This window comes from Massilia pseudoviolaceinigra (assembly GCF_030846505.1).
Taxonomy (GTDB): domain Bacteria; phylum Pseudomonadota; class Gammaproteobacteria; order Burkholderiales; family Burkholderiaceae_D; genus Telluria_A; species Telluria_A violaceinigra.
Genome location: NZ_JAVCWL010000001.1, coordinates 398,779 through 455,792, shown reverse-complemented (window position 1 = coordinate 455,792; position 57,014 = coordinate 398,779). Strand labels below are relative to the sequence as shown.

The 57,014-nt window shown below is 64.1% G+C and carries 50 protein-coding genes, 1 tRNA gene and 1 pseudogene (1 of these 52 running past the window's edge); 25 read left to right on the top strand and 27 right to left on the bottom strand.

The window, feature by feature from the left end; translation table 11 throughout:
- The 6 genes from fabG to RBA40_RS02080 all read right to left on the bottom strand — a co-directional run.
- On the bottom strand, positions 1–124 hold the 5' end (the start) of the coding sequence (gene fabG / locus RBA40_RS02105) for a 3-oxoacyl-ACP reductase FabG (RefSeq protein WP_306645538.1). 614 nt of this gene lie to the left of the window's left edge; 124 of the gene's 738 nt are visible here — the first part of the coding sequence; its start codon is at positions 122–124; its stop codon lies beyond the left edge, outside the window.
- Between the two features lie 55 nt (positions 125–179).
- Complete coding sequence (gene fabD, locus RBA40_RS02100) at positions 180–1,127, bottom strand: ACP S-malonyltransferase (protein WP_306645537.1); 948 nt, start codon at positions 1,125–1,127, stop codon at positions 180–182.
- 182 nt (positions 1,128–1,309) lie between these two features.
- Positions 1,310–2,296, bottom strand: coding sequence for a beta-ketoacyl-ACP synthase III (locus RBA40_RS02095; protein ID WP_306645534.1), 987 nt, complete (start codon positions 2,294–2,296; stop codon positions 1,310–1,312).
- 11 nt (positions 2,297–2,307) lie between these two features.
- A complete protein-coding gene (gene plsX / locus RBA40_RS02090; RefSeq protein ID WP_306645531.1) occupies positions 2,308–3,369 on the bottom strand; it encodes a phosphate acyltransferase PlsX in 1,062 nt (353 codons plus the stop codon).
- Positions 3,370–3,565: 196 nt separating this feature from the next.
- Positions 3,566–3,748, bottom strand: coding sequence for a 50S ribosomal protein L32 (gene rpmF, locus RBA40_RS02085; protein WP_008449924.1), 183 nt, complete (start codon positions 3,746–3,748; stop codon positions 3,566–3,568).
- A 207-nt stretch (positions 3,749–3,955) separates the two neighbouring features.
- On the bottom strand, positions 3,956–4,453 hold the full coding sequence (locus tag RBA40_RS02080; RefSeq protein ID WP_306645525.1) for a YceD family protein: 498 nt from the start codon (positions 4,451–4,453) through the stop codon (positions 3,956–3,958).
- A gap of 180 nt (positions 4,454–4,633) precedes the next feature.
- On the opposite strand from RBA40_RS02080, the gene RBA40_RS02075 reads away from it, so the two are divergent.
- Entirely contained in the window at positions 4,634–5,236 is a 603-nt protein-coding gene (locus RBA40_RS02075; RefSeq protein ID WP_306645524.1) for a Maf family nucleotide pyrophosphatase, read from the top strand.
- A gap of 16 nt (positions 5,237–5,252) precedes the next feature.
- Positions 5,253–5,999: an SAM-dependent methyltransferase gene (locus tag RBA40_RS02070; protein WP_306645522.1), complete on the top strand. Its 747-nt coding sequence runs from the start codon at positions 5,253–5,255 to the stop codon at positions 5,997–5,999.
- A 123-nt stretch (positions 6,000–6,122) separates the two neighbouring features.
- On the opposite strand, the gene RBA40_RS02065 is transcribed toward RBA40_RS02070, so the two are convergent.
- The 3 genes from RBA40_RS02065 to aceA form a co-directional block, all read right to left on the bottom strand.
- Positions 6,123–7,373, bottom strand: coding sequence for an EAL and HDOD domain-containing protein (locus RBA40_RS02065; protein WP_306645519.1), 1,251 nt, complete (start codon positions 7,371–7,373; stop codon positions 6,123–6,125).
- A gap of 67 nt (positions 7,374–7,440) precedes the next feature.
- On the bottom strand, positions 7,441–8,652 hold the full coding sequence (locus RBA40_RS02060) for a 23S rRNA (adenine(2030)-N(6))-methyltransferase RlmJ (protein ID WP_306645515.1): 1,212 nt from the start codon (positions 8,650–8,652) through the stop codon (positions 7,441–7,443).
- A gap of 238 nt (positions 8,653–8,890) precedes the next feature.
- On the bottom strand, positions 8,891–10,189 hold the full coding sequence (gene aceA / locus RBA40_RS02055; protein WP_099877013.1) for an isocitrate lyase: 1,299 nt from the start codon (positions 10,187–10,189) through the stop codon (positions 8,891–8,893).
- A 673-nt stretch (positions 10,190–10,862) separates the two neighbouring features.
- Between aceA and RBA40_RS02050 the strand changes: the two genes are divergently transcribed.
- The 3 genes from RBA40_RS02050 to RBA40_RS02040 all read left to right on the top strand — a co-directional run bounded on the left by RBA40_RS02050 (position 10,863) and on the right by RBA40_RS02040 (position 14,120).
- The gene (locus tag RBA40_RS02050; RefSeq protein WP_306645508.1) at positions 10,863–11,939 is read left to right on the top strand and encodes a cache domain-containing protein; all 1,077 of its coding nucleotides are present in this window, start codon (positions 10,863–10,865) and stop codon (positions 11,937–11,939) included.
- A 492-nt stretch (positions 11,940–12,431) separates the two neighbouring features.
- Positions 12,432–13,508 carry a cache domain-containing protein gene (locus RBA40_RS02045; RefSeq protein WP_306645504.1) on the top strand — a complete coding sequence of 359 codons (1,077 nt, stop codon included), beginning with the start codon at positions 12,432–12,434 and terminating at the stop codon, positions 13,506–13,508.
- Between the two features lie 39 nt (positions 13,509–13,547).
- Complete coding sequence (locus tag RBA40_RS02040) at positions 13,548–14,120, top strand: DUF8082 domain-containing protein (protein ID WP_306645502.1); 573 nt, start codon at positions 13,548–13,550, stop codon at positions 14,118–14,120.
- Between the two features lie 318 nt (positions 14,121–14,438).
- Here the strand turns inward: RBA40_RS02040 and RBA40_RS02035 are convergent, their stop codons facing one another.
- The 3 genes from RBA40_RS02035 to RBA40_RS02025 all read right to left on the bottom strand — a co-directional run bounded on the left by RBA40_RS02035 (position 14,439) and on the right by RBA40_RS02025 (position 18,974).
- A complete protein-coding gene (locus RBA40_RS02035; protein ID WP_306645499.1) occupies positions 14,439–16,082 on the bottom strand; it encodes a GMC family oxidoreductase in 1,644 nt (547 codons plus the stop codon).
- A gap of 221 nt (positions 16,083–16,303) precedes the next feature.
- Positions 16,304–16,798, bottom strand: a complete 495-nt coding sequence (gene rraA / locus RBA40_RS02030) for a ribonuclease E activity regulator RraA (protein ID WP_306645497.1) — start codon at positions 16,796–16,798, stop codon at positions 16,304–16,306.
- A gap of 967 nt (positions 16,799–17,765) precedes the next feature.
- On the bottom strand, positions 17,766–18,974 hold the full coding sequence (locus RBA40_RS02025) for an MFS transporter (RefSeq protein ID WP_306645494.1): 1,209 nt from the start codon (positions 18,972–18,974) through the stop codon (positions 17,766–17,768).
- A gap of 100 nt (positions 18,975–19,074) precedes the next feature.
- On the opposite strand from RBA40_RS02025, the gene RBA40_RS02020 reads away from it, so the two are divergent.
- A complete protein-coding gene (locus RBA40_RS02020) occupies positions 19,075–19,866 on the top strand; it encodes an AraC family transcriptional regulator (RefSeq protein WP_306645490.1) in 792 nt (263 codons plus the stop codon).
- An 89-nt stretch (positions 19,867–19,955) separates the two neighbouring features.
- Entirely contained in the window at positions 19,956–21,221 is a 1,266-nt protein-coding gene (locus tag RBA40_RS02015; protein ID WP_306645484.1) for a TolB-like translocation protein, read from the top strand.
- On the opposite strand, the gene RBA40_RS02010 is transcribed toward RBA40_RS02015, so the two are convergent.
- A complete protein-coding gene (locus tag RBA40_RS02010) occupies positions 21,208–21,756 on the bottom strand; it encodes a hypothetical protein (protein WP_306645479.1) in 549 nt (182 codons plus the stop codon). The two genes, RBA40_RS02015 and RBA40_RS02010, sit on opposite strands and share 14 nt — an antisense overlap.
- Before the next feature lie 22 nt (positions 21,757–21,778).
- Positions 21,779–22,747: a questin oxidase family protein gene (locus RBA40_RS02005; RefSeq protein ID WP_306645477.1), complete on the bottom strand. Its 969-nt coding sequence runs from the start codon at positions 22,745–22,747 to the stop codon at positions 21,779–21,781.
- Positions 22,748–22,929: 182 nt separating this feature from the next.
- Between RBA40_RS02005 and RBA40_RS02000 the strand changes: the two genes are divergently transcribed.
- Complete coding sequence (locus RBA40_RS02000) at positions 22,930–25,344, top strand: catalase (protein ID WP_306645475.1); 2,415 nt, start codon at positions 22,930–22,932, stop codon at positions 25,342–25,344.
- A 348-nt stretch (positions 25,345–25,692) separates the two neighbouring features.
- Here RBA40_RS02000 and RBA40_RS01995 read toward each other — a convergent pair whose 3' ends face one another.
- On the bottom strand, positions 25,693–26,871 hold the full coding sequence (locus tag RBA40_RS01995; RefSeq protein ID WP_306645474.1) for a hypothetical protein: 1,179 nt from the start codon (positions 26,869–26,871) through the stop codon (positions 25,693–25,695).
- On the opposite strand from RBA40_RS01995, the gene RBA40_RS01990 reads away from it, so the two are divergent.
- Positions 26,764–27,564: a response regulator gene (locus RBA40_RS01990; protein WP_306645472.1), complete on the top strand. Its 801-nt coding sequence runs from the start codon at positions 26,764–26,766 to the stop codon at positions 27,562–27,564. The two genes, RBA40_RS01995 and RBA40_RS01990, sit on opposite strands and share 108 nt — an antisense overlap.
- 341 nt (positions 27,565–27,905) lie before the next feature.
- Entirely contained in the window at positions 27,906–28,952 is a 1,047-nt protein-coding gene (locus RBA40_RS01985) for an NF038122 family metalloprotease (RefSeq protein WP_306645470.1), read from the top strand.
- A gap of 61 nt (positions 28,953–29,013) precedes the next feature.
- On the opposite strand, the gene clpB is transcribed toward RBA40_RS01985, so the two are convergent.
- Positions 29,014–31,596, bottom strand: a complete 2,583-nt coding sequence (gene clpB, locus RBA40_RS01980) for an ATP-dependent chaperone ClpB (RefSeq protein WP_306645468.1) — start codon at positions 31,594–31,596, stop codon at positions 29,014–29,016.
- 137 nt (positions 31,597–31,733) lie between these two features.
- Here clpB and pepN point away from each other — a divergent pair, with 137 nt between their 5' ends.
- Entirely contained in the window at positions 31,734–34,379 is a 2,646-nt protein-coding gene (gene pepN, locus RBA40_RS01975) for an aminopeptidase N (RefSeq protein WP_306645466.1), read from the top strand.
- A gap of 38 nt (positions 34,380–34,417) precedes the next feature.
- Here pepN and yiaA read toward each other — a convergent pair whose 3' ends face one another.
- The 6 genes from yiaA to RBA40_RS01945 all read right to left on the bottom strand — a co-directional run bounded on the left by yiaA (position 34,418) and on the right by RBA40_RS01945 (position 39,585).
- Positions 34,418–34,855, bottom strand: coding sequence for an inner membrane protein YiaA (yiaA, locus tag RBA40_RS01970; protein ID WP_306645464.1), 438 nt, complete (start codon positions 34,853–34,855; stop codon positions 34,418–34,420).
- Between the two features lie 21 nt (positions 34,856–34,876).
- Positions 34,877–35,251 carry a fluoride efflux transporter CrcB gene (gene crcB, locus RBA40_RS01965; protein ID WP_306645462.1) on the bottom strand — a complete coding sequence of 125 codons (375 nt, stop codon included), beginning with the start codon at positions 35,249–35,251 and terminating at the stop codon, positions 34,877–34,879.
- Positions 35,248–35,703, bottom strand: coding sequence for a molybdopterin synthase catalytic subunit MoaE (gene moaE, locus RBA40_RS01960; protein ID WP_306645589.1), 456 nt, complete (start codon positions 35,701–35,703; stop codon positions 35,248–35,250). The genes crcB and moaE overlap by 4 nt, the downstream gene beginning before the upstream one ends.
- A complete protein-coding gene (locus RBA40_RS01955; protein ID WP_306645461.1) occupies positions 35,703–38,252 on the bottom strand; it encodes a DUF349 domain-containing protein in 2,550 nt (849 codons plus the stop codon). The genes moaE and RBA40_RS01955 overlap by 1 nt, the downstream gene beginning before the upstream one ends.
- 232 nt (positions 38,253–38,484) lie before the next feature.
- Entirely contained in the window at positions 38,485–39,099 is a 615-nt protein-coding gene (locus tag RBA40_RS01950) for a hypothetical protein (RefSeq protein ID WP_306645459.1), read from the bottom strand.
- Between the two features lie 9 nt (positions 39,100–39,108).
- Complete coding sequence (locus RBA40_RS01945) at positions 39,109–39,585, bottom strand: hypothetical protein (RefSeq protein ID WP_306645457.1); 477 nt, start codon at positions 39,583–39,585, stop codon at positions 39,109–39,111.
- On the opposite strand from RBA40_RS01945, the gene RBA40_RS01940 reads away from it, so the two are divergent.
- A complete protein-coding gene (locus RBA40_RS01940) occupies positions 39,584–42,568 on the top strand; it encodes a PAS domain S-box protein (protein ID WP_306645456.1) in 2,985 nt (994 codons plus the stop codon). The two genes, RBA40_RS01945 and RBA40_RS01940, sit on opposite strands and share 2 nt — an antisense overlap.
- A 3-nt stretch (positions 42,569–42,571) precedes the next feature.
- On the opposite strand, the gene RBA40_RS01935 is transcribed toward RBA40_RS01940, so the two are convergent.
- Entirely contained in the window at positions 42,572–43,585 is a 1,014-nt protein-coding gene (locus RBA40_RS01935; protein ID WP_306645454.1) for a metallophosphoesterase, read from the bottom strand.
- Positions 43,586–44,317: 732 nt separating this feature from the next.
- Between RBA40_RS01935 and RBA40_RS01930 the strand changes: the two genes are divergently transcribed.
- Both RBA40_RS01930 and RBA40_RS01925 read left to right on the top strand, forming a co-directional pair.
- On the top strand, positions 44,318–44,854 hold the full coding sequence (locus tag RBA40_RS01930) for a PIN domain-containing protein (RefSeq protein ID WP_306645453.1): 537 nt from the start codon (positions 44,318–44,320) through the stop codon (positions 44,852–44,854).
- A pseudogene (locus RBA40_RS01925) lies at positions 44,757–45,024 on the top strand (P-loop NTPase family protein); the annotation flags it as partial. The gene RBA40_RS01930 and the pseudogene RBA40_RS01925, both read left to right, overlap by 98 nt.
- A 3-nt stretch (positions 45,025–45,027) precedes the next feature.
- Here the strand turns inward: RBA40_RS01925 and RBA40_RS01920 are convergent.
- Positions 45,028–45,183 (bottom strand): hypothetical protein, encoded by a 156-nt coding sequence (locus RBA40_RS01920; protein ID WP_306645451.1) that lies wholly within the window; start codon positions 45,181–45,183, stop codon positions 45,028–45,030.
- 122 nt (positions 45,184–45,305) lie between these two features.
- Here RBA40_RS01920 and RBA40_RS01915 point away from each other — a divergent pair, with 122 nt between their 5' ends.
- The 4 genes from RBA40_RS01915 to RBA40_RS01900 all read left to right on the top strand — a co-directional run bounded on the left by RBA40_RS01915 (position 45,306) and on the right by RBA40_RS01900 (position 48,470).
- Complete coding sequence (locus tag RBA40_RS01915) at positions 45,306–45,518, top strand: hypothetical protein (protein ID WP_099882488.1); 213 nt, start codon at positions 45,306–45,308, stop codon at positions 45,516–45,518.
- Between the two features lie 104 nt (positions 45,519–45,622).
- On the top strand, positions 45,623–46,462 hold the full coding sequence (locus RBA40_RS01910) for a hypothetical protein (RefSeq protein WP_306645450.1): 840 nt from the start codon (positions 45,623–45,625) through the stop codon (positions 46,460–46,462).
- Between the two features lie 98 nt (positions 46,463–46,560).
- Complete coding sequence (locus RBA40_RS01905; protein WP_306645449.1) at positions 46,561–47,718, top strand: methyltransferase; 1,158 nt, start codon at positions 46,561–46,563, stop codon at positions 47,716–47,718.
- Positions 47,697–48,470, top strand: coding sequence for a substrate-binding periplasmic protein (locus RBA40_RS01900; protein WP_306645447.1), 774 nt, complete (start codon positions 47,697–47,699; stop codon positions 48,468–48,470). Before RBA40_RS01905 ends, RBA40_RS01900 begins: the two co-directional genes overlap by 22 nt.
- 35 nt (positions 48,471–48,505) lie before the next feature.
- Here RBA40_RS01900 and RBA40_RS01895 read toward each other — a convergent pair whose 3' ends face one another.
- Positions 48,506–49,033, bottom strand: coding sequence for a GNAT family N-acetyltransferase (locus RBA40_RS01895; protein WP_306645445.1), 528 nt, complete (start codon positions 49,031–49,033; stop codon positions 48,506–48,508).
- A gap of 139 nt (positions 49,034–49,172) precedes the next feature.
- Between RBA40_RS01895 and RBA40_RS01890 the strand changes: the two genes are divergently transcribed.
- The 7 genes from RBA40_RS01890 (at position 49,173) to RBA40_RS01860 (ending at position 54,942) form a co-directional block, all read left to right on the top strand.
- Positions 49,173–49,249, top strand: a tRNA-Met gene (locus tag RBA40_RS01890).
- A 94-nt stretch (positions 49,250–49,343) separates the two neighbouring features.
- Positions 49,344–49,577 carry a hypothetical protein gene (locus RBA40_RS01885; RefSeq protein ID WP_099876952.1) on the top strand — a complete coding sequence of 78 codons (234 nt, stop codon included), beginning with the start codon at positions 49,344–49,346 and terminating at the stop codon, positions 49,575–49,577.
- A gap of 95 nt (positions 49,578–49,672) precedes the next feature.
- Positions 49,673–51,082, top strand: a complete 1,410-nt coding sequence (dbpA, locus tag RBA40_RS01880; RefSeq protein ID WP_306645443.1) for an ATP-dependent RNA helicase DbpA — start codon at positions 49,673–49,675, stop codon at positions 51,080–51,082.
- Positions 51,083–51,378: 296 nt separating this feature from the next.
- Complete coding sequence (tagH, locus tag RBA40_RS01875; protein WP_306645441.1) at positions 51,379–52,011, top strand: type VI secretion system-associated FHA domain protein TagH; 633 nt, start codon at positions 51,379–51,381, stop codon at positions 52,009–52,011.
- Positions 52,004–52,777, top strand: coding sequence for a PP2C family protein-serine/threonine phosphatase (locus tag RBA40_RS01870; protein WP_306645439.1), 774 nt, complete (start codon positions 52,004–52,006; stop codon positions 52,775–52,777). The genes tagH and RBA40_RS01870 overlap by 8 nt, the downstream gene beginning before the upstream one ends.
- The gene (locus RBA40_RS01865; RefSeq protein ID WP_306645437.1) at positions 52,774–54,459 is read left to right on the top strand and encodes a serine/threonine-protein kinase; all 1,686 of its coding nucleotides are present in this window, start codon (positions 52,774–52,776) and stop codon (positions 54,457–54,459) included. Before RBA40_RS01870 ends, RBA40_RS01865 begins: the two co-directional genes overlap by 4 nt.
- 18 nt (positions 54,460–54,477) lie before the next feature.
- A complete protein-coding gene (locus tag RBA40_RS01860) occupies positions 54,478–54,942 on the top strand; it encodes a TssQ family T6SS-associated lipoprotein (protein WP_306645435.1) in 465 nt (154 codons plus the stop codon).
- Between the two features lie 65 nt (positions 54,943–55,007).
- On the opposite strand, the gene RBA40_RS01855 is transcribed toward RBA40_RS01860, so the two are convergent.
- Together RBA40_RS01855 and earP are read right to left on the bottom strand one after the other, a co-directional pair.
- Positions 55,008–55,583 (bottom strand): elongation factor P, encoded by a 576-nt coding sequence (locus RBA40_RS01855; protein WP_306645433.1) that lies wholly within the window; start codon positions 55,581–55,583, stop codon positions 55,008–55,010.
- A gap of 118 nt (positions 55,584–55,701) precedes the next feature.
- Positions 55,702–56,877: an elongation factor P maturation arginine rhamnosyltransferase EarP gene (gene earP, locus RBA40_RS01850; RefSeq protein WP_306645431.1), complete on the bottom strand. Its 1,176-nt coding sequence runs from the start codon at positions 56,875–56,877 to the stop codon at positions 55,702–55,704.
- Positions 56,878–57,014: the final 137 nt, after the last annotated feature.

Sequence of the window (57,014 nt, the reverse complement as noted above, 5' to 3'; positions counted from 1 at the left end):
CGCCGCTCTCGGTGGTGGCGGTGCCGACCACTTTCGCGCCCTGGCGCGCCAGTTCGAGTGCGATGGCCTTGCCGATGCCGCGCGACGCGCCCGTGACCAGGGCGACTTGATTTTCCAGTTTCATTGATGTCCTTTTGTTCTAATATTCTGCGATGCCCTGCGATACTGCGCCAACTGGCTTACGCCCGATTGAGGCTGCTCAATACGCGCTCCAGCGAAGCCTGGTCCACCAGCGCTTCGCCCACCAGTTGCGCATCGATGCGCTTGGCCATGCCGATCAGCACCTTGCTCGGCGCCGATTCGATCACCTGGGTGACGCCGTCGGCCGCCATCTTCTGCATGGTTTCGACCCAGCGCACGGCACCGGCCGCCTGGCGCACCAGCGCATCCTTGATCGCTTCGGGATCGTTCAGGATAGCCACGTCGACGTTGTTGATCAAGTCGATCCGCGGCGCCGCGAACGGCACATCCTTCAGATAATCGCGCAGGCGGTCCGAAGCCGGTTTCAGCAAAGAGGAATGGAACGGCGCCGACACCGCCAGCTTCATGGCGCGCTTGGCGCCCTTGGCCTTGGCCAGTTCGCAGGCGCGTTCGACGGCGCCATTGTGGCCGGCGATCACGATCTGGGTCAGCTCGTTGAAGTTCACCGCCTCGACCACTTCGGCCGGATTGGCCGCGCCCGCTTCAGCGCAAATCGCGCGCACCTCGTCGGCCGGCAGGCCGAGGATGACGGCCATGCCGCCCTGCCCCACCGGCACCGCTTCCTGCATGGCCTGGGCGCGGAAACGCACCAGCGGCACCGCATCCTTGAAGGCGATCACGCCGGCCGCCACCAGGGCCGAATATTCGCCCACGCTATGGCCGGCCACCAGCGCCGGCACGGTGCCGCCGGCCGCGATCCAGGCACGGTAAACGGCGACCGAGGCGGTCAGCATGACAGGCTGGGTATTGGTGGTCAGGTCCAGGTCTTCCTTGGGACCGTCGGCGATCAGTTTGCCCAGGTCGAAGCCGAGCGCTTCGTTGGCTTCGGCAATGGTTTGCGCGACCACGGGGTTGCCGGCGAAGCCGCCCAGCATGCCGATGGCCTGCGAACCCTGGCCGGGAAATACGAACGCGAATTTACTCATGGAATGATGTCCTCCTGTTTTGTTTTTATGGCGGCATCCGCATCAAGGACTGGTGCGGGCAAGAATGAAAGATAAGGCGAAAGATAAGGCGAAAGATAAGGCGAAAGAAAAGGCGAACGAATCGGCAAAGGAAATGGCGAATTCAACGGCGGCGCTCGCGGGCGCCGCCGCGCTAGAACCAATCACATGCGCACCAGCACAGCGCCCCAGGTGAAGCCGCCGCCGACGCCTTCCATCATGACGTTGTCGCCCGCCTTGATGCGGCCGTCGCGCACGGCGATATCGAGCGCCAGCGGAATCGAGGCGGCCGAGGTGTTGCCATGCTGGTCGACCGTGACCACCATTTTATCAAGCGGCAAGCCGAGCTTTTTCGCCGTGCTTTTCATGATGCGGATATTGGCCTGGTGCGGCACCAGCCAGTCGACCTGGTCGGCGGTCATGTGCGCGTGTTCGAGCACCTCGTTGGCCACCTGCTCGAGCACGGTGACGGCCAGCTTGAACACCGCAGGGCCATCCATGTACAGGAAAGCGCTGCCGGCGATCGCGCCGCCGGCCAGGGTGCCCGGTATGCTGAGGATGTCGGAATAACGCCCGTCGGCATGCAGTTTGCATGCCAGAATGCCCGGCTCTTCCGAGGCGCTGAGGACAATGGCCCCGGCGCCGTCGCCGAACAGCACGCAGGTGGTGCGGTCGTTGAAATCGAGAATGCGCGAAAACACTTCCGCGCCGATCACCAGCACGTTTTTGTGCGCGCCCGACTTGATGAAGGCGTCCGCCACCGACACCGCGTACACGAAGCCGCTGCAGACGGCCTGCACGTCAAAGGCGGCGCTGTTGTTGTGCATGCCGAGCTTGCGCTGCACGATGCAGGCGGTGCTGGGAAAGCTGCCATGGAAATCGGGGGTCGAGCTGGCCACGATGACGAGGTCGATTTCCTCGGGATGCTTGCCGGCCATCTCGAGCGCCTTGCGGGCGGCCGCCACGGCCAGGTCCGACGACAGTTCGTCCGGCGCTGCGTAATGCCGGTTCGAAATGCCGCTGCGGGAGACGATCCACTCGTCCGACGTTTCGATGCCCTTGGCCGCCAGTTGCTCGGTCAGGTCGCCGTTGGAGACGCGCTTGGCCGGCAGATAGCTGCCGGTGCCGATAATTTTGCTGTACAAGGTCATTGCTAGCCGTCCTACGAGTGGGTTATTCCTGGCACTTCCGGGTCAGGCGTACGGGGCATCAACTCGGCGATCATGGCCGAGAGCTGCTCCTGCACATTGTATTTTGCCGCGTCGAAGGCGCGTTTGATCGCCCACTCATACGAGTATGCATCGGCGCCGCCGTGGCTCTTGAACACCAGGCCGCGCAAACCGAGCAGGCTGGCGCCGTTGTAGCGCGACGGATTGAAACGATTGGAAAACTTCTTCAAGGCGCCGCGTCCGATGATGGCCCCGAGCATGGTCAGCGGATTGCGCTTGAACTCGGTGGTCAGGGCATCCTTGACGAAGCGGCCCAATCCCTCGGCCGCCTTGAGCGTGACGTTGCCGACGAAACCGTCGCACACCACGATGTCGGTGGTGCCCTTGAAAATATCGTTGCCTTCGACGTTGCCGTAGAAATTGAGGGCGCCGCGCTCATGGTCTTCGCGCAGCAGCTTGCCGGTGGCCTTGGCCACTTCATTGCCCTTGATTTCTTCGGTGCCGACATTGAGCAAGCCGATGGTGGGGCGCTTGATGCCTTCCATGGCCGAGACCAGCACCGAGCCCATGATGGCGAACTGGTGCAGGTGATGCGGCTCGCAGTCGACGTTCGCGCCCAGGTCCAGCATATAGGTCGGGCCGTCTTTCTGGTTGGGAAGGATCGAGCAGATGGCGGGACGGTCGACCCCGGCCATGGTCTTGAGCACATAGCGCGAGACCGCCATCAGGGCGCCGGTATTGCCGGCCGACACGCAGGCCTGGGCCTTGCCGTCCTTGACCAGCTCGATCGCCACGCGCATCGACGAATCCTTCTTGCGGCGCAGGGCGATTTCGATGGGATCATCCATCGTCACCACTTCGGACGCATGCAGGATGGACAGGCGCGGATGGCTGTCGGCTTTGTGTTTCTTGAGTTCTGCGCGCAACTCGTCCTGCAGGCCGACCAGAATCAATTCTGCTTCGGGTTCGCTGCTGAGGAAAGAGAGTGCTGCGGGGATAGTAACTGAGGGGCCATGATCGCCGCCCATGCAGTCAATGGAAATTTTAATTGTCATTTTGTGGATTCGTACCGCGACTCAACAGCGTGTGGCGGCAGGATGCGATCTGGAAGTGGGCGAGCGCCAAGCAGAGTCTGCGTAATTCGAAATGACGGTGTGCAAAGGTGGTTTGCAGCCGGTGACAAAGAAAAAGCGGTGCGACGCACAAAAAAGTCGTTGCACCGCTTTCATCTTACTCAAACTAAAACGTCGATTACTCGTCGTTTTTGGTTTTGAGAACTTTGCGACCACGGTAAAAGCCGTTAGGGCTGATGTGGTGACGCAGGTGCGTTTCACCGGTGGTTGGCTCGATGCCCAGTTGTGGCGCGACCAGGAAGTCGTGCGAACGGTGCATACCGCGCTTCGAAGGGGATTTCTTGTTTTGCTGAACTGCCATGATGACTCCTAATACATAAGTTCTAAAATTCTAACACAATCGATCAGCAAATACATGCGAATCGAGTATCCCAGCGGCAAAATTTCTTTACCGACATGTTTAACGCCGTCCTACCTTTACTACCAATGCCATACTCGACTACAACACGCGTTTGACACGTTCATTACACTTGCTTGTTCTGTATTTCAGCCGCCAGCCGCACAGCGACTATTCCGGCTTGAGATTCTTGAGCCCCGCAAACGGCGATGGCTTATCCGACTTGACCGCGTCGAGCACCTTACTATCCGGACACACGTCGTGCTTGGGCACTTGCGGCAGGGCCAGCAAGGCCTCATCCTCGAACAGATCGCGCACATCGCATTCGCGGCTGCCGACGATGACGTCGATGCTCTCGTCGTTCAGTACTTCCTCGATCTCGTCCGCATGCTCGTCATCCTTGCCGAGCATCAGCACGGTGGACGAATCCATTTCGTAAGCGAACGGGGCCAGGCAACGCTGGCATACCAGCTGGACCGTGCCGGATACCGTCAAGGTCATTTGCGGATAGCCCTGCTTGCTGGTCGACCCATCGATGGTCCAGGCGATCTGGCCCGACTGGTCGGCACAATCCTTGTTCAACCGGCTCATTTCAGCGACAGGCGTGACGCCCTCGCGATGGCCGTTGCTTCGACAAAACTCAAAAGCGTCGATGACAAAAGCACTCATTGCAGAAATTTTCCCCGGAAAACCTGCGATAATAACAGGCTTCTCGTTGTGGAGTCAAAGACTTAGCGCGATTATTTGGGCATGGACCCGCGCGCTGTTGCTGGCGCGACCACACCGTGCCCGCCAGATGAATCCCGCTGCGCCCGCTAACAGGGACAGCCAACAGGACCAAGGTACGACATGATACCAACTTCCACCGCACCGCGGCTAATTCTTGCATCGAGTTCCGCGTATCGGCGCGAATTGCTCGAACGCCTGCGCCTGCCGTTCGACGTGCTGGTGCCCGATATCGATGAAACGCCCCTGCCCGGCGAATTGCCCGAAGCGACCGCGCTGCGCCTGGCGCGCGCCAAGGCCGAAGCGGTCGCGGCGCGCGGGCCGGGCAGCGTTGTCATCGGTTCCGACCAGGTTGCCACGCTCGACGGCGAACAGATCGGCAAACCGGGCAACCACGCCAACGCCCTGGCCCAGCTGCAGGCCATGCGCGGACGGCGCGTGGTGTTCCACACGGCGCTGTGCCTGTGGGACGGCCGCACCGGCACGGCCCAGGTGGAGAACGTGCAAACGTTTGTCACCGTGCGCGACCTGCCCGACGCCGAACTCGACGCCTACCTGCGCATCGAGCAACCGTACGACTGCGCCGGCAGCGCCAAGAACGAAGCGCTCGGCATTGCCATCTTGGAGCGCATCGACAGCACCGACCCGACCGCCCTCACCGGCCTGCCCCTGATCGCCCTGACCGGCATGCTGCGCCAGGCCGGATTCTCCTTCTTTCAACAGTGAGCACTGCACTTAGACCATGCCCGGCACTTTATATCTGATCCCCAATACCCTCGGCGCTGCCGACACGGCCACCGACGCGCTCGCGCACATCATTCCCGAGCAAGTCCAGGCACTGACCGCACGGCTCGACTATTTTGTCGCCGAAAACGCCAAGACCGCGCGCGGCTTCCTGAAGCTGATTGCGCTGCGCCATCCATTAGCAAAAACATTGCAGGAAATCGAGATCGCTGAACTGAACGTGAACACCCCGGCGCAAGCGCTGGCCGGCCTGCTCGAACCGCTGCTGGCCGGGCGCGACGCCGGCCTCATCTCGGAAGCGGGCGTGCCGGCGGTGGCCGATCCCGGCGCCGACCTGGTGCGCCTGGCGCACGAGCGCGGCATCCAGGTGCGCCCACTGGTCGGCCCCTCGTCGCTGCTGCTGGCGGTGATGGCAAGCGGCTTGAACGGCCAGAGCTTCGCCTTCAATGGCTACCTGCCGACCGACGCGGCGCTGCGCACCAAGCGCATCAAGGAGCTGGAAACGCGTTCGCGCGCGGAAAAGCAGACCCAGCTGCTGATCGAAACGCCCTACCGCAACGGCGCCATGCTCGAAGCCCTGGTCGGCGCCTGCCAGCCGGGCACGCTGATCTGCGTGGCGACCGACCTGAGCCTGCCGACCGAATCGATCCGCACCTTGAACGGCGGTAAATGGAAGTCCTTGCTGGCGGCCGGCAAGGCGCCGGACTTCCACAAGAAGCCAACTGTGTTTTTGCTGCTGGCGTAATACGCAAGCGGCGCGCCTGGCGGCCCCGCAAACGCCGGATAGCCACAAGAAGCCAACGGTGGATGTGCAACTGGCATAGTCAGCACGCAACCCGAGATCGTCTCGCCTTTGGATGTGGGTGTTTCAGGCCACCAGCTCGTTCACCCAGCCGAAGGCTTCCATTTCGATCTCGCGCATGGCCTTGGCACTGAGGCCGAGCGCCTTGAGCGACCTGGCAAGTTCCGGGCCGCGCTTGGGATTATCCAGCAGCTCGACCACGCGCAGCATGTCGCCGAGCACGCCTTCGCGTTCGAGCAGGGCGGCGCGCACTTCGTCGGCCACCACCACGGTGCCGAGAATTTCCTGCATCGACATCGAAAACAGCGCATCCATCAGCGACATGATGCCTACCGTAAAACCGGTCTCGGCGCTGGCACCCTGCACTTTCTGCGTCATCAGCTCCATCAGCTTGCCGCGCGTGGTGGCCATCTGCAGCAGCGGCGAATTCAGTTCGACCGCCGCGCCCGGCCTGGCATACAGCAGGATTTGCAGCCAGCGCTGCAATTGCTGGCGCCCCAGCACGGACAGCGCCTCGGTCAGCGAATCGATGCGCCCGCGCGCGCCGGCCGCCGGGGTATTGACCAGCCGCAGCAGATTCAGGCTGATCAGGGCGTCGCGCTTGACGGCGCGCTCGATCTCGGCGTCGTCGGCATCCGAATTGATCAGGTCGAGCAGGCGCAGGATGACCAGTTCCGACGGCGCGATTTTCTTGCCGCTCAAAATGGCCGGACGCGCGAAATAATAGCCCTGGAAATACTCGAAGCCGAGCGCCATGCACGCCTCGAATTCCTCGACCGTCTCGACCTTTTCGGCCAGCAGCTTCTTGTTGCGTCCGTTCAGGGCGGCCACCAGCGCCGGCAATGCCTGCGCCGGCACGGCCTGTACATCGATCTTGATGATGTCGACCAGGTCGACCAGCTTGCGCACGTCTTCGGACTCGTCGACCACATCGTCGAGGGCGAACTTGAAGCCGAACTCCTTGAGCTCGCGCACGCGCGCGATCACGGCGGGCGTGGCCTGCACGGTTTCGAGGATTTCGAGAATGACCTTGTCGTGCGGCAGGAAGCGCACGAAGTCGCTCATGAGGACGATCTCGTCGACATTGACGAACGCCAGGCGTTCGCCGACCACCTTGGCCATGCCGAGCTGAGAGGCGTGCGAAATCACGGCCGCCGTGGCGGCGGCGTGATCGGTCACATTCGCGTCGCCGCTTCCTGCGCTGCGAAACAAGAGTTCAAAGGCAACCAGTCGCTGGTTGCGTCCGAGAATAGGCTGGCGCGCGAGGAAAAAATCGTCGGATGGCAGCGCCAGCTCGGCCACGGTGTCAATAGGCATGGGGAATCCGGAAAACAGGAGTGCCGACAACGGCGCCTCCTGCGGTGACTATACTACGGCGGCAGACTTAAGGACGGCGCGGGCCGCTGTTGCGTGGACCGGTCGGACGCCCACTCTTGCCCGCCGCGCCGCCGTCGGCAGGCCGCGCACTCTTGCGCGTGACGCCAGCCTCGGTGGGGCGCGCGCTCTTGCCGGCAGCGGCAGCGGCAATGCTGGAGCGCTTGGCCACCGGCGCGCGCGGTGCGCCGCCAGCCGCGCCGGGCGTGCCGGCGGGCGCTTGCCCGGGCAGGCGCAGGCTGCCGGTGCCGGCGGTCGGGCTGGCCTTGCGGGCGTTACCGACTGGCATGCGCACGGCGCCGTTGGCACCGGTGCGGCCGCTGGCGGTACCGGTCACCTGGGTGCCTTTTTCGATCACGTAGGTGGCGTCGGCATTCTTGCCCAGCACCTGCACCAGGTACGGCATGACCTGGCGCAAGGTCGGCTCCAGGGTGTACGGCGGGTTGAGAATGAACATGCCGCTGCTGTGCAGGCCGAAGCCATCCGGACCCGGGGTGGTGATGGTCAGGGTGACGTTGAGCCATTCCTTGGCCGCCAGGCGCTTGAGCTTGTCGGCGAACTGGCGCGATTCCATGCGCTGCAGCACCGGATACCAGATCGCATAGATGCCGGACGGGAAACGCACCAGCGCATCGTCGAGCGCGTCGCGCACCTTGCGGTAATCCTGCTTGTCTTCGTACGGCGGGTCGATCAGGACCAGGGCGCGGCGCGATGGCGGCGGCAGCAAGGTCTTGAGGGCGTGGAAGCCATCGCCGCGTTCGATCAGCACGCGCCGGCCGCGCGCGCTCGGGCGCTCGCCCTGCGCTGCCGCGTGCGCTTCGACCTTGCGGAAGTTATCGGCCAGGATCTTGCTGTCGGCCGGATGCAGCTCGAACAGGCGCAGGCGGTCGTGCTCGCGCATGACCTTGTCGGCGCAATACGGCGAACCCGGGTAATAGCGCATCTTGCCGCTCGGGTTCAGTTCCTTGATCAGATTGACGTATTCGGCCAGCGGCTTGGGCAAGTCCTTGCGCTCCCACAGCGGGCCGATGCCGGTTTCGTATTCGGCGTTCTTGGACGCGTAACCGCCATCGAGCGCATACACGCCGGCACCGGAGTGGGTGTCGATATAGGTGTAGGCCGTGTCTTTCTGATTCATGTACTCGTGCAGCTGAATCTGCACGAAATGCTTCAGGACGTCGGCGTGATTACCCGCGTGAAAGGCGTGGCGGTAGCTCAACATAACGTGGGTATTCCATAAAAAAGGGGGATCTGAGCCGCCATTATCCTCTATAAAGACGGTTCGGACGCAAAAAGCGCGTAAATGCGCAACGCCCTCCCCCTTGACCGCGCGGCGTGGGCCTGAGGCGGACAAGGGGGGAAGGCGCTGTGCGTTTCCACCCGTGGGGGCGCGGGATGGGCCGTTTCGGGACCATCCCGCTGGCGGCGCTCCTTGTGGAAGCGCCGCGGATCAATAGCGTTTAAGCTACTTTCTTTTCGTCGAAGAATTGTTCATCTTCGGTCGAACCATGCAGCGCGGTGGTCGAGCTCTGGTTCTGCTGGATGGTCTGGGTGACGGCGTCAAAATAGCCGGTACCGACTTCGCGCTGGTGCTTGACGGCCGTGAAGCCCTTGTCGGCGGCGGCGAATTCGGCTTCCTGCAGCTCGACGAAGGCCGACATCTGGCGACGCGCATAGCCGTGCGCCAGGTTGAACATGCCGTAGTTCAGGGCATGGAAGCCGGCCAGGGTGATGAACTGGAACTTGTAACCCATGGCGCCCAGTTCTTTCTGGAACTTGGCAATGGTGGCATCGTCCAGGTTCTTTTTCCAGTTGAACGATGGCGAGCAGTTGTAAGCGAGCATCTTGCCCGGGAACTTGGCGTGCACGGCATCGGCGAACTGCTTGGCGAAGGCCAGGTCCGGCTTGCCGGTTTCGCACCAGACCAGGTCGGCGAACGGCGCGTACGCAATGGCGCGCGAAATGGCTTGCTCGATGCCCGGACGGACTTTGTAGAAGCCTTCCACGGTGCGCTCGCCGGTGCAGAATTCACGGTCGTTGTCATCCACGTCGGAGGTCAGCAGGTCGGCCGCTTCGGCGTCGGTACGGGCGATCACCAGGGTCGAGGTGCCCATCACGTCGGCCGCCAGGCGCGCCGCGGTCAGCTTTTCGACCGCTTCACGGGTTGGCACCAGCACTTTGCCGCCCATGTGGCCGCATTTCTTGACCGACGCCAGCTGATCTTCGAAGTGAACGCCGGCGGCGCCCGCGTCGATCATCGACTTCATCAGTTCGTAGGCGTTCAGGACGCCGCCGAAACCGGCTTCGGCATCGGCGATGATCGGCGCGAAGTAATCGATGTCATCCTTGCCTTCGGACCACTGGATCTGGTCGGCGCGCTGGAAGGTGTTGTTGATGCGGCGTACGACCAGCGGCACCGAATTGGCCGGGTACAGCGATTGGTCGGGATACATTTCGCCAGCGACGTTGGCGTCGCCTGCGACTTGCCAGCCGGACAGGTAGATGGCTTTCAGACCAGCCTTGACCTGCTGCATGGCCTGGTTGCCGGTCATGGCGCCGAGGGCGTTGACGAAAGGCTCGTTGTTCACCAGATCCCACAGTTTTTCCGCGCCGCGCTTGGCCAGCGTGTGCTCGATCTTCAGCGAGCCGCGCAGACGCACCACGTCGGCTGCGGTGTAGTTACGCACAACACCCTTCCAGCGCGGGTTGGTGTCCCAATCTTTTTGCAGTTCTGCTACTTGCTGTTCACGAGTTGCCATGGTGTTCTCCTAATTGAAAACCGAGTTAAGAAACGAAAATCCGTTAGAGAAATCATAGACCGTTTTGCGCGCTGCAACAATACTCTTATATAAGACATATAACTAAATTTAAATCATTATAAATCAATGGCTTGCAATTCGTATCTCATGATACGAAACGAAATTTCTCCAAATGGAAGAGCGCGGCGAGGCAAATCGACGGCGGCATTTTGCATTGTGAAATGCAGTGTCCGCCTGATGAAATCAAGCAGCCTTTTTTCCGCCGGCCAACGGCCGCGCAGCGCACCAGGTCCCGCGCGCGCGGGCAATCAGCGGAAAAGTGTTGCACAGAAGACACACGATGCTGGAATTCTCACGAAAAACAACCGGAATCGCTCGAAAACACATGTCCCGCGCACAGGGCCGTAGGATAATGTGCCTTCAGGCAATCCTTAATCACTGCCGCACGACGCGCTCGGCGTCTCCAGGCAGTTTGCGAAGCGGTCCATGGCGGACAGTGCAACTCCTACCAATAACAATTCCTCATCCAATCCCGTTGCGCAGACGAGCGGGATGGTTGCCAGCTACAAAAGTCCGGCACGTCGTTTAGTGTCGGCCCAGCAATCGGTATCTTGATGTCCGATACGCTGGCCGATCTGCCACGTCAAGCAGACCTACATTACGAATGCATCTCATGAACCCAAAATTTACTCTTAATATTTTCCACAAAGTACTCATCACCCTGTTAGCGGTCACGCTGATCCCCCTGTGTACGTTGTGGCTGGTCAGCGACAAGGCAGCGCAGCGCCAGCTGACCGCCAACGTATCGCAAAACCTGGTCCTGACCATGAACACGGTTGCCAATGGCATTATCGGGTGGGATAACACCAACGTGCGCGCCATGACCCAGGCGAGCAGCCTGGACGACATGATTTCAATGAAGGCCGAGCGCCAGAATCCGATCCTGAGCGTCACCGGCACCGCCTACGAATGGTCGTACCTGATGTTTACGATCCTGCCCGACGGCGCCAACGTCGGCCGCAACGACGGCGGCGCCCTGACCCCTTACGGCGACCGCTCCTACTTCCAGCAAGTGATCAAGGGCGCGCCGGTCGGCCGCCAGGTCGTGATCGGCAAGACCAGCGGCAAGCCGGCGCTGATCCTGGCCACCCCGATCCGCGACGCCAGCTCCACGCTGGTCGGCGTGCTGGCCATGTCGATGTACCTGACCGATATTTCCAAGATCGTGACCGATATCCGCATCGGCGAAACCGGCCGCGCGATCCTGCTCGACGCCAGCAACAAGGTCATCGCCCACGGCGACGCCTCCAAGGTCCGCACCGCGCTGCAGGATTTCAGCGCCTATCCGGCACTGAAAGTGGCCGGCATCGCCGACGCGCCTGTCGTCTACAACTCCGAAGATCGCCAGGTGATCGGCTTCATGCGTAAATTGCCGCAAGGCTGGACCTTGCTGGTTGAACAAGATTACGACGAAGCATTCGCCACCATGAACCGGATGGAAAAGGATGCCCGCGTCCTGATCGGCGTCAGCGTGGCGCTCGTCATCGCCATCGCGATTTTCCTCGGCAAGGCACTGACCCGTCCGATCAACGATTTGACCGCGATTGCGCGTCAGCTCAGCAACGGCGAACTGCAGGTCACGATCGCGCAGATCGACCGCGGCGATGAAATCGGCTCGCTGGCCCGCGCCATCGATCGGCTCGGCGTGAGTATTCAGCTGGCAATGGATCGCCTGCGCAAAAAGGGATAATGGGCAAGGCGGCCCGGCCGCCTTTCCCCCTGCGCCGCTGCCATCATGGCCTGGCCGTCATGGGGGGAAGGCAGAAAACCCGGTCCGTCGCCCGCCAGGCATCGTGTTGCAGTTTTACCTATCTTCAGCCGGGATATTGTTGCAGTAAATACACAACGTACGGTAATTTTTACTAAAAACACCGGGAAGGACCCGATAACCCATGCTTTTGGTAAAGACCGGTATAATAATGTGCTTACAAGCAACCTTAAAACACTGCTGAAGATCGCGCCCCCGATGTTTCCGGCAGATGGAAGCACGGTTCGTTGCGAACAGTGTAATCCTGCCAACAGCTAGCTCCGAATTTCCGATCCCGCTGCGCGGCAAGCGCACGGGATTGCCAGTTACAAAAGTCCGACACTCAGTTAATGTCGGCCCAGCAATCGGTATCTTGATGTCCGACACGCTGGCCGATCTGCCACGTCAAGCAGACCTCTATTACGAAGGCGCAGCATGAACCCAAAATTTAGTTTGAATATTTTTCACAAGGTACTCATTACCTTGCTCGCAGTCACACTGATCCCCCTGTGCACCCTGTGGATCATCAGTGACCGGGCAGCGCAGCGCGAGCTGACCGACAACGTGTCGCAAAGCCTGGTCCTGACCATGGACACCGTGGCCAACGGCATCAACACGTGGGACGACACCAATCTGCACGCGATGAACCAGACCAGCCGCCTCGCGGATACGGTATCGATGATTCCCGAGCGCCAGATCCCGATCCTGAAGGCGACCGGCAAAGCCTACGAATGGTCGTTCCTGATGTTTACGATCGCACCGGACGGCTCGAACACGGCCCGTAACGATGGCGGCGCCCCGATCAATTACGGCGACCGTTCGTATTTCCAGGCCGTCATGAAGGGCCAGCCCGTCGGCCGCCAGGTCGCCATCAGCAAAACAACCGGCAAGCCGGCGCTGATCGTGGCCACCCCGATCCGCGATGCCAACGCCGCCCTGGTCGGCGTGCTGGCCATGTCGATGCACCTGAACGATATTTCCAAGATCGTGACCGATATCCGCATCGGCGACACCGGCCGCGCGATCCTGCTCGACGCCAGCAACAAGGTCATCGCCCACGGCGACGCCTCCAAGGTCCGTACCGCCCTGCAGGATTTCACCGGCTACCCGGCGCTCAAGGTGGCCGGCATCGCCGACGCGCCTGTCGTCTACACCGCGGAAGAGCGCAAGGTGATCGGTTTCATGCGCAAATTGCCGCAAGGCTGGACTTTGCTGGTTGAACAAGATTACGATGAAGCCTACGCTACGATGCACAAGATGGAACGCGAAGCGCGCATCCTGATCGGCGCGGCCGTGGTCCTGGTCATCGGCGTCGCCATTTTCTTCGGCAAGGCACTGACCCGTCCGATCAACGAACTGACCGCGATTGCCCGTCAGCTCAGCAATGGCGAACTGCAAGTCAATATTCCGCAAACGGCCCGTGGCGATGAAATTGGCTCGCTGGCCCGTGCCATCGAACGTCTCGGCGTCAGCATCCAGCTGGCAATGGATCGCCTGCGTAAAAAGGTTTGATACCGATGAGAGGTTACTGATATGTCACAACCGGAATTCATGCCATTTATCGACGTGGTCGACCAGATCGCTGGCTTTTGCTCGCAGCGCGTCACCGGCACGGCGTTGCTGATCAGCGACGACAACCGCATGGCCCAGGTCCACCTGCAAGCCGGCAAGATCGTCTTCATCCTGTGCCGTGGCCGCCGCGGCCGCGACGGCCTGGCCATCATGCGCACCATGCAGAACGCGCGCCTGACCCTGGACAAGGCCGGCGTCGTCAATGCTGACGGTCTGGACTGGCCGACCGAGATCGTGCTGGGCTACCTCGACGGTACCCTGGACGACTTGCCGGGCAGCGGCGTGCTGGGCGGTGCCGTACCGCGTCCCGCCGCCGCCGCGCCGCGTCCCGCCGCCACGCCGGGCCTCACGGCCGACATCAAGGCGACCTTGCAGCGCTGCCTGGTGAAGTATGTGGGACCGATGGCGGAAATCGTCTGCAGCGACCATTTCGATGGCGCCACGGACGTGCGCTCCGTGGTCATGGCCCTGGCCAAGGAAATTCCGAACGACGACCAGGCCGCCAAGTTCAAGGTCGACGTCGCCAAGGCGCTTAATACCCCCCCGTTCTAAGCGCCTACCCCGGTAGGCCTGCTGCACGCCAGGCAATGGCGCAGCAGGCCAGATGAGGGCAGGTCAGACCATTGCCGCCTTCATCGCCACCGGCGCAAAAAGCCACGACTCCGGTTTTTCCAGCCATACGCGCGCTCGACCACCCGCCGTCGGGCGCCAACCTCCCCCATCAGCACCACTGATCCGCAAGCGTGCTTCCGCTTGCCCCGCAGGCGTGTCCAACAGTCGTGCCAGAGAAGCGGCCACGCGGCAGCGGCCCAGGATGAGCATGAGGCGCGCCGCCGGCGAACTGCACTGATATGGGCGCTGCGCGCGCGCTCAGGCCGCTGCCTGCACGGCACCGGCCTGAGCGCGCGCGCTGTCGAGAATCATCGCGGCCGCCTTTTCCGCAATCACCACCGTCGGCGCATTGGTGTTGCCGCCGATGAGGGTCGGCATGATCGACGCGTCCACTACCCGCACACCCTGCAAGCCGTGCACGCGCAGGCGCTCGTCGACCACGGCCATGGCATCGCTGCCCATCTTGCAGGTGCCCACCGGATGGTAGATGGTTCCCGCCTTGCGCCGGATGAAAGCCTCGATCTGGGCATCGGTGCGGATTTCCTTGCCGGGAAACAGTTCGGCGCCGCGGTAGGGATCGAAGGCCTTGGCCGCAAGCACCTTGCGCGCCGCCTTCACCCCGCTGACCATGGTCGCCATGTCCCCCGGGTGCGACAGGTAGTTGGGGTTGATCAGCGGTGCGGCGGCCGGGTCGGCGCTGGCCAGCGTGATGTCGCCCCGACTTTTGGGACGCAGGTCGCATACGTGCAGGGCATAACCGTGGCCCAGCATGGTGTAGGCCGCGCTCGACAGGGTATGCCCGTGATCGTCCAGGTGGGCGGGGGTGAAATGAAACTGCAAGTCGGGAATCGGCTGCTCCGGGCTGCTTTTGACGAAGCCGCCGCCCTCGGCCGCATTGCTGGTCAACGGGCCTTTGCGAAACAGTATGTAGTTCAAGACATGCCAGGCATGCTGCAACAAGTTGAGCGGCGATATGCCGAGCGAGACCGCCTTCGCGCATTTGTGCACGACCAGCACGTCGAGGTGGTCCTGCAGGTTTTTACCCACACCAGGCAAATGATGGCGCAGGGCAATGCCGTGGCGCGCCAGTTCCTCTTGCGGCCCGATGCCCGATAACAGTAGCAGCTGGGGCGAATTGACGGCGCCACCGGCAAGGATCACCTCCTTGGACGCGTGCAGCTCGTGCTCGCGCCCATCCTTCAGGTAGGCCACGCCGATGGCGCGGTTGCCATCCATCAGTACCCGGCTGGCGTGCGCCCCGGTCAGCACCGTCAGATTGGGACGCGCAAGCACCGGGTGCAAATAGGCACGGGCAACGCTCCACCGTTCGCCATTTTTCTGGGTAAGCTGGTAGGCGCCGACGCCTTCCTGGCTTGGGCCGGCAAAGTCGTCATTGAGCGCATGGCCCGCCTGCTGCGCCGCCTCCAGGTAGACCCCGGTCAGCGTGTTTCTGCTGCGCTGGTCGGCCACGTTGAGCGGGCCACCCACGCCGTGGAACGCGGTGGCGCCACGCTCGTGGTGCTCGGATCGCATGAACAACGGTAACAGGTCGGCGTACGACCAGCCTTGGTTGCCCAGTGCTTCCCAGTGGTCGTAGTCGTTAGGGTGACCTCGGGTGTACACCATCGCATTGCTCGAACTGCTGCCTCCTAGTGTTTTTCCGCGCGGCCAGAACAGGCGCCGCTGCGCCAGGTGATGCTGGGGAACGGTGAAATAGCGCCAGTTCAATACCTTGCTCATCATCATGTAAATGATCCCGACCGGCATCCGAATGAATGGACTGCTGTCGGCCGGACCCGCTTCGAGCAGGCAAACACGGACGGTGGGGTCGGCCGAGAGCCGGTTGGCCAGCACGCAACCGGCGGAGCCGGCACCAACGATGAGGTAGTCGAATGTATCCATGATGAACATCATGCCATGCCGGCGTTTTGCAATCGGCCTATCCGGACCGCGATGGGGACCAATGCATGCATCGGTAGGCGAACTGTAACTTCGCATGCCTTATTCTTGGGCACACCTGTGCAAGCAAGTCCCTTTTCACGCACGCGGTTCCCGGGAGAACCGGTGCAAGTTTCACACACCCTGCACTGGGCAGTTTTCAAGCAGAATCTTTCTGATTTCCCTCAGGCCAGCTTTTGCTGCGCCACCACGATGCCGTCGGCATCGGCATACAGCCAATCCCCCGGCTGCACCGCCACCCCGCTCACGCAGATGCGCACATTGCGTTCGCCCGCGCCCAGCTTGCTGCTTTTGCGCGGATGGGTGCCCAGCGCGCGCACGCCGATAGCGCAGGCATTGATTTCGTCGCTGTCGCGCACGCAGCCATCGACCACGATGCCGCTCCAGCCATTGTTTTGCGCCAGCAAGGCCAGCTGGCCGCCGACCAGCGCGCGGCGCAGGCTGGCGCCGCCGTCGATGACCAGCACATTGCCGTTGCCCGGCGCTTCGAGCGTGGCGCGCACCAGGGCATTGTCCTCGAACACCTTGAGGGTGGTCACGCTGCCGCAGAAGCGCACATGCTGCCCGTAATGCCTGAACAGGGGCGGCAGCACGGCCAGGCGGCCGTCTTCCAGCAGTTCAGGGTGGTCGTCGCACAGATCGGTGGTGGCAAAGCTCATGTCGGTTCGCTCGCAAAAAAATAGAAATGAGAATGATTTTAAGCCATTGCCGCGCGCCGCTCGTGTGAGCTGACTTTGACCGTGCCAGCCGGGTTCCGGTTCCCGTTCGGAAACGGCATCTGCGGCATGCGTGATGTGTCACAAGCGCGGCGCAAACAGGGCAGACGGGCGAGCGCTGCGGCGCCATAATCGGTCCCTCTTTCTCGACAAGGGGGCACGCATGCTCAGCACGCTGTCACAGCTCCGGCGTTTGTGGGACATCGTCACCGCCATCGCCACATTGCCGCGCGCCCACCTGCAGTTCGACGCGGCCCTTGCGCCCGCCGAGGTGAGCGCCGCCTACCGCAACTTCACGCGCCGCCATCCGCGCTACCGCATCATCGGCAACAAGACCATCGGGGCGGCCCTGGTCGACATCGGCCAGTTCGCCACGTCTGCGCACTACCGCGAATCGATCGGCGAACGCAACTGGGGCGGGTATTTCGCGCGCCGGGCGCAGGCGCGCGGCTACCGCTTTGCCAGCATCGAGCGCAACCGCTACGCCGACGACATTCATGCCATCAACCAGTCCCTGCCCGAGCGCCAGGGCCGGCCCATGGCCGCCAGCTACCAGGAGCGCACCACGCACTACACCGACCGCGCGCACTACCGTTACTACGGCGTGCTCGACAAGGCCGGCAAGCTGGTGGCGTATTGCGAGCTGGGCACCTACGGCAACTTTGCGCTGTTCTCGCGCCTGCTCGGCTACCGCAACAACGACGGCATCATGCACTTCCTGATCCTCGAAATCGTCAGCCTGCTGATCGCCGAACGCAAGGTGCGCTACGCCATGTACGACACCTGGTTCGGTGCCACCGACGGCTTGCGGCGCTTCAAGACCATCCTTGGCTTCAAGCCGTACCGGGTGCGCTACACCCTGCTCGCGGCGAGCCGCCTGTACCCGGCCGGCCAGGGGCCGTGCGCCGGCTCAGGCCTGCTTGAGCTGCGGCGCGCGGCTGCTGCCGCCCACGGTCAGCGCGGTGCCGATCGCCAGTACCTGGAACAGGGCGATGCAGCCGAACACCCAAGCCGGATGGCCACCATCCATCAGAGTGCCGAACAGGAGCGGCCCGAGCGCGAGCCCGCTGTCGAGGCCCGAATACACGATGCCGAACACGCGTCCGGTGGCGTTTTTAGGCGCCGCGGCGCGGATCAGTAAATCGCGCGAGGGACCGGCAATGCCGGCCGCCAGGCCGATGCCGCCCATCAGCACCACCGCCATCCAGCCCGGCACCACGGCCGCGCCCACCAGCAGCGCCATCAGCGCGGCGCAGATGAACGACAGGGCGATCGTGCGGTCGTGGCGCTGGGCGCGCGCGGCCAGGAAGCCGCCCAGCACCATGCCGCCGGCGGAGGCCAGCATGTACGCCGTGTAGGCGGTGGTGGCCGAAGCCAGCGAAATGCCATACAGCGCCACCAGGCTGGCCGACGAAAAGCTCTGGATACCGCCCAAGGCAATGGCGGTCAGGAAAAAGAAGCCAAAGCTCATCCAGACGGCCGGCAGCTTCATGAAGGCGAACGAACTGTCCTGCGGCACGCCGGCCACCTGCACCGGGGCGGGATCGGCACGCAGATGGGCGCGCTGGGCGAACAGCAGCGCCAGCGTGACGAAGGGAATGGCGGAGGCCGACAGCAGCGCCACGCGCCAGCCCGCCAGCGCGGCGATCCCGGCCAAAAACGCGGGCGCGGCCGCCCAGCCCAGGTTGCCGCTGATGCCGTGCATCGAAAAGGCATGGGCGATACGTGCACGGCTCACGCGCTGGTTCAGCAAGGTGTAATCGGCCGGATGGAACACGGCATTGCCCAGGCCGGCCAGCATGGAACCGGCCGCCAGCATGGCATAGGTTTGCGCGCCGGCCAGCACCAGGGCGGCCGTGCCGAGCAGCGCCAGCCCGCTGAACAGCACGCGGCGCGCGCCGGCCCGGTCCACCACGAAACCGGAGAGGGCCTGGCCGATGCCGGAGACGACGAAGAACAGGGTCATCAGCAAGCCGAGCTGGGCATACGAGAGGCCGAAGGCGGGTTTCAGCCACGGAAACAGGGCAGCCAGGATCAGGTGGTAGAAGTGCGATACGCCGTGGGCCAGCGAAACGAGCCCGATGAGGCGCGCATCCTCGCGCAGGTTAGGTGTGTTCATGAAGCATCCTTGAATGAGCAAACACCAGTGTAAGGAAAAACTCATCGACAGTTTTGAGACAGGAAGCCATACTTTGTCGCAAATCCGCCAATCGCAATGCATGACCCTGACCATCCTGACCCATACCCGCTGGCAGCCGCCCGGACTCGAACCGACGCCGGCGCGCCCGGTGCGCGCCCTCGCCCGCGACCTCGACGTGACGCAGTGGCTCGACCCGCACCAGCATGTCTGGGGCCAGCTGACCTATGCCCTGAGCGGCGTGCTGCGCGTGACCACGCCCGGCAGCACCTGGATCGTGCCGCCCCTGCGCGCGATCTGGATTGCGCCCAATGTGGTGCATGCCATCCACGTGCTCGAAACGGCCCGCCTGCGCCCGCTGTGCATCCTGGCCGCGCGCGCCCCGTTCGAGGGCGACGAATGCCGGGTCTTGAGCGTCTCGGTGCTGCTGCGCGAGCTGATCATCGCGCTCGGCCAGACCGGGCCGGGGCCGCGCGAGCAATTGCTGGCCGAGCTGATCCTCGACGAATTGCCCGGCTCGGCCACCCGCCCCATGCGCGTGCCGCTGCCCCAGGACAAGCGCCTGGGCGCCCTGTGCGCGGCCCTGATCGAGGACCCCGCCTGCCAGCTGACCTTGGGCCAGTGGGCGGCCCAGGTCGGCGCCTCCGAGCGCACCCTGACGCGCCTGTTCGAGCGCGAGTTGGGCATGCCCTTCGGCCACTGGCGCCAGCAGGTGCGCCTGGCACACGCCGCGCCGCTGATCGCACGCGGCATGCCGCTCTCGCAAGTGGCCGAGGAGCTCGGCTACGCCAGCCAGTCGGCCTTTTCGGCGATGTTCAAGAAAACCTTCGGCAGCTCGCCGACCGCCTTTTTTGCCCATGACAGCGCGCGCTGAACTGCGTAGTTACAAATAGTGTATTTCTTATGGGTATTAAGCACGTATAGTGAGCGCTTCCCTGCTGTCCCAATTTGAGGAGTTCCCTGGTGGTTTTACTTATCGGTTTTGCGCTGCTCGTGTGCCTGGTCATCCTGTTCTACCGCGTGACGGATGCGCCGAAAGAGAGCGCCGCAGGCACCGCCAGCGCCGCCGGCTCGGCCAACCTGTCGGGCATCGGGGTGGCGTACCTCTCGAACGGCAAGCTGTTTTACCAGCCCGATGGCGGCGCGCTGCGCCAGTTGCACAGCCCCTACATCCAGGAAATCGAAGACCGCCTGGCGCGCAGCAACGAGCGCAATGCGTGGAAGAAAAACACCAGCTTTGAAGTGGCCGCCTACGGCCAGATGAAGCAGTTCGGCGAGGACGCCAACGCCATCCGCTACACCTCGGCCCAGTTCGACGAGAAGCAATCGATCCTGTATTTCCTCAGCGACGCCGGCATCGGCGGCCTGTTTTCCTTCGATCTGGAGACCGGCGTCGAAACGCGCATCGTGCACCGCCAGAACCTCGATTTGAGCGACCTGAACCTGAACCGCGAAACCGGCAAGCTGGTCTGCACCTCCTCGTCCAAGGACAGCATCACCAACATCGCCACCCTGGACGTGCAGGGCAACAACCTGCGCGAGCTGACCGGCGGCGACACGGCCGATTCCGCACCGGCCTGGTGCGACGAAGACAGCATCGTCTATCAATCGGCCGGGCTGGCGCGCAACAAGGAAGGCATGATCGTCGCGCTCGGCCACAGCACCATCCAGAAGCTGGACCTGCGCTCGGGCAAGCTGGACACGGTGCTGGACGACCCCAACACCGACTTCCTGCATCCGCGCGTGACCCGCACGGGCGAACTGCTGTTCATCCGCCGCCCGTACGACGTGCCGCAATACAGCAGCGGCAATATCCTGCTCGATACCGTCCTGTTCCCGTTCCGCCTGCTGCGCGCGGTGTTCCACTATTTGAATTTTTTCTCGATGATGTACAGCCGCAAGCCGCTCACCGGCGCCAGCGGACCGGCGACCCAGGCCGACGTGAAGGCCATCATCCTCAAGGGCAAGCGCATCGATGCCGAGAAAGCCCTGCGCAGCGAAAGCATGGTGGCCGGCGTGCCTTCGCTGGTGCCGGCCAGCTGGCAACTGGTGCAGCGCAGCCGCCAGGGCGACGATCGCGTGCTGGCGAGCAATGTGGCGTCCTACGACATCACGCCGGCCGGCCAGATCCTTTACTCGAACGGCCGCGGCGTGTTTCTGCTGGGCGAAGACGGCCGCTCGACCCTGGTGCTGAAAGGCGACCTGGTGGGCGACATCATCGCGCGTTGAACGCGGTCGCCGGGTCGAATACCGCGTCGAGTTGAAGCGGTGAACAACGCTGCTCAAGCTGCAGCCTGCTTGAATGCTCACTCCCGGCACGGGGATCGACCATGACCTTGTCGATAGAGATTAATCTGGCAGTGCGCAAATTGAACAACATGCTGACATGCTCTTCGATCTGGCGCTCCGCGTTTGCCTTGGGGGCTGCGAACTTGATGCCGAGATAATACGGCAGCGAACCATTTTCGTCGTGGTACCAGGAGGCTGTGGCGCTGAGGTGCGCCATTTGCCGCGATGGCAGGAGCGCGACGATGCAGGCCGGCAGCACGGTCATGTGCCCGCCAAGCCATAACGTCACCGCGCCGACAGGCGGCTTGCCTCCCGGGGCGGCGAACACCACCTCCAGCCGTGCAGGGCCGAATTCGGCCGGGATATCGGCCATCGCTCCTTGCGCTGAAACGGTGATGATGCGATCTTTGTGCGCGAGACAGGCACCGCTGCCTGTCATCAGTGCCCCCAGCAATACAAGGTGGTTCAGTTTCAATTGGCGCTTTCTGTTTGGTGCATCAGGCCAGCTTGCGCGCGGCAATCGCCAGGTAGCGCGGGTCGCCGTAGACGAGCGACTCGCACCAGGCCGAATAGCACAGCTTGACGACATGCGCATCGGTGGCCCGCGCAGCTTGCGCCATGCAGGCGTGCCAGTCAATCCCCGCAACGGGCGCCGGCGCCGGCGCAGGTAAAGGGTCCACGGTCAGGCTCGCGACCACCACCGCTTCCCACAGATAGCGCAATGCGCGCCGTGGCTCGCCCGCGTACGGCGCTACCACCCGGAAAGCATGGCATGCCGTGACGGTATGCAAAAGCGTGAAATCTTCCTGCGCATGGTAGGCCGCGAGCTCGAACTGCGCCACCTGCCGCAGGTCGAGCGTGGCCGGCTGGATCGCCGTGCCTGCCACGCCCGGATGGCGCGCCGCCTGGCGCATACGGTCGATAATGATGCCGTCCCACGGCGCATGGCCAGCCAGCGCGCGGGCCAGGCGCGCCGCTATGCCGGCCGGCGCCTCGTCCACCGCGTCCGGTGCCAGATCGAGCGCCGCACATTCCATGACCCAGTACGCCAGCGCGGCGCAGGCCTCGTCCACATCGCCGCCATCGATCGCGTACGCGAGGCGGATCAGGCAATGAAAGGCCGACGCCGATACGCCCGGCAACAGCCGCGGTACCCAGGCGCGCAGTACGGCGTCGAGACCGTCGCGCCGCACACTCTCGTGGAAAAAGCGTTCCAGGCCGCCGGCATTGCGCCCCTTGCCCAGCCAGTCGGCCGCATCCCCAACCGCGCCGATGTCGCCATCGTGCGGCTGCAAGCGGCGCGCATTGACGTCGAACGCGCGCTCCATGGCCTCGGCCGACGCGCCCATGCGCTCGAGCGCGATGAGCGTCATCGGCAAGTGATTGGCAAGCCGGTCGCCATACAGCGGCCCGTAGCGCCGGCTGCGCGCGAGCAAGTCCCGGCAAGTATCCGACAATGTCGCCATGCATGTTCTCCACGTGGTTCACCAGCCCGACAGACTACCACCGGCCGCCATTCCGCGCACGCCGTGAAAGCGCCCTGATCTCCCGCGCCCTTTCACCTGCTCGCGATCAATCCCGCTCGGCGGCAGCGATGCAAACTCGACAGGCCAGGGGCGCCGGCCCCACTCTTTCTAAGAGGTATTTCATGGTCACACGTAAAAAAAACGGACCGTCCACCGACGGCGCAGGTTCCATCCTCAGCACCGTCGCGGGTCCCTCGGACCCGACCCTGCCCGGCAGCCTGGGCACTACCAATCCCACCGCGGAGCGCTTGCTCGACAAAGCCGGCGGCGAAGCGGACCTGGCGGACGAACGGGCCTTCAACGCCACCAAACCGCTCGAATACGGCGATGCGGCGCGCACGCCCCACACCGGCGAAGCGTATGCCTCATCGACCCCGCTGGCCACGGCCAGCACCAGCACCGAAAACGTCGCCTCACCCAAGGTCGGCGCCGGCATTGCGCGTCTGGGCGACAACGCTCTGAACAGCTCGCTGGACCGGGTGCGCGCCGACGATACCGAACAGCGCCTGACCACCAACCAGGCCATTCCCGTATCGAACAACCAGGACTCGCTCAAGATCGGCCTGCGCGGTCCGATCGCGCTGGAAGACTTCGTCATGCGCGAAAAAATCACGCACTTCGACCACGAGCGCATTCCGGAACGGGTGGTGCACGCGCGCGGTTCGGCCGCGCACGGCTACTTCGAGTCCTACCAGGATCTGTGCACGCTGACGCGCGCCGCGCCCTTTGCCCAGGCCGGCAAGCGCACCCCGGTGTTCGTGCGCTTCTCCACCGCCACCGGCGAGCGCGGCTCGCCCGACACGGCGCGCGACGTGCGCGGCTTTGCCGTGAAGTTCTACACGGATGAAGGCAACTGGGACCTGGTGGCCAACAACATTCCCGTCTTCTTCATCCAGGACCCGATGAAGTTCCCCGACGTGGCCCACGCCATCAAGCCCGAACCGCACCACGGCATGCCGCAGGCCTCCAGCGCGCACGACACGTTCTGGGACTTCGCCTCGCTCAGCCCCGAGATTACCCACATGCTCATGTGGATCATGTCCGACCGCGCCATTCCGCGCAGCTACCGCATGATGCAAGGCTTCGGCGTGCATACCTTCAAGCTGATCAACGCCAACGGCGACGTGCGCCTGTGCAAATTCCACTGGACCCCGCTGCAGGGCACCCACTCGCTGGTGTGGGACGAAGCGTTCAAGCTGCGCGGCATCGATTCCGACTATCACCGGCGCGACCTGTGGGAAACCATCGAGGCCGGTAATTTTCCCGAGTATGAACTGGGCCTGCAAGTGTTCACCGAAGAGGAGGCCGCCGCCTTCCCCTTCGACATCCTCGACCCGACCAAGCTGATCCCCGAGGAATTGATCCCGGTGTTCCCGGTTGGCAAACTGGTCCTGAACCGCAACCCCGACAATTTCTTTGCCGAGACCGAACAAGTGGCATTTTGCACGCAGCACATTGTTCCCGGCATCGACTTCACCAACGACCCGATCCTGCAAGGCCGCAACCATTCCTATCCGGACACCCAGATCACCCGCCTGGGCGGCCCCAACTTCCACGAAATCCCCATCAACGCGCCGCTGGCCGAGGTGCACAACAACCAGCGCGAAGGCTTCCACCGGCAGTCGGTCAACCGCGGCCGGGTGAATTACGAGCCTAATTCGCTGGCCGGCGGCTGCCCGTTCCAGGCTGGCCGCGCCGGCTTTGTCAGCGTGCCCGACGTTGTGGCCGGCAACAAGGTGCGCGGCAAGCCGGAACTGTTTGCCGACCACTACTCGCAAGCGCGCCTGTTCTGGATCAGCCAGAGCGCACCCGAGCAAGCCCACATCATCGACGCCTTCCGCTTCGAGCTGACGCGCGTGGAAACGCTGGCGATCCGGGTGCGCATGGTGGCCGGGCTGGTCAATGTCGATGCGACCCTGGCGCGCGCCGTCGCCGCGGGCCTGGGCATCGCCGTGCCGCCACCGCTGCCGCTGGCCACCACGCTGCCGCTGCCGGCGTACCCGCCCTCGCCCGCCCTCTCGCTGCTCAGCCGTCCGGGCGTGGCCGGCATCCGCACGCGCCAGGTGGCCATCCTGGTGGCGTCCGGCACGGACGGCGCAATGGTGCGCGCCATCTACACCGCCTTGCTGGAAGAAGGCGCCGTGCCGCGCCTGGTGGGCCAGCGGCTCGGCCAGGTCAGCTCGCTCGACGGCCAGCCCCTGCACGTTGAAATCACCTTCGAAGCCAGTCCCTCGGTCGTGTACGACGCGATGGTGCTGCCCGGCGGGGAAGATGCAGCCGTCTCCCTCGGGCGCGACCCGCGCGTGCTCGACTTCGTGCGCGAACAGTATCGCCACGGCAAGCCGATCCTTGCCATCGGTACCGGTGCCGACGTGCTGGCCCAGGCTGCGATCCCGCAAAGCTTGCCGGACGGGTGCGACGATCCCGGCATCATCAACGCCAACGCCGGCGTGACGGCGCAAGCGCTCCATCAGTTCAAGACAGCGCTCGCCCGGCACCGCACTTTTGCAAGGGAAACCGATCCGCCGACCGTATAAGAGACAGTCGGTGTGGTAAAGCCGGCTATGCGCCGGCTTTTTTTGTGTCCTGAAAAATGGTGGCGTGATACGCGCTTTGCCCATACACTTTGTGAAAAGCGGTAGGGAAGTAGCAAAAGTCGATACCAAATCGCCGTTCGCCGCGCTCGCAGCCGGTCTGTCGCAGAACAAGAACACACGAATGCTTACAACCATCCATCGTGTTCTGCCGCGCGCCGGTGTATCATTGTTGCCTACAACCAAGATCGCCTTTTATTAACCAATTGCCTTGAAAAAAGGTAACGACGGAGAGCTGTTCGCGTGTTTACTTCAAGTTACGAAACAAATGTCGGCATTGGCGTTTTGATATTAGTGCTCCTCTACGTGGCTTACCGTGTCGTCGTGCACGTCTTGCGCGAACGGGAAATCAAAGCGCTGCAACAGCGTGATGAACCGACCATGCTCGAGGATACCGATCAGGCCAAGGAATTCGCCCGCATCCAGGCTGAGAAGGATGCCTCCGAGGAAGCTGAACGGGTGGAAGCGGAACGTCTCGCCGCCGCCGAGCGCGCTGCGGCGGAGCAGGCAAAACTGGACCGTTTGGCCGGGCTGGAAAGAGAACGCCTGGAAGCCGAACGCCTCGCGGCGGTCGCCGAAGCGGAGCAGCGTGCCGCGGCCGCCGAAGCGGAACGCCTTGAAGCGGTAATCGAGGCCGCCCGCCTCGACTTGGAACGCCTTGCCGCTGCCGAGGAAGCCGAGCGCCGTGAGGCCGAGCGCCGTGCGGTGATCGAAGCCGAACGCATCGAAGGCGAACGCATTGCTGCCGCCGAAGCGGCCCGCGTCGAGGCCGAGCGCATCGCCGCAGCGGAGGCGGCACGTCTGGAAGCCGAGCGTGTTGCCGTTGCCGAAGCGGCACGCCTGGAAGCCGAACGCGTTGCCGCCGCCGAAGCGGCGCGTCTGGAAGCCGAACGCATTGCCGCCGCCGAGGCGGCGCGTCTGGAAGCGGAGCGCATCGCTGCCGCCGAAGCGGCCCGTGTGGAAGCCGAACGCATTGCCGCCGCCGACGCCGCGCGCCTGGAAGCGGAACGTCAGGCCGCTGAAGAAGCGGCGCGCCAGGAAGCGCAACGCCTTGCCGATGAGCAGGCCGCACAGCTGGAAGCGAAACGCATCGCCGACGAGCATGCCGCACAACTGGAAGCGCAACGCATCGCCGACGAACAGGCGGCGCAGCTGGAAGCGAAACGCCTGGCCGACGAACATGCCGCGCAGCTCGAAGCCGAACGCATTGCCGCGATTGAGGCGGCCGAGCGCGAAGCCAACCGCATCGCCGCCGAAGATGCAGCGCGGCGCGAAGCCGAGCGTCTTGCCGCCGAAGAAGCCGAACGCATCGAAGCCGAACGTCTTGCCGCCGTAGAAGCCGAACGCATCGAGGCCGAGCGTGTGGCTGCCGAAGAAGCCGCTCGCATCGAAGCCGACCGCCTTGCTGCCGAAGAGGCCGCCCGTCTCGAAGCACAGCGCCTCGCCGAGGCCGAGGCGGCGCGCCTGCAAGCCGAACAGGCCGCCAAGGCGGAAGCGGAACGCATTGCCGCTGAAGAAGCCGCCCGCCTTGAGGCGGAACGCGTCGCCGCCGAGCAGGCTGCGCGCATTGCAGCCGAACGCATCGAGTCGGAACGTATTGCGGCGGAGCAGGCGGCACGCGCGGAAGCCGTTCGGCTCGAGGCCGTACGCGCCGCCGAACAGGCTGCACAAGCGCAAGCGCAGCGCATCGCCGCCGCCCGCCTGGCCGAGGAAGCAGCGGCCACACAGCAGCAGCCTGCCGCGCCCGCCGCTCCGGTGGTCCCGGCACGCGTGATCGAGCCGAAAGCCGCGGCGGACACGGTCGTCATGATCGCGGACGACTCCAAGGTCGTGCGCGTGAAAACCAACCGCTTGCTGGTCAACAATCAGTTCCAGGTCGCGATGGCGGAAGACGGCCTCGATGCCATGAAACAGATCGCCGAGCGCATGCCCGACGTCCTGATCACCGACGTCGAAATGCCCGGCATGAATGGATTTGAACTGACCCGGCACGTGCGCGAGAACCCGCTGACGGCGCACATTCCCGTGATCATGATCAGTGCCGAGGAAAGCTACCAGACAAAGGCCGCTGACGCCGGCGTCGATGTGTTGCTTGGCAAGCCCTATTCGGATACGGTCATGATCGATCACATCCAGCGCTTCATGCGCCAGGGCCGCGGCTGATCTTTCTGCTCTAGACCCGGGGCCTGGCCCCGATCAAAAACCGTCCTTCCTGCAGTTGCGGAAAGGACGGTTTTTTGCTTTGCGGGCGCGTCATTGCCTGCGACTCGCCCCGCACCCTCCCCCATCTCACGACTGTCGGAAATCTTTACAGTTGAACTGTCAAATCTCGCCTTGTCCAAAATTTAATCTTTAGTAACAAGGGCTTAACATTCTGGCGCGAAACTTGCTCTTTAGCATACGTTTTTGAGAAAAATTCACGTACACAATGCTTCCCAGCATGAAGCGTGATGAAAAATACATTCATAGTCTGATTTTAATCAGCGACACCTTGAAAAGCGGAAATGAAAACTTTAAAACGTTTACTGAAGATCGCGCCGGTCCTCCTGTGCGCTTACGCCGGCTCGGCCCAGGCACTCGTCATCAACTTCACCCCGGCGCCCGGCATGGATCCGCTGGCGCTGGCCGGCTTCCAGGCCGCTGCCACGCGCTGGACCAACGTGCTGCATGACAACGTCCAGGTCAACCTGAACATCGGCTTCATGGAGCTCGAGCCGGGCGTGCTCGGCTCGACCGGCTCGACCCGGGAACTGTTCAGCTACGATGACTACCGCAAGGCACTGGCCAAGGATGCCTGGAGCATCAGCGACAAGACCGCCGTGTCGAACCTGTCGAAAAGCAGCTGCCTGAACGTGATCATGAACGGCACCGGCACCAACCCGTCGGGCATCGGCAGCGCCACGCCCTTCCTGGACGATAACTGCGACGACAACAACAGCAATATCCGCATGACCCGCGCCAACGCGCGCGCGCTCGGCCTGGCCGGCGCCAAGGATGACGTTTCGGACGGCGAAATCAATTTCAGCAGCCTGTTCAACTGGGACTTCGATCCGAGCAATGGCGTCGACGGCAAGGCTTATGACTTCATCGGCGTGGCCGCGCACGAAATCGGCCACGCGCTCGGCTTCATCAGCGGCGTCGACGTCCTCGATTACAACCTCGCCGGCGACTATGCCGACGCGGAATTCACCTTCATCTCCCCGGGCGACCTGTATCGCTGTTCGGACCACAGCAAGAAAAAAGCGGCGGACCTGGACTGGTCGGCCGACACGCGCACCAAGTTCTTCTCGCTCGATAAATGTCAGAACAAGCTGGCGACCTTCTCCACCGGCGCGACCCATGGCGATGGCCAGCAGGCCAGCCACTGGCAGGATGAACTGCATCTGGGCCTGCTCGACCCGACCGCGGACCGTGGCGAAAAGCTCGGCCTGTCGCCGCTGGACGTGCAGTATTTTGACGTGATCGGCTGGAACGTGGTTCCCGAGCCGGGCGCGATTGCGCTCTTCATGCTTGGCCTGGCTGGCCTGGTGGGCGTACGCCGCAAGCGTTGATTTAACGTGGCGCAGACGGGCTGCGTGCCCGCCTGCGCCAGTTTAACTATTTGAAGCGTGCTTACTCGAAGGTCAGGCTGCCGTTTTTGACCCGCACCGGGATCTGGTCCTTCGGTCCGAAGCGTCCCGACAAAATCAGCTTCGACAGCGGATTTTCGATCTGCTGCTGGATGGCCCGCTTGAGCGGCCGCGCGCCGTACACCGGGTCGTAGCCCGCCTCCGCGATCTTCTGCAAGGCTTCTTCCGAGATATCGAGCGTCATTTCCATCTTCGCCAGGCGCTGTTCCAGATGCTTGAGCTGGATCTTGGCGATCGCGCCGATATTCTTCTCGTCGAGCGCATGGAACACCACGATCTCGTCGATCCGGTTGATGAACTCCGGCCGGAAGTGCGAGCGCACCTCGGCCATCACCGCCAGCTTGACCACGCCCGGATCGTCGCTGTCCATCGACTGGATCTTGTGCGATCCCAGGTTCGAGGTCATCACGATCACCGTGTTCTTGAAGTCCACCGTGCGTCCCTGTCCGTCGGTCATGCGGCCGTCGTCGAGCACCTGCAGCAGCACGTTGAAGACATCGCTGTGCGCCTTTTCGACTTCATCGAGCAGAATCACGCTGTACGGTTTGCGCCGCACGGCTTCGGTCAGGTAACCGCCTTCGTCGTAGCCCACATAGCCTGGCGGCGCGCCGATCAGGCGTGCCACCGAATGCTTTTCCATGAATTCGCTCATGTCGATGCGGATCATCGACTCCTCGGTATCGAACAGGAAGCCCGCCAGCGCCTTGCACAACTCGGTCTTGCCGACGCCCGTGGGGCCGAGGAACATGAAGGAGCCGTACGGACGGTTCGGGTCCGACAGGCCCGCGCGCGAGCGCCGGATCGCATCGGCGACGGCGACGATCGCCTCGTCCTGCCCCACCACGCGCTCGTGCAGCTTTTCTTCGATGTGCAGCAGCTTGTCACGCTCGCCCTGCATCATGCGCGACACCGGAATGCCGGTCGCGCGCGAGACCACTTCGGCGATTTCCTCGGCGCCGACCTGGGTGCGCAGCAGTTTCGGCTTGGCGTTTTCGACGGGCTTGGTGGTATCGTCCTCGGCGTGCTTCAACTGCGCTTCGAGTTCGGGCAGCTTGCCGTACTGGAGCTCCGACACTTTCTGCCAGTTGCTGCTGCGCGTCGCCTCTTCCATCTGCAGGCGCACGCGCTCGATTTCTTCCTTGATGTGCGTGGTGCCCTGCACCATGGCTTTTTCGGACTTGAGAATTTCCTCGAAGTCGTTGTACTCGCGTTCCAGGCGCGCGATTTCATCGTCGATCAGGTCCAGGCGCTTGCGCGATGCCTCGTCCTTCTCCTTCTTGACCGCTTCGCGTTCGATTTTCAGCTGGATGATGCGGCGTTCCAGCTTGTCCATCACCTCCGGCTTGGAATCGATCTCGATCTTGATCTTCGAGGCCGCTTCGTCGATCAGGTCGATCGCCTTGTCGGGCAAGAAGCGGTCGGTGATATAGCGGTGCGACAGTTCGGCCGCGGCGATGATGGCCGCGTCGGTGATCTCCACCTTGTGATGCAGCTCGTACTTGTCCTGCAGGCCGCGCAGGATTGCGATGGTCGCTTCCACGGTCGGCTCGTCGACCAGGATTTTCTGGAAGCGGCGCTCGAGCGCGGCATCCTTCTCGATGTATTTGCGGTACTCGTCGAGCGTGGTCGCGCCGACGCAATGCAGTTCGCCGCGCGCCAGTGCGGGTTTGAGCATATTGCCCGCATCCATGGCGCCTTCGGCCTTGCCGGCGCCGACCATAGTGTGCATCTCGTCGATGAAGACGATGGTCTGGCCTTCATCCTGCGCCAGTTCCTTGAGCACGGATTTGAGGCGCTCCTCGAACTCGCCGCGGAATTTGGCGCCCGCCAGCAGGGCCGCCATGTCGAGCGAGAGCACGCGCTTGCCCTTGAGCGAATCGGGCACCTCGCCGTTGATGATGCGCTGCGCCAGGCCTTCGACGATGGCGGTTTTGCCCACGCCAGGTTCGCCGATCAGCACCGGGTTGTTCTTGGTGCGCCGCTGCAGCACCTGGATTGCGCGCCGGATTTCATCGTCGCGCCCGATCACCGGATCGAGCTTGCCCAGGCGGGCGCGCTCGGTCAGGTCGAGCGTGTATTTTTTCAGCGATTCGCGCTGGCCTTCGGCGTCGGCCGACTTCACGCCTTCGCCGCCGCGTACCGCCTGGATCGCGGTCTCCAGCGCCTTGCGTGTCAGGCCGCTTTCGCGCGCCAGGGTACCGGCGTCGGACTTGTCTTCGGTCAGCGCCAGCAGCACCATTTCGCTGGAAAGGAACTGGTCGCCGCGCTTCTGCGCTTCCTTGTCGGCCAGATTGAGCACGCCCACGAACTCGCGCCCCGCCTGCACCTGGCCGCCGTTGCCCGACACTTTCGGCAAGCGCTCCAGGGAACTGCGCAGGGCCGTGGTCAGGCTGCCCACGTTCACGCCGGCGCGCTGCAGCAGCGAACGCGCGGCGCCATCGTCCTGGTTCAGCAGGGCGGACAGCAGGTGGACCGGTTCGATATACTGATTATCATTGCCCACCGCCAGGCTTTGCGCATCGGACAGCGCTTCCTGCAGCTTGGTGGTCATTTTGTCTTGGCGCATGGTCGAGCTCCACAAAAGAGTGTGATTTAACTTGAATGAAAGATTGGGCCGTGACCGACTTTTTCAAGGCATGCAGCCCGATGCAGCTGTAACGCATGATATTCTTGCGTTATTGAAACTTTTATTGGGATGCCGCCTTGTCTATTCCACGTCTGCGCGCCCTCGGCGCCCTCTTTCTCGCCGGCGCCGCCTGCGCCGCCAGTGCAGCCGCCCCGGCGAGCGCGCCCGTGCGGGCCGACGCCCTCACCCAGGCCGAGGCGGCGGCGCGATCGAAACGCCTTGCCAACGTGGCCTATGTGCTCGACTTCACGCTGAGCGGCGCCGATACCTTCAGCGGCACCAGCACGCTGCGGTTCGACCTGGCCGATACCCGCTCGCCCATCACCGTCGATCTGGACAAGGCCACCGTCAGCGCCCTCGCCGTCAACGGCGTGGCGGTCGCGCCGCAGTACAACCAGGCTTACATCACGATTGCGGCGCGCCACCTCAAGGCGGGCCGCAACAGCGTGACGGTCAGCTACCAGCGCGCCCACAGCACCAATGGCGAAGGGCTGCACCGCATGCTTGACCCGGTCGACGGCAAGGTCTACACCTACTCGCACTTCGAGCCGGCGGCGGCCCACCAGATGTTCGCCCTGTTCGACCAGCCCGACCTGAAAGCGACCTATCAGCTCAGCGTCACCGCCCCGGCCGACTGGCAGGTGGTCTCCACCAAACGCGAAAGCGCCATCGAGGAGCGCGGCGCCACGCGGCGCTGGACCTTCCCGGCCACCAAACAACTGAGCGCCTACAATTTTTCGATGCACGCGGGGCCGTACAAGGTCTGGGAAGATAACAGCGGTCCGTATCCGATGCGCCTGTTCGCGCGCCAGTCGGTCGCCGCGCAAGTGTCCCCGGGCGACTGGTTCAAGTACACGAAACAGGGGCTGGCCTACTTCGACAATTACTTCGGCATTGCCTACCAGTTTGAAAAGTACGACCAGCTGATGGTCCCCGACTTCCTGTACGGCGCCATGGAAAACGCGGCCGCGGTCACCTTTGCCGAAGACGGCTTTCTCTACAAGGCGGCCATGACCGACGCCCAGCGCGAAAGCCTGGCCGAAGTGATCCTGCACGAGATGGCGCACCAGTGGTTCGGCGACCTGGTAACCATGAAATGGTGGAACGGCCTGTGGCTCAACGAAAGCTTCGCCTCCTTCATGGCGACCATGGCGACGGCCGAATCGACCGAGTTCACCGGCGCCTGGCAAACCTTTTATTCCGAAGGCAAGCAGGAAGCCTATGTGCAGGACCAGAGCCCGGCCACGCACCCGATCGAGGTGCCGGTGGCGTCGAGCGCGAACGCGTTCGATAACATCGATGCGATCACTTACTCGAAAGGCGCGTCGACCCTCAAGCAGCTGCGCCATCTGCTCGGCGAAGACGTTTTCCGCAAGGGCGTGCACAACTACCTCGTGAAGTACCAGTACAAGAACGCGCAGCTCGACGACTTCATCGGCAGCCTGGGCGACGCGGCGGGGCGCGACCTCAAGCCATGGACAAAGCAATGGCTGTACAAGGCCGGCGTGAACACGCTGGCGGCCGAGTACCGCTGCAGCGCCGGCAAGGTGGCCAGCTTCACCTTGCGCCAGAGCGCCACGCCAGCGCTGCCGACCCTGCGCGAGCAGCGCGTGCAGGTCGCCACCTTCGTACTGGAAGACGGCAAGCTCACTCCCGGGACGACCGTACCGGTCACCTACAGCGGCGCCGCAACCAGCGTGCCGGCGCTGGTGGGCAGCGCCTGTCCCGATTTGGTCTATCCGAACTACCAGGACTGGGGCTACGTCAAGGTCAAGCTGGACAAGCGCTCGTTCGCCACCGTCGGCAGCCACCTGGGTGCCATCGAGGAACCGCTCTTGCGCGCGATGATGTGGCAAAGCTTGTGGGATGGCGTGCGCGATGGCGACCTGCCGCTGGAAAGCTTCATCCGCACGGCGTTGACCTACGCGCCGCTTGAAAAGAACTACAACCTGCTCGGCGACGTGCTGACCAAGGTGGCGAGCGCAAAATACTACATCGATGTGATGCACGCGCCGCCGCGCTACGCGCAAAAGACCATCGCCGCGCTGGAACACATGGCATGGAGCGGCGTCCTCGCCAGCAAGGGCAACGCCAACTTCACGCACCGCTGGATGGACGCCTACCTGAACGCGGCCACCACAGCGCAAGCGCAGGAGCGTCTGGTATCGGTCCTGAACGGCGCCACCGTGCTCGACGGCGTGCCGCTGGACCAGGACCTGCGCTGGAAGATCGTCGAAGCCCTCAGCCGCGCCGGTTACGCCGGCAGCGTGGCGTTGAGCGAGGCCGAACAGGCACGCGACAAATCCGACGCCGGCCAGGCGGCCGCGCTGCGCGCCGCCGTGATCCGGCCCGATCCCGCCGTCAAGCAGCAATGGCTGGCGACGATCATGGACCTGAAAACAACGCTGCCGTTTTCGCGCGTGCGCACGGCGATGGAAAACCTGTATCCGCCCGCGCAGCGCGCCTTGAGCGAAATGAGCGCGGCCGAGCGCCTGCGCCAGCTGCCGGCGCTCGACAAGGCCGCCGGCCCGGTCTACATGCGCGCCTGGGCCGCGACCCTGATACCGAAGGACTGCACGCCGGCCAGCGTGCAGCGCCTGGCAAAGGCCGGCAAGGAGTTGAAGGGACTATCGGAGGGGACCATGCGCGCCCTGCGCGACCAGCATGAAAACGAGCGGCGCTGCCTGGCGGTGAGGAAGGCGATGAAGTTCCCGCAGCAGTGATGCGGTTGGCGGGCCGCGCCGGCGGCCCGCTGCCGTTTTTACTCCTTGCCGGAATCGACGTACAGGTCTTTCGGGTCTTCCGCCAGCGCGACGTCGCGCACGTTCTTTTGCACGGCCACCGCGGCGAACAGGCTGAGCACGAACGACATCGCATAAAACCCCTTTTCGCTCGGCGCCAGCGTGGCGTTCCACAGGCCCACCGTCAGCAGCAGCATCGACAGCAGCAGGGACACCCAGCACAGCGCAAAATAGATGCCCGTGACCTTGACGCCCTCAAGGCGGTCGCGCACCGACTTTTGCAGCGACACGGCGGCGAACAAACCGTACATCAGCAAGGTGAAGTAGTAGCCGCGCTCATTGAGCTGCATCGCCGAGTTCCATAGTCCGATGAGGAAAGTACCGGCGCCGATGAACAGGGCCGCCCAGGATGCGCCGATAAAGGCACCGGTAGGACGTTGCGGCAGTTGCTTGGACATTGAATTCTCCTTGGTTTGACATCATGTGGATAGTGCGCGCCAGCTTGCATGGCCGGCGATACAGCAGGTAATCGAGCCGGCCAGGTGCAGCGCCGAATGCGCCAGCGCCCAGCCATGGTCGCCGCGTTCGAGCAGCGCCATCGCTTCGCCGGAAAAAGTGGAAAATGTCGTCAGCCCGCCCAGGAAACCGGTCACCGCGAACAGGCGCCACTCGGGCGGCAGCACCGGATGCGCCGCGAAAAAGCCCAGTGCCACGCCGATCAGGTAGCCGCCGCCGAGGTTCACGGCCAGGGTGCCGAGCTGCAGTTTCGGGTGCAGGGCACCGAGCCACAGTCCCAGCCCCCAGCGCAGCCACGCACCGAGCGCGGCTCCCACGCCGACGGCGATAAAATTCATTTATTGGTCCACTTGGCCAGCGCGGCGTCGTCGGTCACGCGCGCGTCGACCCAGCGCGCACCGTCAGGCGTCTGCTCCTTCTTCCAGAACGGGGCGTCGGTCTTGAGGTAATCGATGATGAATTCGCAGGCCGCGAATGCCTCGCCACGGTGCGCCGCGGTGCACGCCACCAGCACGATCTGGTCGAGCGGCGCGAGCGGCCCAACCCGGTGAACCACCAGCGCGCCGTACAAAGGCCAGCGTTCAGCGGCCTGCGCCACGATCTGTTCGAGCGCCTGCTCGGTCATGCCGGGATAATGTTCGAGCTCCATGGCGGCCACGCTGGCGCCGTCGTTCATGTCGCGCACGGTGCCGACAAAAGAGACCACCGCACCGATGCGTGCATCCTGCGCACGCAGGGCCGCCATTTCGGTGCTCAGGTCGAAGTCGGCGCTCTGGACCCGCACCGCCATCATTTGCCGTCCCTGGCGATGCGCGTGAACAGGTGTTCGATGCGCGATGCGGTACGGTCGTCCACCGGCGCCGGAATGGCGCACAGCTGCAGGAACTGCGCCGCCGGGTTGCCCGGCTTCTGGCCCGACTTGAGCGACGACTGCAGGGTCTCGACCTGCAGTTTCAGGCGCTCGCGCGCGAACTCGCTGCCGCTGTCGATGCCGGCCGCGATTTCAAGGCGCAGGATTTCGTGCAGCAGCGGCGCGCGGTTTTTCTCGAGCAGCGCGACAAACGCCGCCCGGCCCTCGCCGCGCGCCGCCAGCGCCGCATCGAAGCGCGCCTTCAGAGTGCGTTCGTAATTGGCGTCCAGCGCCGGCAAGGCGCTCCAGCGCGCGCTCCAGTCGATGCCGTCGGCGTCAGGCGCGCCGGCGGCAAGCTGCGCCTCGAGTTCCTGGCACAGGCGCAGCTTGTCGCGCAGCGCGCTGGCCTGGGCGCGGCTGGCGTCGCGCTTGGCGGCGTCGGCATGGTGCTGCAGCGCGGCGATGGCGGCGTGATAGCGCTTCTCGACCTTCGCTTCGTTGGCGCGCGGGACGGCGCCGATGGCGTTCCACTCGGCGGCCGCTTCGCGCAGCAGTTTTGCGGCGTGGGCGGCGGCGTCAGGCGCGCCGGCCGCTTGTTCAAGGCGCGCGCTGATCGCGTCCTTGGCTTCCTGGTGGCTGCGCCGTTCGGCGTCGGCCGCGTTGGCGCTTTCCTTGCGGCGCGCGAAAACGGCATCGCACGCAGCGCGGAATTTCTGCCACAGCGCCTGCTCGGCCTTACGTTCGAGCGGCACCGCGCGCGCGTGCTCCTGCCAGCGTTCCTGCAGCGAGCGCAGGGTGTCGAGCGCGTGGCGGTCGTGCGCGTCGAGCGCCGCCACCTGGGCGATCATCGCTTCGCGTTCGGCCACTTCGTTCTTGCGCTGCTGTTCCAGCGGCGCCTGCAGGGTATTGAGCGCATCGGTGAATTCGTGATCGAGGCGCTTCTTTTCCTTGCGGTCGATCGCGCCCAGGTGGCTCCACGCCAGGCGCATGCGCTGCACGGTGGCCGCCATGTGCTTCCAGTCGACGCTCTCGCCGTCGGCCAGCTTGGCCGTTTCGAGCGCCGCTTCGGCGATCAGGGCCTGCGCCTTGGCCGCGTTGGTGTGGCGTTCGTCGGCCAGGTGCTTGAAGTGGGCGGCCGCTGGCGCGTAGGCGGCGCTGCAGGCGGCGTCAAAGCGCTCCCACAGGCTCTTGGGCGCGGCGCCCGACAAGGTATCGAGCGCCTTCCAGCGTTCGCGCATGCTGCCGACTTTCTTGGCCAGTTCGCTCATCGCCAGTTTTTGCGTGGTGAGCTGCTCGACCGCCTTGATCAGTTCCTCGCGCGAGACGTTGCCGCCCCAGCGCGCCCAGTCCGACAGGCGTTTGAGTTCGGCGCGCGCATGCGCCAGGCGATCGGCCAGGGCCGGCGTGAGGCGTGTGCCCTTGCTGTCCTTGAGGGTCTTGTCCATGTCGGCCGCGCTGCCGAGGGAGCCTTGCTGAAGGGCCGCTTCCATGGCGTCGAGCGTATCGATGAAATGCTGGTCGGGCGCCTGCGCGGGGGCGTTCTTGCGCGCCTCCTTCGGCTTGTGGGCCGAGGGGGCCGGCGCCGGTACCGAGGCAAGCAGCACCTCGAAGCGCTGCTGCAGGTCGGCGGCGGCGTCGGGCGGTGCCGGCGGCAACTGCTGCCAGGCTTTTTTCAGTTGATCCTGGTTGAACGCGCCGGGCGGCGTGGCGCGCCATTCGGCCAGCGCGGTTTCGCGTGCGATCACGGCCGACTGGCCCTGCTCCAGCGCGCCCAGCGAGGCGGAGAGGCGCGCGTGCTCGGAGGCGAATTCGTTGGTCAGGCTGCGCGGCAGCGAGGCGTGTTCCGGTGCGGCCAGCGCGGCGGCGTGGGTTTGCGCCATCCGTTCCAGGCGCTCGGCCAGCTCGGCGGCGCGCAGGTCGCCGCTGCCGAGGGCGCGCAAGGCGGTCAGGCTGTCGATCATGGCGCGCTGCAAGCTCACCTGGGCTTCCAGGCGCTGCGCCAGCTGGGTGCGGATGGCATCGAACGGGGCGGCCAGTTCCGGCGCGGCGATCACCGACCAGCGGCGGTCCAGCTCGGCAACCTGGTTGGGCGAAAGCTTCTCGTCCTTGAGCAGGCCCTGGGCTTGCTCGATGCAGGCCTGGCCGCGCGCAAGCTCGGCCTGGTGGTGGCGCAGCGCGTCCAGGCGCGACTGCATCAGCTTGGCGACGCGGCGGTCGGTATTGCGCATGGCGGCGTGCACGCGTTCGAGCGCGGCGGCCGAATGCACGTGCTCGGCTGCGGTCAGGCGCAGCTCGGAAAAATCGGATTGCAGGATGAACTCGACGGCGGCGGCTTCATCGCCGGCCAGCGCGGCTACCTTTTCGGCCTGCTGGGCACGCAGCGCGCTGGTCTGCGCGGCCGCCGGAGCTGGATTCGGGCTCGCCTGCGCGGACTTTCCGGCAGGGGTGTCGGACTTGTCGGCCGGTCGCTTGAAAAGGAATTCGAACATGACGTGATATCAACCATTCAAAACCACCATCATAGCAAGAATGGCGCGGAAAGCACGCGATAGGAAGGAGTATTAATGCTTGATACCGCGGGTGGCTCGCGCCGCCCGGGCAGGCTGATCGGCACGGGCCGCACCATCTTGCGGCAATTCGGGCCATCCTGGCCCGGCGCAGGCGCGTTGAACGCCCGCCCGCCCAGGAACCCGCATCCCGCGCCAGCCGGGCGGACGGCGTTTAATGGGCGAAATGCGGCGCGAAGCGGCGGTCGACGCCACCGTCCATGCGCTCGTGCTCGCCGTCATGTCCGCGGCGCGACAGCACGATGGCCTGGCGCGACGGTTTGCGTTCTTGCACGTAAGCATCTTGCGCCAGCATTTCGTTGGCGATGGAAAACCACGCTTCGCCGGAAATCACGGCCCGTGCCACCGGAAACAGCTCGTGCTCCTCGCGCTCCAGGCGCTTGAGCGTGGCGCTGCAAAACGCTTCGAGCGCGGCGCAGAACTGGGCCACGCTGGCATAGGTGTCGAGCGCCTGGAAGCCGAGCCGCACCACCAGCACGCCCACGGCATCGGCAGCGGCCCGGCCCAGTTCTTCCAGGTCGAGCAGCAGCCGGTCGGCGGCGGGACTGGCTTTGCGGATCGCCGGCACCAGGAACATGTCGATCTTGCGCCAGTGGCAATTTTCGTACAGGCGCTTGACGGTCTCGCAGGCGGCGCCCACCTGCCCTGCGGCGAGCGCGTTCTGATGCGCGAACGTGGAATGAAGCAGCTTTTGCAAAGCCTGTACCTGCGCGCGAAGCTTGGCTTGCTCGACAGACAGTGCAACCAGGGTATATGTCGCCGTTAACATTCGGTCTCCTCAAAAGTTGCCCGCATACTCAAGATCCGGACGCTGGTGCGCGGGAGCCTGGCTGGAGTCGTGTGTTTTGGCAGGCTTGACGTTGTTCTTTATGAACTCGTGCGTCAGCCCGGAGAAACCAGTGTAAGGAACTCCGACACCGCGCGTTTGATCTAGCGCAAGCGGTGCGCCATCAATCGGTTTCTTGTGAGCACATATGCAACGCAATGTTGCGCCGTTCGCAGTAAGCGGGCCGGCGACGTCTCCGTTTAGTGACGAAACGTCATGCTTTGTTCCTGCGCCCAAGATTTTTTTGAGTGCGCCAGCGACATCGCCGGTATTTGCGCGCAGAATGTAAGTTAGGGTGCGGCCCGATTTCAAGGATTTTTTTGGCCGCGCCATTTCGCCATTTCTTTTGATGCCAACCAACCATCGGGGGACGCCTATTCCTTCCGCCAGCGTATTTCGACGATCAGCCAGGCGCCTGTTCCGGGTCATGCTGCTCCCGTGCTTTGCGCTGTCGCTGGTGGCCGCCATCTGGATCACCCTGTTTCACCAGATGGGGGTCGAGCGCGCCGCCGCCCATCACGATGCGGTACTGTCCAGCCAGGCACTGGCGCGCGTGCTGTCCGAACATGTCAGCCACATCCTGCGCCAGAGCGACCACGCGACCCAGCTCTTCAAGCTCAAATTCGAGGAAACCGACGGCGCCCTGCGCCTGGCCGAATTCGCCCAGCGCAACGGCCTGCTCGACAGCGTGCTGCCGGCCAAGCTCAACCTGCCAATGGCCCTGATCGATCGCCACGGCAAGGTACTCGACAGCGCCAATGCCTTCAGCGCCGGTCCCGGCCCCACCGCCGGCACGTCCTGGTTCCTGGCGCTCGCGGGCGGCGCCGGCGACGCCGCCCAGTTCTCGACCCCGGTGATCGAGCCGCGCAGCGGCAAGTGGCTGATCCAGATCGCGCGCCGCCTCAACGATGGCGACGGCAAGTTCGCCGGCGCCATCGTGATCATGATCGATCCGCTCTACTTCGTCGACGACTACGACCGCGTCAACGTCGACGACGAGGCGGCCCTGTTCCTGTGGGCGCACGACGCCCGGCTGACCATCGGGCGCGTGGGCGAGCGCCTGTTCGTCGGCGAGCGCCTGGGCTTTCGTGCGCGCAAAGTGGGCGGCGTGCCCACCGAGGAACTGGAGGCGACCGCGCCGCCGGACCGCATCGCGCGCATCTACAGCTACAGCGACATGGACCGCTACGCGCTGGTGGCGGTGGTGGGCATCACCGAGCGCGCCGCGATGGAAAAATTCGAGCGCCACCGCATCCGCTACCTGTGGATCGCGCTGGCCGCGACCCTGGCCATCGTCGCGGTGACGGCGCTGCTGATGCGCCAGAGCGCGCGCCTGCGCGCCAGCATGCGCGCCGCGCGCGACGCCCAGGCCACCTCGCGCGCCGCCGCCGAGGGTAGCCTCGATGGCGTCATGTTCCTCAAGGCCCGCCGCGACGCCGACGGCAAGATCGTCGACTTTGTCGTGGCCGACATCAACGACAAGGGCGCGGCCATGCTGGGGCACACGCGCGGCGCCGTCACCGGACAGGGCATCCTGCCGCTGCTGCCGTGCGACGTCGACCCGCCATTCCTCGAACGCTACGCCAAGGTGCTGCTTCAATCGCATCCGCTTGAAGAAGAAGTCAAACTGCGCGCTCCCGGCGAGCGGGCGGTGTGGATCCGCCATCAGATCGTGCCGATTCCGGGCGGGGTGGCGGTGAGCTGGCGCGACATCAGCGCGCGCAAGCTGGCCGAACTCGAAATCAGCGGCAACCGCGGCTTTCTGCAGTCGCTCATCGAACACCTGCCGCTGCTCATTTATGTCAAGAGCGTGCGCCCGGCCAGCTTCGGCACCATGGTGGTGTGGAACAAGGCCGCCGAAGCGGCCACCGGCTACGCCGCCGACGATGTCATCGGCAAGACCGATTGCATGGCCTTCGCCCCCGATTTCGCCCTCTGCAGCCCCGAGGAAGACCGCGCCATGCTGGCCAGTCCGGCGGCGGTGGACCTGCCCGAAAAACCGCTGCGCCGGCCCGACGGCGAACTGCGCTACCTGCACACGGTGTCGGTGCCGCTGTTCGACAGCGCCGGGGCCATCGAATACATCTTGTGCATCGCCGAAGACGTGACGCGGCGCCATGAGCAGGAACAGAACCTGCGCAACAGCGAAGCGCAGCTGACCGCGATCACCAACGCTTCCCCGCTCGGCCTGATCCGCGCCGACCTGCGCGGCAACTGCACCTACGTCAACCGCATGTTCGAGACCATCACCGGGCTGACGCGCGAACAGGCGCTGGGCAGCGGCTGGACCGGCGCGCTCCATCCGGAGGAACGCGACAGCCTCAATACCATCTTCCAGCACCAGCGCAGGAACGCCGAGCCGTTCAAGAAAGTGGTGCGCTTCCTGCACCCGGATGGCAGCCTGGTATGGGCGTCGGTCAAGGTGGCGGCGGTGCGCATCGGCGAACGGATCGAAGGTTTTGTGGGCACCATCGACGACATCACCACCCTGCGCGAAGCCGAACTGGCGCTGCGCGAAAGCGAGGCGCGCCTGCGCACCATTGCCGATACGCTGCCGGCCATGGTGGCCTACATCGACGCCAACCAGGTCTACCGCTTCCACAACCTGGCCTATCACCGCGAGTTCGGGCGCGATGGCGCCGACGTGCCGGGCATGACGGTGCGCCAGACCGTGGGCGAAAAGCGTTTCGCCACGCTCGAACCGTACATCCTGCGCGCGCTCAAGGGGGAAACCCTGGTCTTCGAGGAACACGACGAGAGCGGGGGCGCCGAACGGACGCTGGAAGTGACCTATATTCCGCAACTGGGCGGGGACGGCGTGACGGTGGTCGGCTTTCACGTGATGCGCCAGGACATCACCTCGCAAAAGCGCGAGAAGAAGCGCCTGCTCAAGCTGGCCCAGGTCGATGCGCTGACCGGGCTGGCCAACCGCGCCGGCTTTCTGCACAAGCTCAGCGTGGCCATGCGCGAGAGCGCCGACGACGGCCATCTGATGGCGCTGATGTACATGGACGTCGACCATTTCAAGCCGGTCAACGACACCTATGGGCACCACGTGGGCGACGCCCTGCTCAAGGCGTTTTCCGCGCGCCTGACGCAAACCCTGCGCGCCAGCGATACCGTGGCGCGCCTGGGCGGCGACGAATTCACCATCATCATGGAAAAGCTGGCGCGCCCGGAAGACGCGGCAGCCATCGCGGCCAAGATCGTCAGCGCGATGCAGGCGCCGTTCGAGCTGGGAATGGTCACGGTGTCGGTGTCGGCCAGCATCGGCCTGGCCTACTTCAGCGGCGGCACGCCCGATGGGACGCCCGTTGGGACGCCCGATCCGGACGCGCTGCTGCAGCAGGCCGACATGCAGCTGTATCAGGCCAAGCAGGCCGGGCGCAATACCTGGCGCGCCGCGGCCTGAGGGTCAGTCGCCGCCGCCTGCCTCGGGCTGGAGCTGCGCCGGCAGGCAGCCGGCGTAACCGGGCCACGGCCGGGTGCAACGCCAGGCGGGCGGCGCGGCCTTGCTGATGCTGCGCTTGTACAGCAGCTTGCCATGAAGGTCGTAGAACTCGGCGCTGAAACGCTCGCCCTCGATGCTGGCCCACAGGAAGCCGGGCGTGCGGTCATGTTCGAAATGCACAGGATTGGCGTCGCGCCGCACCAGGCGGGTGGTTTTCGAGCCGGCGCCGGAGATGATGAATTCGGTGCCGCAGCGCGACTTGGGCCACTGCAGGTTGTGGTCGTGAGCGCTGAGGACAATGTCGGCGTGGCCGCAGACAATCTCCTCGAACAAGTGCTTGAGGGGCGCGCCGTTGACGATCGCCGGGCAAAAATTGCCGCAGCCTTCATAGTTCCCCGCATTGCCGTGCTCACCATTGGACAGGTAGGGATGGTGGCCGGCCACGATATTCCACTTTGCCCCGGAAATGGCCAGGGCGCCGGCCAGCCACGCGCGCTGCGCATCGGCGTTGACGCCCTGCAGATAGCCCGTGGTGTCGAGCGCGAACAGCGCCACCTCGTCTTTCTGGACCCGGTAGAACGGGTGCGGCATTTTCCAGCGCGCCGAGCGCCAGGTGTAGGCGATCTGGAACTGGGGCTTCCAGTAGTCGAGGGGCGGATCGCCGTAGTCGTGGTTGCCCAGCATGGCGTAGAAAGGCAGGTCGAGGCCGGCGTACGGCAGCTCGAACTTGTGCTGGAACTGGGGATCGTCGGGGCGGGTAATGCCTTGCCCGTAGAAATTGTCGCCGAGATAAATCACAAAGTCGCAACCCTTGCGCGCGCACAGCGCCGTCATGGCCTTGCCGATCGCGTACTGGGCCGGGTTGCCTTCGCCGGCGTCGCCCAGCGCCAGGAAACGCACCGCCGCCGTTGCCGGCATGGCGAGCGCGGCGCACAGCGACGCGCACAGCAAAAGTCGAAGTCGAAGTCGAGCAAGCATGGCGTTCTCCGGTTTGACCGTCCGCTTTGACTGTAGCAGCGGCGTCCGGATGGCCGCTGAGCGGGCACAACAGCCAGTCACCCGGGGCATTGGCAGCAGCGGCATTTCCGGCCGGCGATCATGTCATTTTTCGTACCGAAGCGCCGCGTCGTCACGGCTGAAGTGCGCTAGACTGAGACGGCATGAATCGACCAAGGGGAGCAAAAGATGAGCTCACTTTATGAGAAATGCGGTACCTTCACACCGGACCCGGAGCATCCCGCTTCCGAGGACGCGTTGCCTGGCAATGGCCAGGATGCGCTGACGGGCAGCGAGCCAGGCACATCCTCCAAGCGTTGTACTCGACGCATTTTCACCTGAACTACGTCACCACTTTTGGTGAAAAAGGGAAAAACGTTGAAGGCAAGAATGTACTTCGATTCACCTATTCCAGCAACGCTGCGGCGGGGGTGAACCTGTGCGTCCCGCTGGCGCACACCTCAGGGAGCTGCAATATCGACATCAAAGGTGAAAGCGAGCAATTGCGCCGGACGTAGACACAAGCGCGTCGGAAGCCAGGCTTGCTTCGCCGCCTTCGGTCAATCATCCGCCGACCGAGCAGGAGTCAGGCGCGGAGGCATTGAAGGGCGCCCGTGCCAGGCGCACTGCGGCACTCAATTCGATGTTCGGCATGTGGAAAGATCGCGACGACATACCCGATAGCCTTCAATTTCAAAAAGAAATGAGGGAGGAATGGCGCTAGTCCTATTCGATACCAATATACTTGTCGACGCTCTGAAAGGTATTCCGGAAGCCTTCCGGGAACTGGACTATTTTGCCGATCCTGCCATCAGCGCAGTTACATGGATGGAGCTTATCGCGGGTGCTCCGCTATCGGAGCAGCCACGCGCCCGTGCGTTTTTAGTCAGTTTGCGATTTGAAGTCATTCACACGAACGACGCGATCATGCATGAAGCCGCGTCGGTTCGCGGCGCAAGTAGCCGCAGACCGCCGAAGATCGCGTTACCCGACGCCATTATCAAAGCCACCGGAAATGTAACGCAACGACTGATCATCACCCGCAACAAGAAAGATTTTGTTGGCGCCAATATCCGGATTCCATATGAACTGGAAACGCAAACCATCGTACAAATCATCAATGTGATGCCGCCGCCTGCGCAGTGGCTCGTCCGTCACCGGGGCGCTGGCGCCGGGACTGGCGTCGCTGTCATCGAACCGGGTGAAGGTGGCATCGCTGTTCATCGACGAAGGCTTCGGCAGCCTCGATAGCGACACCCTCAGGGGCCATGGATGCGCCGGACGGGCCGCGGGCGATGGGCCGCAAGGCCGGCGTGATCTCGCAGGTGCGGGAGATGACGGAGCGCATTGCAACGCGCATCCTGCTGCAACCGAACGGCGGCGGCGGCAGTACCGGGACCGTCCAATTGCGGCAAGTGTAAATCCTAGCGTTTCGGCTTGGCCGGACGCACCTTCGCCAGCTCCCATCCCAGCTCGCGCCGGATTTCCTGCGGGTCGGGCGGCGGGCGGCGCTGGGCGATTTGCGCGCGCAGCCACTGGCGCACGCTTTCCTTGCTTGGTTGCTTGTCGGTGTTCATCATGCATCCTGTCTCGATCACTTCGCCCGGGGGCCTGCTCCGTTAACGCTGTGCCAGGCCAGCAGTTGACTGCGTACGCGCACCCCGGTGATAAAATGCGCGTTTTTTACGTCCGGATCTTCCCTATGTCAAAACCCGCCCGCGTGCTCACTTTCAAATGCGCCAACTGCGAGAAACCTGTCAAAGTATTCCTGCAGAAAGTCTCCGCCTGTTCCCACATCCAGCCCTACCAGGGCGTGTGCGGGTGCGGGGTCCTGAAACGCCATGCCACCGGAAACAAGGACGCTGTTGAATCCTATCTCGCATCGCCAGAAGGGCAATGGTCCCATCACCATTGATTGAGATTCCTCAAGGCAATAAAAAAATAATAGAAAAATAACTAAAGTAATCGGCATGGCTGCCGTTATGGTCAGTAACGCAACTTTTTTATTGTCCGACCGCCATGTCTTTCTTGTCCGCCCTGAGCGCCCGCCCGCCCGCCTCCACCATTCTTCCTGCCCCCGCGCAGGCTGGCGGCAGGGGTGTCGGCGCGCAGCTGGCGCCGGCCAGCGGCAATGTCGCCGCGCGCCTGCCGGTGGTCGATCCGGTCTCCCTGTACAACGATAATGTCAGCCTGTCCTCGCAGAGCCTGACGAATCGCGTGACCGAGCTGGCCACGTCGACCGTCGATGTAGCCCAGAAATTTCTCGATACTTTCGTCGGCAAACTGTTCGGCGACGCCGCCAAGGGCGCCAGCGTCAAGTTCGATGCGGTATCGGTGCAGGCCCAGTCGGCGTTTTCAGCCTCGGCCAGCCAGAGCGGCAGCGTGCGCAGCAGCGCCTTTTCCCTCAACGAGAGCGCCAGCTTCATCGGCACAGGCCAGCTGGTCACGGCCGACGGCCAGACTTTCGATTTCGAGCTGGAGGTCAATTACGAGGCCAGCGCCAGCGCCGCCACCGAAGCGGCGGAGCCCGCCAGCCGCCCGGCCCAGCTCGATGCGCCCGATGTATTGGTGCTGACCGGCAAACCGCTGCCGCCTGTAAAGTTCCCCGGCAGCCTGAACGAACTGTTCAAACTGCTCGGACGCGAGCTGCAGGCACCCGTCAAGGGATCGTCGGGCGAGAATGGCGACAGCCTGGGCGGCAATCTGAGCCTGCGGCTGCTGCGCCTGGTCGACCGCGCCGCCCTGCTCGCGCCCCGTCCGCGCGCGGAAGAACCGGCCGCGGCCCCACTGGACCGCAGCAAGGCGCTGGCCAACTCTTACGGCGGCGCCCCCGCCGCCAGCATCTTCGCCAGCGCCTGAGGGCGCGCCCGGCCCACGTATAATAGTCATATTGACGCCCCGCGCCCGCACGGGGCGCTTGCCGTTTTCCGTTTTTGCACCACTGACCGATCGCCCCCATGCAACCTGAACACACTGCCGACGCCCCGGCGCGCATCCACTGGACCGAAGAGGGCCAGCCGCGCAGTGCGCGCTGGCGCTCCGAGAGCGGCATGCCGCCTCCCAAAAAGGTGGTCATCGCCGATGACAAAACCCCGGCCGATGTGGCCTATCGCCTGGCCTGCGAAGGCACCGCCCTGCTCTGGCGCGGCGACTTTCACAACGCGCGCCAGCTGCTGCAGGCGCTGGCGCGGCGCGCCGACCATAAAGGCGGACGCGCCAAGCCAGCCAAGGTGCCCGCCTCGCCGGCCGAAGCGTTCCACCTGCACCGCCAGGCCCAGTCGCAGCGCGCACGCACGCTGGCCATGCTGCTGCTGCCGTTCGAGGCCGACTACAGCGTGCCGCTGCGCCGCGCGCCGGACGTCAAGCAAGCCTGCAACGAAGCCTACGGACGCGGCGACGAACCGTTCGTGGCATCGATGCGCGAACTGCTTGGCCTGATCGGCGCCCACGAATGGCGCAAGAACGGCGTCGAGATCCCGGCGCTGGAAGCGCGCATCCACCCCCACTACGGCGTGTTTTCGCCCATCCGCGGCGAGTACGTGGCGCTGGTGGCCGACGCGCCGCTGCCGCCGGCGTGCGCGCTGGCCTTCGATATCGGCACCGGCACCGGTGTGCTGGCGGCCCTGCTGGCGCAGCGCGGCGTCGAGCGCGTGGTCGCTACCGACATGGATGCGCGCGCCCTCTCCTGCGCGCGCGAAAACCTGCAGCGCCTGGGCGTGTCGGGCATGGTCGACGTGATCCAGGCCGACCTGTTCCCCGAGGGCCGCGCCAACCTGGTGGTGTGCAATCCTCCCTGGCTGCCGGGGCGCCCGAGTTCCTCGATCGAATACGCGGTGTACGATCCGGACAGCCGCATGCTCAAGGGCTTTTTGAAAGGCCTGGCGGCCCATCTGGCGCCCGGCGGCGAGGGCTGGCTGATCCTGTCCGACCTGGCCGAGCACCTCGGCCTGCGTCCGCGCGAGCAGTTGCTGGCGCTGATCGCGGCCGGCGGTCTGCAGGTGATCGAGCGCCACGACGTGCGCCCCACCCACCCGCGCGCGGCCGACCCCACCGACCCGCTGCATGCCGCACGCGCCGCCGAACTGACATCGCTATGGCGTCTGCGCGCACTGTAACGGCGCTGCTGGCCGCCGCCTTTCTGGCGAGCGGGCAGGCGCTCGCCTGCAGCCGGCCGCTGAACATGGTCAGCGAGGAGTGGCCGCCCTACTCCTTCACCAATGAGGAAAACGTCCAGACCGGGCTCGATATGGACATGGCCAAGGCCATCTTCAAGGAAGCCGGCTGCACCCTGGTGACGGCGCCGCCGATGCCGACGGTGCGGCGCATGCTGCTGTTCGAGCGCGGCGAATTCGACCTGATGCTGGCCGCCACCGACACGCCCGAACGGCGCCGTTTCGCGCGCTTTTCCAACCCCTACCGCCACGAGACGGTGGCGCTGTTCACACTGGCGCGCGACTATGCGCGCTACGCGGGCATCAATAGCATGCCGGCGCTGGCGCGCGGACAGAGCGCCCTGCTGGCGCCGCGCATCGGCTGGTACGGATCGGAATTCGCGCAGGCCGCGCCGACGCTGCGCGCCGGCGGACGCCTGTTCGATTTCGGCTCGTTCGACCAGGGCATGCGCATGCTCGGCGCCGGACGCGCGCCGCTGATCATGGGCGACCGCGCCGCCGTGCTGTATGAAGCGCAGCGCCAGAAGCTGGTGCTGCGCCAGCTGCCTTTTGTGGTGCAGCAGGCGCCGGTGCACCTGATGCTCAGCCGGGCCAGCACCACGCCGGACGACCTGGCGCGCGTGAACGCCGCCATCGCGCGGCTGGAAAAGAACGGCACCCTCCAAGCGCTGCGCGAGCGTTACGGCTTGCGCTGAGTGTCGCGTCGGCCGCCCGCCAACATGGCCTGCCCTTATTCTTCGGAAGTGGCCATCGGGTTCGACCGGGGAAGACGAAAAACGTCACGCTCCAGACCATCCGGAAAGCGCGAACGCCCTGTCAACGTTGCGCCAAGGCGCAGCACCAGCGCGCGCGCCGCGTGGTTATCGTCATTCATGTACGTGTCGACCGACTCCCACCGAAACACTTGAAACGCATGCTCGATCACGGCGCGCGACGCTTCCCGGGCGATACCGGCGCCGCGTGCCTTCGGCAGCAGCCACCAGGTCAGCTCGCGCGGCCAACCTTTGCCCTGCCAGAAACCGCATACGCCAAGCAGGTTGCCGCTGTCCCGCTGCTGGATAGCCCACACGCCGAAACCCTGCAGATGCCAGGCTCCCAAGTCGGCAGCGAGCCGGGACCAGGCGGCGGCACTGGTGAGCGGACCGCCGTAAGGGCCGGACGCATCGGCATCGGTATAAAAGGATGCGTACAAATCCTCGCACGCAGCCGACAGCGGCAGCAGGGCAAGTCGTTCGGTGTGCAGTGTTGGGATATGCATGGGCAAATGGGTGCAATTCATCGATGGCCGCAAACTGTAGCATGGCCGTCAACACAGCTCGCAACGGCGAGCCAGGATGCCAAGGTTATTTCCGGCCATTGCACTTGTCCGAGAACCCCTGTACAATTCGCCGCTCAGACGCGGGGTGGAGCAGTCTGGCAGCTCGTCGGGCTCATAACCCGAAGGTCACAGGTTCAAATCCTGTCCCCGCAACCAAACACATTTTGAACTGAGCCCGACTCTTCACACAGCCGGGCTTTTGTTTTTAGAAAGGGACTAGCTGCCTTCAAGCCAGTCCACCGCGCTTCCCATGAGAGACAAAAAAGATAACGCGACCTTCGATCTGCCGGGGTTCGGCGCGGCTGCGCCGCTCGTTCACCCCCCTGCCGAAGCGCGCCGCACCACGGTGCCGCGCCAGCGCAAAGCCACCATCCGCCAGCAACAGCTCGAACTGCTCGACGAAACCGATGCCAGCGGCCTGCCGGTGTGGCGGCGCGACGACAATACCGACCTGACCGGCCTGCCCAACTGGGCTGCCGCGTAACATCCCCGGCGCGGCAGCCGTGCCGCGCCATCGCAGTACATCCATCTCCGGTCGCCTGTTAGACTGAGGCCCTCCCCTTTTGCCCGAGCACCACCATGAATCCAAACGCCTTCGCCACCCTGCCGCTCACCGCCACCTTCCTGGCCAACCTGGACTCGCTCGGCTATCGCGAGATGACCGACATCCAGACCAAGAGCCTGCCGCACGTGCTCGACGGGCGCGACCTGATCGCCCAGGCCAAGACCGGCAGCGGCAAGACCGCCGCCTTCGGCATCGGCATCCTGCACAAGCTCAACCCCGCCTGGTTCGCGGTGCAGGGCCTGGTGCTGTGCCCCACGCGCGAACTGGCCGACCAGGTGGCCAACGAACTGCGCCGCCTGGCGCGCGGCGAAGGCAATATCAAGGTACTCACCCTCACCGGCGGCGCGCCCATGCGTCCGCAGATCGCCTCGCTCGAACACGGCGCCCACATCGTGGTCGGCACGCCGGGCCGCATCCGCGACCACCTCGGCCGCGGCAGCATCGACCTGTCCAAGGTGCAGACCCTGGTACTGGACGAAGCGGACCGCATGACCGACATGGGTTTCTACGACGAAATCGCCGGCATTGTCAGCGCCTGCCCGTCGCGCCGCCAGACCCTGCTGTTTTCGGCCACCTATCCGGACGATATCCGCCGCGCCACCGAATCGTTCCTGAGGAACCCGGTGGAAGTGGTGGTCGAAGCCCAGCACAGCGGCGACCAGATCGAGCAGCGTTTCTATGAAGTCGGCTTCGACAACCGCGATCACGCGGTCGGGCGCCTGCTCAAGCATTTCAAGCCGGTCTCGGCCCTGGCCTTTTGCAACACCAAGGTCCATTGCCGCGAACTGGCCGACGAACTGCGCGCGCAGGGCTTTTCGGCGCTGGCGCTGTACGGCGAACTGGAACAGCGCGAGCGCGACGAGATCCTGGTGTTGTTTTCCAACCGCAGCTGCTCGGTGCTGGTGGCAACCGACGTGGCCGCGCGCGGCCTCGACATCGCCAACCTGGGCGCGGTGATCAATGCCGACGTGTCAAAAGACACCGAGGTGCACATCCACCGCGTCGGCCGTACCGGCCGCGCCGGCGAATCGGGCCTGGCGCTGACCCTGTGCGCACCGAACGAAAAGAAATGGGTCAAGCTGATCGAGGAATATCAGCACGCACCGGTCAGCTGGCATGCGCTGTCGGAACTGGCCGACGATGGCGAAGCGGCCGCGCCGGCGCCGATGGTCACCCTGGTCATCATGGGCGGCAAGAAAGACAAGCTGCGCCCGGGCGACCTGCTGGGCGCGCTGACCGGCGACGCCGGACTGACCAAGGAACAGGTCGGCAAGATCAATGTGTTCGAGTTCATGACCTATGTCGCGCTCGACCGCCACGTGGCCGAGCACGCGTTCCAGCGGCTCAACGCCGGCAACAAGCTCGGGCGCGACTTCGGCAATATCAAGGGCCGCAGCTTCAAGATGCGCTTTATCGACGCTTGAGGCAGCCAGGCCGAAGCGATGCCGCACGGCATCCTGTTGCGCAACCGATGAGCTGGGCTTTGCGGCGGGGCACTTATGCAGCTACACTAAACGTGTCACGTGCCCTGCTGCCCAGCAAATGAGCAGCAGGGCCGTCGCATGACCACCCAGAACGGTGTTCATGCCGGAAGATACGGCAAATTGCGTTGTCCTGAGGCAAAATGCGTAAATTAGGTTCATCCGATTGATGCGCTTAATCGTTAAATCTGGCATGATTGCTTGAGATAAACATCGACGCTCCCCGCGGCCCCGCACTCATGAATACTAACGTCGTGCTTGATGACATTGAAACACTGAAGCAGGCCTTCCTGCGTGGCGCCGGCATACCCGCCGATGCGCTCGGTTCCGGCCTGACGCCGGAGTTGATGGAACTGATGGGCAAGCTGATGGCCAGCTCGCTGCAAGGCACCATCGACTTGCTGGCCCTGCGCTCGCTGGTCAAACAGGAGGTCAAGGCCGATGTCACGATGGTTGTGATGCGCAACAATAATCCGCTCAAGTTTTTCGCGGACAGCCAGACCGTGCTGACCCAGATGCTGCGCAAGAAAATGCCCGGCTTCATGGAGCCGCTCGAATCGATCGACGATGCCTATAACGACCTGCGCAGCCACCAGAAAGGCATGGTGGCCGGCACCCGCGCCAGCATGGGCGCCATGATGGCGCGCCTGAAGCCCGAGCTGTTCGAGGCGGAAGTGTCGGGCGGCGGCATGATGGGGACCCTGATTCCCTCGCGCCGCCAGGCCGAGATCTGGAAGACTTACAAGCAGGCTTATCACACGGCCGAAGCGGAAGCGAAAGACCAGTTCAAGACCATCTTCGGCCCCGCTTTCCTGGCCGCATACGAGAAGGAAGTCGAGCGTTCGAATGCCGCCGGCACCAGCAATGGTTGAGCGCAATCCGATCCGCCTGGCCTGGACCCGCATCAGCGAAATCGGCATGCGGGCCAGCAACCAGGACGCCGTCGGCGAGGCCCAGCACGGCGATATTTCCTGCTTCATCATTGCCGATGGCGCCGGCGGACACGAGGGCGGCGAGGTCGCCGCGAACATCGTGGTCGAGTCGATGCTGGAGAAATTTGCCAGCGTGCCGGCCTTCGGCGCCCACGCTTTGCTGTCGTACACTGCTCACGCCATCGCAAGTGTTGCGAAAAACAAACAGATTCAACCGCAAAACCATGACATGAGCGCCACCGTGGCCGCCTTGCTGGTGGACCAGGCCAATGCCCATGCTTTATGGGCGCATCTGGGCGATACGCGCATCTACCTGTTCCGCGACGCCAAGCTGGTCAGCGCCACGCGCGACCACAGCCTGACCCAGCAACTGATCGACGCCGGCTATGCGCGCGCCGACCAGCTGCGCAGCCATCCCCAGCGCAACATCCTGTTCGCCGCCGTTGGCGCCGAAGGCGAAACCCCGGTCGCGCTCGGCGACGGCCCGGTCCAGCTGCTCGACGGCGACGCCTTGCTGGTGTGCAGCGATGGCTTGTGGGAATGGGTGCACGAAGACGACATGGAACGCACCCTGGCCGAATCGGGCAACAGCGAGCAATGGCTGACCGCCATGTGCGCGCTGGCCGAGGCGGCCCTGGAAGGCAGCGACAAGGTACGCGACAATTTCTCCGCGTACGCCATCCGCGTCGAGAGAGAGATCGTATGAACGCCCTCGCCCCCGGCTCCGAGAACTGCCTGCCGATCGGCACCAGGCTGGCCGACTTCGAAATCACCGGCGTGCTCGGTGAAGGCGGCTTCGGCATCGTCTACATGGCGTTCGACCATTCGCTGCAGCGCAGCGTGGCCCTGAAAGAATACATGCCGGGCGTGCTGGCCACGCGCGCCAGCGACAACAGCATCCTGGTGCGCGCCGAACGGCACCAGGAAACCTTCAACGTGGGGCTGAAAAGCTTCATCAACGAAGCGCGCTTCCTGGCCCAGTTCGACCACCCGTCGCTGGTCAAGGTGCACCGTTTCTGGGAACAGAACCGCACCGCCTATACGGCCATGCAGTATTACGATGGCCGCACCATCAAGGATATCGTCACCCAGAGTCCGGAACTGGTCACGGAAGTGTGGTGCAAGAAGGTGATGAAGCAGATTCTCGACGCCCTCGAGATGCTGTACACCATGAAAATCCTGCACCGCGACGTGTCTCCGGACAACATCATCGTGCAGGAAAGCGGCGACGCCGTGCTGCTCGACTTCGGCTCGGCGCGCCAGATCATTGGCGACCGCACGCGCGGCCTGACCGTGATCCTGAAACCGGGCTACGCGCCGGTGGAACAGTACGCCGGCGACGCCTCGCTCGACCAGGGCCCGTACACCGACATCTACGCGCTGGCCGCGGTGATGTTTTTTGCCATCATCAAGGAACCGCCCGCGACCTCGATCGCGCGCATGGTGCGCGATCCGGTCAAGCCGCTGGCCGAACGCGGCCTGCCGGGCTACAGCGTGGAATTTCTGGCCGCCATCGACAAAGGCCTGGCCGTGCTGGCCCAGGACCGCCCGCAGACCATCGACGCCTTCCGCGTCCTGCTCGGCATCGAAACCAGCGGCGAAGCGCCGCGCGCCCGCCCTACCGGCCCGGCCCAGCGCTTTGCCACGGTCGACCGCCTGCCGGATGCCGCCGCTGCCGCGCCGGCTGGTGCCGCCGCCGCTTCTGCCGCGAAAGCGCCGGCGACCGATCCGGCCAAGCCGAACCTGTCCAAGTCCGCCAGCGGCTCGTCGCGCCAAGACGCGCAGGCAAGGTCCTCGCGCCGTCCGAAACCGGAAACGGCCGAGAAACCTGCCAAATCGGCCAAGCCGGCCGGCAAGGGCTTGCCGCCGTGGACCGGCATTGCCGCCTCCGGCGTGGTGATGGTGGCCGCAATCGCGGTCGGCCTGTATTCGCTGCTGTCCAAGCCGTCCGACACGATCATGGTAGCGCCGGCCCAGCCGGCGATCGCCGACGCTTCCGCCCTGCCGCCACCCCCACCGGCACCCGTGCCCGTGGCCGCCACCCCGGCCGAGACACCCGTGCCAGGCGAGACCGTCGTTGCCACCCCTGCCGTTCCGGGCGAGGCCGTCGCTGCCGCCGATGTGCTGGCCGATCCGGTCACCGATGCGGCGCGCGATGCGGCGCCAGAAACATTCAACTATAAATTGTCGATCAAGCCATGGGGCACGATCTATGTCGACGGCAAGGAGGCTGGCGTCACGCCGCCCCTGAAAAAGCTGACGCTGCCGGCCGGCAAACACAAGATCCGGATCGCCAATCCCGGCTTCCAGGATTTCCAGCTGAGTCTAGACACCAGCAAAAACAAGTCACGCACGATTGAACATGATTTCACAGCGCAGCCCAAATAAACGCATTAAGATCGAGGCATGAACCGATCCCAACATTTCCTGATCTTCGCCGTCGTGGCCGCTGGCCTCGCGCTGTCCGGCTGCGCCACTACTGAAACGCCGCCCAAGACGAGCGCGACTCCCCGCCCGACGGCGCCGCGTCCGCCCACCCCGCGTCCACCGCCGCCGGTCGTGCCGTCCACGCCGACCGTCAGCGCCGACCAGGTGGCGCTCAACGAAGGCATCGAACTGTATAACCAGGGCTCGTACAACGAGGCCATCAAGCGCCTCGGCGCGGCCGACGTTACTGGCGGCTCCAGGGCCACCCAGGTCAGCGCGCACAAGTACATGGCCTTCAGCTACTGCGTGACCTCGCGGCCGGCCCCGTGCCGCCAGCATTTCGAAAAAGCCTTCAAGCTCGATCCGGCATTCGCGCTCGCGCCCGGCGAAAGCGGCCACCCGCTGTGGGGTCCGGTGTTCGCCAAGGCCAAAAAATCGAAGTAACCGCGCCGTACGGACGAAAAAAAACGCTGCCCATGAGGCAGCGTTTTTTTTGAACGGCAACGTGATCAGTTACGAACGACGCGCTTGTATTCGTTGGTGCGGGTGTCGATTTCGATGACGTCGTCGGTGCTGACGAACAGTGGCACCTGAACCGAGTGGCTGTGCGCTTCGATCGCGTTTTCCAGCTTGGCCTCTTTCAGGACGTTGCCCGAGGTGTTGCCCTTGACTGCCGGCTCGGAGTAAGCAACCTTGCGTGCGATCGTGGTTGGCAGCTCGACCGAGATGGCCTTGCCGTCGTAGAACACGGCTTCGCATTCCATGCCGTCTTTCAGGTAATGCAGAGCATCGCCCAGGTTTTCTTCTTCGATTTCGTACTGGTTGTACTCAGCGTCCATGAAGACGAACAGCGGATCGGCGAAGTACGAGTAGGTGACCGGCTTCTTGTCCAGCACGATGACGTCGAACTTGTCGTCGCCACGGAATACGTTTTCCAGTGGGCTGTTGGTCAGAAGATTCTTCATCTTCCATTTGTAGGTGAAGCCCGTGCGGCTCGAGCCGTTGACATCGGAACGCAACACGATCATAGGCTTGCTGTCAACCATAATAATGTTGCCAACACGAATTTCTTTTGCAGGTTTCATAAAGAGTGTACGTAAAAAGAGGGTTGCATAAAAATCATCTGTCGCCTGCTGGCATGACGCCGGAAGCTCACGTTTGATCGAGGTAAAAATACGTTAGAAATTAACCGAATATTGTACCTTATCCAGGCCGCGATGACCTAAGCGAAGCGGCAAAGTTCAGCAAATTACTGGTGAGATCGCCGTTTGCCAACATCTGGCGCTGCCAATCGTCGGCGCGCGCATGCAATCCGGGCAGCGTGGCTTCAAATGCGGACCACAGCGGCGCCGGATCGGGATCGGCCGGCGTGGCGCCATTCCAGCACAGCGACAGCGCGGACAGGCTTTCCAGCCCGGCTGCGTAGCGCTGCAGGAAGGCGCGCAGCTTCTTGTGGTGCAGGTTTTCATCTTGCGGGTAAATATGCCAGATGAACGGGCGGCCGGCCCACTGGGCGCGCACGAAGGAGTCTTCCCCACGCACGAAGTTGAGGTCGCAGGCCCACAGCAGGCGGTCGTAGTCGGGTTGCGGCACGAAAGGCAGCACGCGCAGCGTCAGCGCGCCTCGGGTACGCGCCGCACCGCTGCTGGCCGGTGCCTCGAGGAAGGTCGCGACCGCTTCAGCCGCCACGCCTTCCGGCACCAGGCAGGTCATCGCCAGCGCCCCGCCCTGCCAGGCATCGAACAGGGCCGCCACTGGCGCATGCGGGTAGCAAAACAGCGAGACTTTGGTCGATGCCATTTCCTGCGCCGTCACGCCGAACTGGCCGAGAAAAGCTGCCATGTTGCGCGCATCTGCCTGGAACTGGCGGCGTTCGTCGTCGAGGGCCGCCTCGCGCATCAGGCCGCCGGTTTTGGCGCTGAAGCCGGGGAAGAAGAAGTGTTTGGTCAGCGGCAGGCGCGGATGGGACGACGGCAGCGTGTGGCAGCCTTCGACCCATTCTTCGGCGCTCAAGCCTTCGAGGTTGAACCAGACCGGGCGCGGATCGCACTGGGCCATGGCCGCAATGTAGCCGGGCGGGATGTCGCAGGCGAAAAATTCGATGACGATGTCGGCGATGTCGGCGGGTGCGAACACGCCATCCTGGCCGGTCCAGTGGCGCACGCTCACGCCATCGACCTGTTGCAGGGCGGCGCCCGAATCGACCTCGGGGCAGATGCGGCGGAAACTGGGCAGGTCGTCGACCCACAAGGTGACCAGGATGCCGTGTTCGCGCTGGAGTTGGCGCGCGAGGCGCCAGCAGATGCCGATGTCGCCGTAGTTGTCGACGACCCGGCAGAACAGGGCGAGAGTAAGTGCGGAATCGTAAGCAAGGGACATAAGGGCCTTTGGGTTCGGTTCGGTTCGGCGGAAAGTACCATTAACCTGCAAACCGTCGTCCCCGCGCAGGCGGGGACCCCAGTTTGACGAGCCGTCGACTGCGCTCCAAACTTGGGTGCCCGCCTGCGCGGGCACGA

What these genes read in the sequence shown, in the direction of transcription:
- RBA40_RS01870 (WP_306645439.1), top strand. Translation starts at nt 52,004, where the DNA reads ATGGTTGAGCGCAATCCGATCCGCCTGGCCTGGACCCGCATCAGCGAA.
- RBA40_RS01930 (WP_306645453.1), top strand. Translation starts at nt 44,318, where the DNA reads ATGGCGCTAGTCCTATTCGATACCAATATACTTGTCGACGCTCTGAAA.
- RBA40_RS01935 (WP_306645454.1), bottom strand. Translation starts at nt 43,585, where the DNA reads ATGCTTGCTCGACTTCGACTTCGACTTTTGCTGTGCGCGTCGCTGTGC.
- yiaA (WP_306645464.1), bottom strand. Translation starts at nt 34,855, where the DNA reads ATGTCCAAGCAACTGCCGCAACGTCCTACCGGTGCCTTTATCGGCGCA.
- RBA40_RS01855 (WP_306645433.1), bottom strand. Translation starts at nt 55,583, where the DNA reads ATGAAACCTGCAAAAGAAATTCGTGTTGGCAACATTATTATGGTTGAC.
- RBA40_RS01895 (WP_306645445.1), bottom strand. Translation starts at nt 49,033, where the DNA reads ATGCATATCCCAACACTGCACACCGAACGACTTGCCCTGCTGCCGCTG.
- RBA40_RS02065 (WP_306645519.1), bottom strand. Translation starts at nt 7,373, where the DNA reads ATGCCTATTGACACCGTGGCCGAGCTGGCGCTGCCATCCGACGATTTT.
- clpB (WP_306645468.1), bottom strand. Translation starts at nt 31,596, where the DNA reads ATGCGCCAAGACAAAATGACCACCAAGCTGCAGGAAGCGCTGTCCGAT.
- RBA40_RS01945 (WP_306645457.1), bottom strand. Translation starts at nt 39,585, where the DNA reads ATGACCCGGAACAGGCGCCTGGCTGATCGTCGAAATACGCTGGCGGAA.
- RBA40_RS01910 (WP_306645450.1), top strand. Translation starts at nt 45,623, where the DNA reads ATGTCTTTCTTGTCCGCCCTGAGCGCCCGCCCGCCCGCCTCCACCATT.
- tagH (WP_306645441.1), top strand. Translation starts at nt 51,379, where the DNA reads ATGAATACTAACGTCGTGCTTGATGACATTGAAACACTGAAGCAGGCC.
- RBA40_RS01905 (WP_306645449.1), top strand. Translation starts at nt 46,561, where the DNA reads ATGCAACCTGAACACACTGCCGACGCCCCGGCGCGCATCCACTGGACC.
- dbpA (WP_306645443.1), top strand. Translation starts at nt 49,673, where the DNA reads ATGAATCCAAACGCCTTCGCCACCCTGCCGCTCACCGCCACCTTCCTG.
- moaE (WP_306645589.1), bottom strand. Translation starts at nt 35,703, where the DNA reads ATGGCGGTGCGGGTCCAGAGCGCCGACTTCGACCTGAGCACCGAAATG.
- RBA40_RS01915 (WP_099882488.1), top strand. Translation starts at nt 45,306, where the DNA reads ATGTCAAAACCCGCCCGCGTGCTCACTTTCAAATGCGCCAACTGCGAG.
- crcB (WP_306645462.1), bottom strand. Translation starts at nt 35,251, where the DNA reads ATGAATTTTATCGCCGTCGGCGTGGGAGCCGCGCTCGGTGCGTGGCTG.
- RBA40_RS01885 (WP_099876952.1), top strand. Translation starts at nt 49,344, where the DNA reads ATGAGAGACAAAAAAGATAACGCGACCTTCGATCTGCCGGGGTTCGGC.
- RBA40_RS02050 (WP_306645508.1), top strand. Translation starts at nt 10,863, where the DNA reads ATGAACCCAAAATTTACTCTTAATATTTTCCACAAAGTACTCATCACC.
- rraA (WP_306645497.1), bottom strand. Translation starts at nt 16,798, where the DNA reads ATGAGCTTTGCCACCACCGATCTGTGCGACGACCACCCTGAACTGCTG.
- RBA40_RS02040 (WP_306645502.1), top strand. Translation starts at nt 13,548, where the DNA reads ATGCCATTTATCGACGTGGTCGACCAGATCGCTGGCTTTTGCTCGCAG.
- RBA40_RS01940 (WP_306645456.1), top strand. Translation starts at nt 39,584, where the DNA reads ATGCTGCTCCCGTGCTTTGCGCTGTCGCTGGTGGCCGCCATCTGGATC.
- plsX (WP_306645531.1), bottom strand. Translation starts at nt 3,369, where the DNA reads ATGACAATTAAAATTTCCATTGACTGCATGGGCGGCGATCATGGCCCC.
- rpmF (WP_008449924.1), bottom strand. Translation starts at nt 3,748, where the DNA reads ATGGCAGTTCAGCAAAACAAGAAATCCCCTTCGAAGCGCGGTATGCAC.
- RBA40_RS01865 (WP_306645437.1), top strand. Translation starts at nt 52,774, where the DNA reads ATGAACGCCCTCGCCCCCGGCTCCGAGAACTGCCTGCCGATCGGCACC.
- RBA40_RS02060 (WP_306645515.1), bottom strand. Translation starts at nt 8,652, where the DNA reads ATGTTGAGCTACCGCCACGCCTTTCACGCGGGTAATCACGCCGACGTC.
- fabD (WP_306645537.1), bottom strand. Translation starts at nt 1,127, where the DNA reads ATGAGTAAATTCGCGTTCGTATTTCCCGGCCAGGGTTCGCAGGCCATC.
- aceA (WP_099877013.1), bottom strand. Translation starts at nt 10,189, where the DNA reads ATGGCAACTCGTGAACAGCAAGTAGCAGAACTGCAAAAAGATTGGGAC.
- RBA40_RS02095 (WP_306645534.1), bottom strand. Translation starts at nt 2,296, where the DNA reads ATGACCTTGTACAGCAAAATTATCGGCACCGGCAGCTATCTGCCGGCC.
- earP (WP_306645431.1), bottom strand. Translation starts at nt 56,877, where the DNA reads ATGTCCCTTGCTTACGATTCCGCACTTACTCTCGCCCTGTTCTGCCGG.
- RBA40_RS02035 (WP_306645499.1), bottom strand. Translation starts at nt 16,082, where the DNA reads ATGGATACATTCGACTACCTCATCGTTGGTGCCGGCTCCGCCGGTTGC.
- RBA40_RS01955 (WP_306645461.1), bottom strand. Translation starts at nt 38,252, where the DNA reads ATGTTCGAATTCCTTTTCAAGCGACCGGCCGACAAGTCCGACACCCCT.
- RBA40_RS01920 (WP_306645451.1), bottom strand. Translation starts at nt 45,183, where the DNA reads ATGATGAACACCGACAAGCAACCAAGCAAGGAAAGCGTGCGCCAGTGG.
- RBA40_RS01900 (WP_306645447.1), top strand. Translation starts at nt 47,697, where the DNA reads ATGGCGTCTGCGCGCACTGTAACGGCGCTGCTGGCCGCCGCCTTTCTG.
- RBA40_RS01950 (WP_306645459.1), bottom strand. Translation starts at nt 39,099, where the DNA reads ATGTTAACGGCGACATATACCCTGGTTGCACTGTCTGTCGAGCAAGCC.
- RBA40_RS01860 (WP_306645435.1), top strand. Translation starts at nt 54,478, where the DNA reads ATGAACCGATCCCAACATTTCCTGATCTTCGCCGTCGTGGCCGCTGGC.
- RBA40_RS02000 (WP_306645475.1), top strand. Translation starts at nt 22,930, where the DNA reads ATGGTCACACGTAAAAAAAACGGACCGTCCACCGACGGCGCAGGTTCC.
- RBA40_RS01985 (WP_306645470.1), top strand. Translation starts at nt 27,906, where the DNA reads ATGAAAACTTTAAAACGTTTACTGAAGATCGCGCCGGTCCTCCTGTGC.
- RBA40_RS02070 (WP_306645522.1), top strand. Translation starts at nt 5,253, where the DNA reads ATGCCCGGCACTTTATATCTGATCCCCAATACCCTCGGCGCTGCCGAC.
- RBA40_RS02075 (WP_306645524.1), top strand. Translation starts at nt 4,634, where the DNA reads ATGATACCAACTTCCACCGCACCGCGGCTAATTCTTGCATCGAGTTCC.
- RBA40_RS02045 (WP_306645504.1), top strand. Translation starts at nt 12,432, where the DNA reads ATGAACCCAAAATTTAGTTTGAATATTTTTCACAAGGTACTCATTACC.
- RBA40_RS02025 (WP_306645494.1), bottom strand. Translation starts at nt 18,974, where the DNA reads ATGAACACACCTAACCTGCGCGAGGATGCGCGCCTCATCGGGCTCGTT.
- RBA40_RS02020 (WP_306645490.1), top strand. Translation starts at nt 19,075, where the DNA reads ATGACCCTGACCATCCTGACCCATACCCGCTGGCAGCCGCCCGGACTC.
- RBA40_RS02080 (WP_306645525.1), bottom strand. Translation starts at nt 4,453, where the DNA reads ATGAGTGCTTTTGTCATCGACGCTTTTGAGTTTTGTCGAAGCAACGGC.
- RBA40_RS02005 (WP_306645477.1), bottom strand. Translation starts at nt 22,747, where the DNA reads ATGGCGACATTGTCGGATACTTGCCGGGACTTGCTCGCGCGCAGCCGG.